Annotated in this window: 59 protein-coding genes and 1 pseudogene (2 of these 60 running past the window's edge); 50 read left to right on the forward strand and 10 right to left on the reverse strand. The window is 44.1% G+C overall.

Annotated elements, in window-relative coordinates; all coding sequences use genetic code 11:
- The 11 genes and pseudogenes from K7399_RS03360 to K7399_RS03410 form a co-directional block, all read left to right on the forward strand.
- Positions 1-1083: the 3' portion of a C40 family peptidase gene (locus tag K7399_RS03360; protein WP_028977670.1), read on the forward strand. The gene continues 213 nt to the left of window position 1, outside the view; the window shows 1083 of its 1296 coding nt (coding positions 214-1296); its start codon lies beyond the left edge, outside the window; it ends in the stop codon at positions 1081-1083.
- Positions 1084-1321: 238 nt separating this feature from the next.
- Complete coding sequence (locus K7399_RS03365) at positions 1322-2074, forward strand: hypothetical protein (protein WP_028977671.1); 753 nt, start codon at positions 1322-1324, stop codon at positions 2072-2074.
- 7 nt (positions 2075-2081) lie between these two features.
- Entirely contained in the window at positions 2082-2819 is a 738-nt protein-coding gene (locus K7399_RS03370) for an ATP-binding cassette domain-containing protein (protein WP_223362477.1), read from the forward strand.
- A gap of 23 nt (positions 2820-2842) precedes the next feature.
- On the forward strand, positions 2843-3967 hold the full coding sequence (locus K7399_RS03375) for a sensor histidine kinase (protein ID WP_051578044.1): 1125 nt from the start codon (positions 2843-2845) through the stop codon (positions 3965-3967).
- Positions 3955-4557, forward strand: coding sequence for a response regulator transcription factor (locus K7399_RS03380; RefSeq protein WP_028977672.1), 603 nt, complete (start codon positions 3955-3957; stop codon positions 4555-4557). Before K7399_RS03375 ends, K7399_RS03380 begins: the two co-directional genes overlap by 13 nt.
- A 362-nt stretch (positions 4558-4919) precedes the next feature.
- On the forward strand, positions 4920-6209 hold the full coding sequence (locus K7399_RS03385) for an IS91 family transposase (RefSeq protein WP_081787979.1): 1290 nt from the start codon (positions 4920-4922) through the stop codon (positions 6207-6209).
- A 371-nt stretch (positions 6210-6580) separates the two neighbouring features.
- Positions 6581-6649, forward strand: a pseudogene (locus tag K7399_RS16280) (YjcZ family sporulation protein); the annotation flags it as partial.
- Between the two features lie 208 nt (positions 6650-6857).
- Positions 6858-7124 carry a hypothetical protein gene (locus tag K7399_RS03395; RefSeq protein ID WP_028977828.1) on the forward strand — a complete coding sequence of 89 codons (267 nt, stop codon included), beginning with the start codon at positions 6858-6860 and terminating at the stop codon, positions 7122-7124.
- Between the two features lie 105 nt (positions 7125-7229).
- A complete protein-coding gene (yfkAB, locus tag K7399_RS03400; RefSeq protein WP_028977829.1) occupies positions 7230-8360 on the forward strand; it encodes a radical SAM/CxCxxxxC motif protein YfkAB in 1131 nt (376 codons plus the stop codon).
- A gap of 463 nt (positions 8361-8823) precedes the next feature.
- Positions 8824-9444 carry a DUF47 domain-containing protein gene (locus K7399_RS03405; RefSeq protein WP_028977830.1) on the forward strand — a complete coding sequence of 207 codons (621 nt, stop codon included), beginning with the start codon at positions 8824-8826 and terminating at the stop codon, positions 9442-9444.
- Positions 9445-9534: 90 nt separating this feature from the next.
- Positions 9535-10542, forward strand: a complete 1008-nt coding sequence (locus K7399_RS03410; RefSeq protein WP_028977831.1) for an inorganic phosphate transporter — start codon at positions 9535-9537, stop codon at positions 10540-10542.
- A 190-nt stretch (positions 10543-10732) separates the two neighbouring features.
- Here K7399_RS03410 and K7399_RS03415 read toward each other — a convergent pair whose 3' ends face one another.
- The gene (locus K7399_RS03415) at positions 10733-10945 is read right to left on the reverse strand and encodes an aspartyl-phosphate phosphatase Spo0E family protein (protein WP_037581170.1); all 213 of its coding nucleotides are present in this window, start codon (positions 10943-10945) and stop codon (positions 10733-10735) included.
- Between the two features lie 152 nt (positions 10946-11097).
- Between K7399_RS03415 and K7399_RS03420 the strand changes: the two genes are divergently transcribed.
- From K7399_RS03420 to K7399_RS03455, 8 genes are all read left to right on the forward strand, one after another.
- Positions 11098-11967, forward strand: a complete 870-nt coding sequence (locus K7399_RS03420; RefSeq protein ID WP_028982916.1) for a transcriptional regulator CcpC — start codon at positions 11098-11100, stop codon at positions 11965-11967.
- A 45-nt stretch (positions 11968-12012) separates the two neighbouring features.
- The gene (gene dapD, locus K7399_RS03425; RefSeq protein WP_028977833.1) at positions 12013-12723 is read left to right on the forward strand and encodes a 2,3,4,5-tetrahydropyridine-2,6-dicarboxylate N-acetyltransferase; all 711 of its coding nucleotides are present in this window, start codon (positions 12013-12015) and stop codon (positions 12721-12723) included.
- A 40-nt stretch (positions 12724-12763) separates the two neighbouring features.
- A complete protein-coding gene (locus tag K7399_RS03430) occupies positions 12764-13873 on the forward strand; it encodes an N-acetyldiaminopimelate deacetylase (protein ID WP_028977834.1) in 1110 nt (369 codons plus the stop codon).
- A gap of 111 nt (positions 13874-13984) precedes the next feature.
- Positions 13985-14137 (forward strand): DUF4097 family beta strand repeat-containing protein, encoded by a 153-nt coding sequence (locus K7399_RS03435; RefSeq protein ID WP_160168736.1) that lies wholly within the window; start codon positions 13985-13987, stop codon positions 14135-14137.
- 219 nt (positions 14138-14356) lie between these two features.
- On the forward strand, positions 14357-14686 hold the full coding sequence (locus tag K7399_RS03440) for a PadR family transcriptional regulator (protein ID WP_010026503.1): 330 nt from the start codon (positions 14357-14359) through the stop codon (positions 14684-14686).
- A complete protein-coding gene (locus K7399_RS03445) occupies positions 14673-15230 on the forward strand; it encodes an HAAS signaling domain-containing protein (protein WP_028977835.1) in 558 nt (185 codons plus the stop codon). The genes K7399_RS03440 and K7399_RS03445 overlap by 14 nt, the downstream gene beginning before the upstream one ends.
- The gene (locus K7399_RS03450) at positions 15227-16171 is read left to right on the forward strand and encodes a DUF4097 family beta strand repeat-containing protein (RefSeq protein WP_028977836.1); all 945 of its coding nucleotides are present in this window, start codon (positions 15227-15229) and stop codon (positions 16169-16171) included. The genes K7399_RS03445 and K7399_RS03450 overlap by 4 nt, the downstream gene beginning before the upstream one ends.
- A 469-nt stretch (positions 16172-16640) precedes the next feature.
- Positions 16641-17648 carry a cytochrome d ubiquinol oxidase subunit II gene (locus tag K7399_RS03455; RefSeq protein WP_028977837.1) on the forward strand — a complete coding sequence of 336 codons (1008 nt, stop codon included), beginning with the start codon at positions 16641-16643 and terminating at the stop codon, positions 17646-17648.
- A gap of 65 nt (positions 17649-17713) precedes the next feature.
- Here K7399_RS03455 and rnjA read toward each other — a convergent pair whose 3' ends face one another.
- Positions 17714-19420, reverse strand: coding sequence for a ribonuclease J1 (gene rnjA, locus K7399_RS03460; protein WP_028977838.1), 1707 nt, complete (start codon positions 19418-19420; stop codon positions 17714-17716).
- Positions 19421-19423: 3 nt separating this feature from the next.
- Positions 19424-19633, reverse strand: a complete 210-nt coding sequence (locus tag K7399_RS03465; RefSeq protein WP_028977839.1) for a DNA-dependent RNA polymerase subunit epsilon — start codon at positions 19631-19633, stop codon at positions 19424-19426.
- A gap of 263 nt (positions 19634-19896) precedes the next feature.
- Here K7399_RS03465 and K7399_RS03470 point away from each other — a divergent pair, with 263 nt between their 5' ends.
- Entirely contained in the window at positions 19897-20685 is a 789-nt protein-coding gene (locus tag K7399_RS03470; RefSeq protein WP_028977840.1) for a Cof-type HAD-IIB family hydrolase, read from the forward strand.
- A 154-nt stretch (positions 20686-20839) separates the two neighbouring features.
- On the opposite strand, the gene def is transcribed toward K7399_RS03470, so the two are convergent.
- Complete coding sequence (gene def / locus K7399_RS03475; protein WP_028977841.1) at positions 20840-21397, reverse strand: peptide deformylase; 558 nt, start codon at positions 21395-21397, stop codon at positions 20840-20842.
- A gap of 371 nt (positions 21398-21768) precedes the next feature.
- Between def and pdhA the strand changes: the two genes are divergently transcribed.
- Genes pdhA through lpdA form a run of 4 tightly spaced genes read left to right on the forward strand, consistent with a single transcriptional unit; the run spans position 21769 to position 26613 of the window.
- Positions 21769-22866, forward strand: coding sequence for a pyruvate dehydrogenase (acetyl-transferring) E1 component subunit alpha (gene pdhA, locus K7399_RS03480; RefSeq protein WP_028977842.1), 1098 nt, complete (start codon positions 21769-21771; stop codon positions 22864-22866).
- Positions 22863-23840: an alpha-ketoacid dehydrogenase subunit beta gene (locus K7399_RS03485; RefSeq protein ID WP_028977843.1), complete on the forward strand. Its 978-nt coding sequence runs from the start codon at positions 22863-22865 to the stop codon at positions 23838-23840. Before pdhA ends, K7399_RS03485 begins: the two co-directional genes overlap by 4 nt.
- Before the next feature lie 47 nt (positions 23841-23887).
- On the forward strand, positions 23888-25201 hold the full coding sequence (locus K7399_RS03490) for a dihydrolipoamide acetyltransferase family protein (RefSeq protein ID WP_028977844.1): 1314 nt from the start codon (positions 23888-23890) through the stop codon (positions 25199-25201).
- 2 nt (positions 25202-25203) lie between these two features.
- A complete protein-coding gene (gene lpdA, locus K7399_RS03495; protein ID WP_028977845.1) occupies positions 25204-26613 on the forward strand; it encodes a dihydrolipoyl dehydrogenase in 1410 nt (469 codons plus the stop codon).
- 58 nt (positions 26614-26671) lie between these two features.
- Here the strand turns inward: lpdA and K7399_RS03500 are convergent, their stop codons facing one another.
- Positions 26672-27313 carry a YktB family protein gene (locus K7399_RS03500; RefSeq protein WP_028977846.1) on the reverse strand — a complete coding sequence of 214 codons (642 nt, stop codon included), beginning with the start codon at positions 27311-27313 and terminating at the stop codon, positions 26672-26674.
- Positions 27314-27528: 215 nt separating this feature from the next.
- Here K7399_RS03500 and K7399_RS03505 point away from each other — a divergent pair, with 215 nt between their 5' ends.
- Both K7399_RS03505 and K7399_RS03510 read left to right on the forward strand, forming a co-directional pair.
- Positions 27529-27717, forward strand: a complete 189-nt coding sequence (locus K7399_RS03505; RefSeq protein ID WP_028977847.1) for a hypothetical protein — start codon at positions 27529-27531, stop codon at positions 27715-27717.
- Positions 27718-27917: 200 nt separating this feature from the next.
- Positions 27918-28763: an inositol monophosphatase family protein gene (locus K7399_RS03510; RefSeq protein ID WP_028977848.1), complete on the forward strand. Its 846-nt coding sequence runs from the start codon at positions 27918-27920 to the stop codon at positions 28761-28763.
- Here the strand turns inward: K7399_RS03510 and K7399_RS03515 are convergent.
- Complete coding sequence (locus K7399_RS03515; protein ID WP_037563890.1) at positions 28760-28942, reverse strand: hypothetical protein; 183 nt, start codon at positions 28940-28942, stop codon at positions 28760-28762. The two genes, K7399_RS03510 and K7399_RS03515, sit on opposite strands and share 4 nt — an antisense overlap.
- Positions 28943-29137: 195 nt before the next feature.
- On the opposite strand from K7399_RS03515, the gene typA reads away from it, so the two are divergent.
- Positions 29138-30991, forward strand: coding sequence for a translational GTPase TypA (gene typA, locus K7399_RS03520; protein ID WP_028977849.1), 1854 nt, complete (start codon positions 29138-29140; stop codon positions 30989-30991).
- Positions 30992-31309: 318 nt separating this feature from the next.
- Here typA and K7399_RS03525 read toward each other — a convergent pair whose 3' ends face one another.
- The gene (locus tag K7399_RS03525) at positions 31310-31522 is read right to left on the reverse strand and encodes a YlaI family protein (RefSeq protein WP_028977850.1); all 213 of its coding nucleotides are present in this window, start codon (positions 31520-31522) and stop codon (positions 31310-31312) included.
- Positions 31523-31699: 177 nt separating this feature from the next.
- Here K7399_RS03525 and K7399_RS03530 point away from each other — a divergent pair, with 177 nt between their 5' ends.
- The 3 genes from K7399_RS03530 (at position 31700) to pyc (ending at position 36722) form a co-directional block, all read left to right on the forward strand.
- Entirely contained in the window at positions 31700-31981 is a 282-nt protein-coding gene (locus K7399_RS03530) for an Fpa/YlaN family protein (RefSeq protein ID WP_010024900.1), read from the forward strand.
- Between the two features lie 156 nt (positions 31982-32137).
- The gene (locus tag K7399_RS03535) at positions 32138-33298 is read left to right on the forward strand and encodes an FtsW/RodA/SpoVE family cell cycle protein (RefSeq protein WP_028977851.1); all 1161 of its coding nucleotides are present in this window, start codon (positions 32138-32140) and stop codon (positions 33296-33298) included.
- Positions 33279-36722, forward strand: coding sequence for a pyruvate carboxylase (gene pyc, locus K7399_RS03540; RefSeq protein ID WP_028977852.1), 3444 nt, complete (start codon positions 33279-33281; stop codon positions 36720-36722). Before K7399_RS03535 ends, pyc begins: the two co-directional genes overlap by 20 nt.
- Positions 36723-36789: 67 nt before the next feature.
- On the opposite strand, the gene K7399_RS03545 is transcribed toward pyc, so the two are convergent.
- The gene (locus K7399_RS03545; RefSeq protein WP_028977853.1) at positions 36790-37698 is read right to left on the reverse strand and encodes a COX15/CtaA family protein; all 909 of its coding nucleotides are present in this window, start codon (positions 37696-37698) and stop codon (positions 36790-36792) included.
- 330 nt (positions 37699-38028) lie between these two features.
- On the opposite strand from K7399_RS03545, the gene cyoE reads away from it, so the two are divergent.
- The 10 genes from cyoE to coaD all read left to right on the forward strand — a co-directional run bounded on the left by cyoE (position 38029) and on the right by coaD (position 44701).
- Positions 38029-38952, forward strand: coding sequence for a heme o synthase (gene cyoE / locus K7399_RS03550; RefSeq protein WP_201770059.1), 924 nt, complete (start codon positions 38029-38031; stop codon positions 38950-38952).
- Positions 38953-39170: 218 nt separating this feature from the next.
- A complete protein-coding gene (locus K7399_RS03555; RefSeq protein ID WP_028977856.1) occupies positions 39171-39659 on the forward strand; it encodes a GNAT family N-acetyltransferase in 489 nt (162 codons plus the stop codon).
- A 127-nt stretch (positions 39660-39786) separates the two neighbouring features.
- Positions 39787-40314, forward strand: coding sequence for a hypothetical protein (locus tag K7399_RS03560; RefSeq protein ID WP_028977857.1), 528 nt, complete (start codon positions 39787-39789; stop codon positions 40312-40314).
- 78 nt (positions 40315-40392) lie between these two features.
- Positions 40393-41469: a CAP domain-containing protein gene (locus tag K7399_RS03565; RefSeq protein WP_223362478.1), complete on the forward strand. Its 1077-nt coding sequence runs from the start codon at positions 40393-40395 to the stop codon at positions 41467-41469.
- 101 nt (positions 41470-41570) lie between these two features.
- The gene (gene ylbD, locus K7399_RS03570; protein ID WP_051578075.1) at positions 41571-42014 is read left to right on the forward strand and encodes a YlbD family protein; all 444 of its coding nucleotides are present in this window, start codon (positions 41571-41573) and stop codon (positions 42012-42014) included.
- Between the two features lie 5 nt (positions 42015-42019).
- On the forward strand, positions 42020-42262 hold the full coding sequence (locus K7399_RS03575; RefSeq protein ID WP_028977859.1) for a YlbE-like family protein: 243 nt from the start codon (positions 42020-42022) through the stop codon (positions 42260-42262).
- Between the two features lie 86 nt (positions 42263-42348).
- Positions 42349-42786, forward strand: coding sequence for a YlbF/YmcA family competence regulator (locus tag K7399_RS03580; protein ID WP_028977860.1), 438 nt, complete (start codon positions 42349-42351; stop codon positions 42784-42786).
- Positions 42787-42926: 140 nt separating this feature from the next.
- Positions 42927-43214 carry a YlbG family protein gene (locus K7399_RS03585; RefSeq protein ID WP_028977861.1) on the forward strand — a complete coding sequence of 96 codons (288 nt, stop codon included), beginning with the start codon at positions 42927-42929 and terminating at the stop codon, positions 43212-43214.
- 409 nt (positions 43215-43623) lie between these two features.
- Positions 43624-44208, forward strand: a complete 585-nt coding sequence (gene rsmD / locus K7399_RS03590) for a 16S rRNA (guanine(966)-N(2))-methyltransferase RsmD (RefSeq protein ID WP_028977862.1) — start codon at positions 43624-43626, stop codon at positions 44206-44208.
- Positions 44201-44701, forward strand: a complete 501-nt coding sequence (gene coaD / locus K7399_RS03595) for a pantetheine-phosphate adenylyltransferase (protein WP_028977863.1) — start codon at positions 44201-44203, stop codon at positions 44699-44701. The genes rsmD and coaD overlap by 8 nt, the downstream gene beginning before the upstream one ends.
- Here coaD and ylbJ read toward each other — a convergent pair.
- Complete coding sequence (ylbJ, locus tag K7399_RS03600; protein WP_028977864.1) at positions 44690-45892, reverse strand: sporulation integral membrane protein YlbJ; 1203 nt, start codon at positions 45890-45892, stop codon at positions 44690-44692. The two genes, coaD and ylbJ, sit on opposite strands and share 12 nt — an antisense overlap.
- Positions 45893-46073: 181 nt before the next feature.
- Between ylbJ and K7399_RS03605 the strand changes: the two genes are divergently transcribed.
- A complete protein-coding gene (locus tag K7399_RS03605) occupies positions 46074-47087 on the forward strand; it encodes a SepM family pheromone-processing serine protease (protein ID WP_028977865.1) in 1014 nt (337 codons plus the stop codon).
- A gap of 26 nt (positions 47088-47113) precedes the next feature.
- Here K7399_RS03605 and K7399_RS03610 read toward each other — a convergent pair whose 3' ends face one another.
- Positions 47114-48358: a nucleotidyltransferase gene (locus K7399_RS03610; protein ID WP_028977866.1), complete on the reverse strand. Its 1245-nt coding sequence runs from the start codon at positions 48356-48358 to the stop codon at positions 47114-47116.
- Between the two features lie 181 nt (positions 48359-48539).
- On the opposite strand from K7399_RS03610, the gene K7399_RS03615 reads away from it, so the two are divergent.
- The 9 genes from K7399_RS03615 to K7399_RS03655 form a co-directional block, all read left to right on the forward strand.
- Entirely contained in the window at positions 48540-49055 is a 516-nt protein-coding gene (locus K7399_RS03615; RefSeq protein WP_028977867.1) for a YceD family protein, read from the forward strand.
- Positions 49056-49079: 24 nt separating this feature from the next.
- Complete coding sequence (gene rpmF, locus K7399_RS03620; protein ID WP_010026240.1) at positions 49080-49253, forward strand: 50S ribosomal protein L32; 174 nt, start codon at positions 49080-49082, stop codon at positions 49251-49253.
- Between the two features lie 340 nt (positions 49254-49593).
- The gene (locus tag K7399_RS03625; RefSeq protein WP_028977868.1) at positions 49594-50139 is read left to right on the forward strand and encodes a hypothetical protein; all 546 of its coding nucleotides are present in this window, start codon (positions 49594-49596) and stop codon (positions 50137-50139) included.
- Between the two features lie 371 nt (positions 50140-50510).
- The gene (gene mraZ / locus K7399_RS03630; RefSeq protein WP_028977869.1) at positions 50511-50942 is read left to right on the forward strand and encodes a division/cell wall cluster transcriptional repressor MraZ; all 432 of its coding nucleotides are present in this window, start codon (positions 50511-50513) and stop codon (positions 50940-50942) included.
- A 44-nt stretch (positions 50943-50986) separates the two neighbouring features.
- Positions 50987-51943: a 16S rRNA (cytosine(1402)-N(4))-methyltransferase RsmH gene (gene rsmH, locus K7399_RS03635; RefSeq protein WP_028977870.1), complete on the forward strand. Its 957-nt coding sequence runs from the start codon at positions 50987-50989 to the stop codon at positions 51941-51943.
- Positions 51940-52296, forward strand: coding sequence for a cell division protein FtsL (ftsL, locus tag K7399_RS03640; protein ID WP_028977871.1), 357 nt, complete (start codon positions 51940-51942; stop codon positions 52294-52296). The genes rsmH and ftsL overlap by 4 nt, the downstream gene beginning before the upstream one ends.
- Before the next feature lie 14 nt (positions 52297-52310).
- On the forward strand, positions 52311-54524 hold the full coding sequence (locus K7399_RS03645; RefSeq protein WP_028977872.1) for a penicillin-binding protein: 2214 nt from the start codon (positions 52311-52313) through the stop codon (positions 54522-54524).
- A 76-nt stretch (positions 54525-54600) separates the two neighbouring features.
- A complete protein-coding gene (locus tag K7399_RS03650) occupies positions 54601-56541 on the forward strand; it encodes a stage V sporulation protein D (RefSeq protein WP_128166560.1) in 1941 nt (646 codons plus the stop codon).
- 178 nt (positions 56542-56719) lie between these two features.
- On the forward strand, positions 56720-57671 hold the 5' portion of the coding sequence (locus tag K7399_RS03655) for a UDP-N-acetylmuramoyl-L-alanyl-D-glutamate--2,6-diaminopimelate ligase (RefSeq protein ID WP_028977874.1). Its footprint extends 524 nt past the window's final position; only the first 952 of its 1476 coding nucleotides appear in the window; its start codon is at positions 56720-56722; its stop codon lies off the right edge, out of view.

The following is a 57671-nucleotide window of genomic DNA, read 5'->3' on the forward strand; positions in this document are numbered from 1 at the left end:
CTCACAAGTCAAATTAGTGACGGGCAAGCTAGAATCAACAAAACAAATGATAAAATTGGTGTGCTGAAAGCGGAGATCTCTGAGATAAACGAACGCATTGAACAACGTAAAGATATCCTGAAAGATCGTTTGGTTTCCATCTATAAGAACGGCGGTTCAGTAAACTACATCGATGTGTTATTTGGTTCAAAAAACTTTGGTGACTTTATTGATCGAACGGTCGCATTGACAACCATTACAAATCAAGATCAAAAGATCATTACAGATCAAAAAAATGATCAACTTGCTGTAAATCAGAAAAAGGAAAGTATCGAAAAAAAGCAGGCAGCTAACGTTGCTCAATTGGAAAAAATGAAAAAAACGCTTGCTGAAGTTGTTGCTCTCCAAGATCAGAAAAAGATTGCGGCCAAAGCGCTAGAAAGCAAACAAGACGGTGTATCCGCACAACTTGCATCCTTGGCAAGTGCGGCGGAAGACTTGAAACGTGCGGCCGTTAAGCCTGTTTCTTATTCCACTTCAAACGACTCGGTTTCCAAATCGAGTTCAGATGCTTCGGATTCAAATGAGTCAAGCTCAAATAATTCGGGGTCAAATGAGTCATCAACGACAAAATCGGCAGATAAAGCAACGCGCAATGGAGGGGCTTCAAACGACTCGGATTCCAGTCAAAGTCAATCGGTTGGTTTGTCCGCATCCGTCGCTACCGGCGGTATTTCTGGTATTCTCAATTACGGAAACCAGTTTATTGGTCGTTCAACTTATGTATTTGGCGCTTCGAATCCTTCAGCAAGACAATTTGATTGCTCCGGTTTTGTCCATGCAGCATTTGCAGCCAATGGAGTCGGAGTTGGACGTAGTACCGGTGCGCTAGTAAGTCAGGGACGAGCAGTCAGCTTTAGCAGCGCGCAACCTGGCGATCTTGTTTTCTTTAATACGTATAAAACCAACGGACATGTCGGTATTTATCTTGGCGGCGGTCGTTTTATCGGTTCCCAAAGCAGTACTGGTGTTGCCATTGTGAGCATGAGCAATCCTTATTGGAAGTCTAAATTCAGCGGTGTTGTACGCAGAATCCTTAATTGAAGGTTCATTTGTTCGATTACCATATAGAAAAAGTTAGGCGCGAGAATATTTATTCTCGTGCTTTTTGTATTTTCAGAACGATGAGTGAGGCGGATCGCGGCTGTTTCGCTACAAAAAAGATGACAGGTGTCATTCCCTTTTTATGATTACTGGAACTAGTTGTAGGGAAGCGTGTGACGTAAACTTCATTATAGAAGCTCATGATTATTTAATCGAGTGAAGTGATGGAGGAAAGCTTATGACTCTTTTTCCAATGACAAAACATTTTTTACGTGTAATGGTGTACTATAAAGTCAATTTTATTTTCAGTTTTGGCGTGCCGCTTGTATCGATCATTTATTCATTACGCAAATATATTTTTCGACATCCTGAACAAAAAGAAACGATAGAACTAATCATCTTTTGGATCAGCTACATGATTGTACTCTATGCATTGATGGATAGCGGATCTGCACTCGTACGATTGCGTGAAGAGCAATTTTTAAAAATGTTCCTCTTTATTTCCAGAAACAAATGGAAAGTGATTATGGCACGGTTCTTTTCGCATCTGATTGTGCTGACCGCGTCTGCTGTACTGTTCGACTTGATTGCAAGTATCCTTTTCTCGTTACCGTTCGGCACACTCATTGGAATAACCGCTGTTATGATCTGTGTTTGCGTTATTCCTGTTTACAGCCTGTTTTTGCTTTTTGCTGCACTACCGTTTCGGCAGGAAACCATTCAACCCATTGTTAACTTGCTTATATTCTTTTTCCTTATTATTACTCTGAATCATTTTTCAGGTACGACTACCTTCTTCAACGTTTTACTGCTCCTTACTAATCCAATGAATTATGCATTTGATGTTGGCTTGACCTTTTTATCGTTTCTATCTTCAAATGATGCACCACCGGTATCTTGGCTGCTCTTGCTATTGATATCCTGTATTTACTTAATCATCGGTTTCGTTTCAATCATCAATATGAAAATCCTGCCAATCTTTAGAAATTGAGGTGAGTATGATGAAGATTCGACATTTAACTTACAACTACCCTAAAAACCATAAGCTAATCTTTGACAATCTGTCCTTATCCATCGTTCCTGGGAAAGTTAATGTTTTGATCGGGATGAATGGAGAGGGAAAAACAACACTTTTTGATATTGTGTCTGATTTAGTTAAAACCGATGCTGAAATGAACGATAGGGTACCGATTAAGGATATTTTATATCAAATACAAGGGGTCCCCATTCTTAGTACGATTAATGGCAAATCTCTCGCTGAATTAATTCTGTGCTCAAGTGGACAGTATCATTTGAAGGATATAACTCCGAAGCTCTTTGAACCTCTCTTGGGCAATGATCCGGACTCAGTACGAAAAATTGCATATCTTTGGAGGATGCAATATGGTAAAATGTCCCCGGGCGAGCGCCGTTGGATCACAATATTACTCTATTGTCTGATTAATAAATCCCTGTATCTGTTTGATGAACCAACTGCTGGAGTCGATCGTTATTCTGCCAATCAAATTCTCAGACAAATACAAATGCTTAATAAAAGGAAGAAAAAAACAATTTTTATTGCAACGCATCAAATTGAGGACGTGGCGTACTTCTCTCATTTTCAGATTCATGTACTCGCTCACGGTCAAATTGTGCTATGCGAAGATCAGGACAATTGGATTAAGGAAGCAAAGAAAAGTAAATTACCCTTTCTTAAGGCGTGCATTAATGATTTAATCCGCTGCAGAACTGAATGAATCGACGAGATGGAGGTGCTTATATGAAACTCTTTCCAAAATCGGTTGGGCCCTATCCCTATCTCTGGATGCTGATTATTTTTCCACAATTTTTTTATAATGCCTTGCACGTCGATCACTTGACGAATCGAATGATCACAGTAATGGCAGGAATCATTCTGATCTATGTCTTCCGACAGATGTATTGGCTCGACCACAGCGCATTACTCATCCATTTTCAGATTTGTTTGGCGGCGCTGTGTGTGAGTAGTGTCATTATCGACCCATCGATGATGTTTTATGGCCTTGGCTTCGTATTTTTGTTCGGTTATATTGAACGTGTAAGAGATTTAGTATTGGGCATCGTCAGTCTCACGCTTGTCTACATCATTGTCTCGGCAATTTCTGACGGTTCTCCGATTGCTTTCATTAGAAAATACCAGTTCATTCTTTTTATCATTCAGGCCGTTATTCCCATTGCCGTATTTTTATATGAACGAACGCGGAAGTTGCATCATCAATTAAATCAAGCGAATGAACAGATTGTGAGCTTGGTTAAAGAACAGGAACGAAATCGTTTTGCACGTGATCTCCACGATACATTGGGGCACACATTGACCATGGTTATCCTCAAATGTGAATTGGCCACGCGACTCATGGACAAAGAAAGTGATCAAGCAAAACTGGAACTGTCTGAAATTGAAGCGATTACCCGGACAGCACTGCGGCAGACACGAGAACTTGTTACTTCAATTAAATATCGATCTTTGCAGGAAGAACTCGATGATACGAAGCGGTTTCTTCAAAACAAGAGAATATCGGTATCGGTAGATTCTCCAGAAAGTTGGCCGCAACTTGGAACAAAAAGTGAGACAATGCTGAGTCTTGCGCTCCGAGAAGCCGTTACGAATGTTGCCCGGCACAGTGATGCAAAACGATGTACGATTAAAATTATGGTTCAAAATCAGAAATTTTGTCTTGTGGTTGACGATGATGGCGTTGGCTTTGAGGGAGATGGATCAGCGGGAAACGGACTGCATACCATGCAGGAACGAATGATGTTGATCGGTGGATCTGTTGAGTTCGTTAAAAAAGAACCAGGGACTACACTACGATTTCAATTGCCACTGAAGAAGAGAAAGGTGGAAGCCGGCACATGCGAATCGTGATTGCAGAGGATCAAGGCATGCTGCGTGGAGCGCTTGTCCAATTACTTGATATGGAAGAGGACTTTTTGGTCGTTGGACAAACGGATAACGGTGATAAAGCGCTGGCGCTTATAGAGGAAACACAACCAAATCTAGTTATTGCTGACATCGAAATGCCAGGTATGAGTGGCTTGGATTTGGCGGAGCAACTGAAGAATTGCAAGAGCCAATGTAAAGTAGTCATTGTAACAACTTTCGCACGTCCTGGATATCTTGAACGTGCGATGAAAGCAAATGTTTCCGGTTACATATTGAAGGACGAACCGATTAATGACTTGATGGATCATTTACGGTTGATCGACAAAGGCGGAAAATTCATCAGTCCTGAACTTGCAGCATCCTTTTATTTTTCTGAAGAAAATCCTTTAACGGATCGTGAGTGCGATTGTTTGCGTCTCGTATTATCCGGCCATACCACCAAACAAATCTCCGATATTTTATTTCTTTCGCAAGGCACAGTACGCAACTATTTATCAACAGCGATGCAAAAATTGAACGCAGGTTTACGCATGGAAGCGGCGAAAAAAGCTCAAGACAACGGCTGGCTTTGAGCCGGGAAAGTAGCGCTTTTCTCGCAGGATAAGAAAGTATAGGATTTTGCCCTGTCTTCAAGCCAATAGACCCTTGTCTTGGCTAAGAATCAAAGCGGAGGGGCTCTGGCGCCAGCGGGATCGCGTTTAGTTGATGCGTGCCAGGCGAGACGAGACCCCGCAGATTTCTGTTTGTCTGAGGAGGCTCCGGTGCACCCGTGGAAAGCGAGCAATCGGAGCGGTGATTCAGCACTGATAAGACACGAGTCCATCGCACATGGCTGGAGATAAAGGACCAAGCACAGCTTGGTTTTTCTCACAGGTAAAGAAAGTATATGATTTTGGGGGTATCGCAGTGAATATGACTGTGATACCTTTTATTTATGAAACCTAATATTCTTAAACGTATCTTCTTCGATCATCATAGACATTGGGAAGCTTTTAGGAAAAAGTATCAGGGACAGATACGCCCAATTGTCATCAAAGAAGTGGAGAAATTTAAGGATTGTGGAAACCTTAAAAAGGGATTTAAATTGCTGGTTTGCGAAGGTTGTCATGATGTTCGAAAAGTACCTTTTCGATGCAAAGGACGTTTTTGTACCACGTGTTCTATTGGAGAGAGCGAAGAATGGAGCAGACTGCTTGCGGAAGATGTGCTACAAGTCAATCATAGACATGTCATTTTCACAATTGATGAAGGTTTACGTGATGTTTTCCTTTTACACCGGCACTTACTAAAGCCTTTAATGGACGAGGCCGCAAGGCTTATCAAAAACTTTTTTCAGAAGAAAGCGAAAGTGACTCCCGGCATTATTGCTGGTCTCCATACATTTGGATCTCAGCTCAATTTTAATCCGCATGTTCACATGCTTGTGAGTATGGGTGGAATCACTCGCAAAGGAGAATGGAAGTCCTATGACTTCATTCCGTTTAAGATGCTTCGGAAACAGTGGCAGACGGTGGTGCTAAAACTTATTCGTAAACATTTGACTGCGAAAGAGAAGGAGAACGTTCAGCCTCTATTACAGAAAGCTTATTTACAAAATGGAGAAGGTTTCTATGTTCATGCCCCAAGACAACGAGGCCATGTGAAAGAACAACTCCGTTATATTGGTCGCTATATCCGCCGTCCAGCAATTGGACTGAATCGCATCGAAGACTACGATGGTCACAACGTGACCTTTACGTACAAGGACAAAAGAGACAATCAGGAAAAGCGTTTGACGCTTTCAGTTGAAGCCTTTATTGCACGTTTGATCCGTCATATCCCTGACGAGCAGTTTAAAACGATCCGGCATTATGGCATGTATTCTAGAAAAAATAAAAAATTAAGCAAAAAGTTATTAATGGCATGGCAAAAAGTAACAAAGCGCTGGGTCATCAAGGTAAATAAAGTTCTGCGCAGACGTACATGGAGAGAACGGACGATCGCAACTGGCAATAAAGATCCTCATATTTGTCCTAAATGCGGTAACTATTATGAATACAAGGGAGAAGTCTGCCTTGAAGAAGGCAGGTTAGTCATCAAAGTAGCCCTAGGAAGAACGGCAAGAGAGTATCTAGAGGAGGAGATTCGTTATCTCAACCAAAAAACGACGCAAATCGGTCAAAAAGAAAATCGTGCAAAAAACAAACAAAAAAACCGTACGGTTTTTTTGCCTATCGTGTCATGAGAAAGAAGAAATCCCTACACAAATTGTACGAGAAATGGATCTTATGGATGGTGGAGATTCGATCATTCCCCCTCGGTTTTCATGTGAACAATGTGGAGGAGAAATGTATCCTGAATACTACAAAGGGGTTCACGGCCAGGAATACAGAATTAAAGATTATCTCTAAACAAAAAAGGACCGGGCGTTTTTTGCCCGGTTTTTCTTACTCGCTTGAGAATGCTTTAGCCTCAGTTGTGTGATGAAATCGCTGCTTTGGCAATTTTTTTTCGTTAGAAACGAAGCAAAAAAAAGCGGCGTAAAATTTGTCGGAAAATGTGCGAACGCCGATGCAGCACGGCGTGATGTCACATAAACTATAGAAAAATAGAGGAGGATGCAACATGTTTCTTCTCATTGTTGTGATGTTCATTCTTTTGATTATCGTTGGGTTGTTTTATTAACCCATGACCAGAATTCAGCTACAAATGAAATCTGGTTCTTTTTTTATTTATTTTATTAATAGCGTATAAAGTGGATTTGTCAACCGATTTTTTGTGAAAAGCTTCATCGAAACTAGTGCTTCCTCGACAAAAAAACCCCGTTCAGAATTTGAGCGAAATGTGTGACAATAAAGGTACCTTAATTATGTGAAAGGAAGTGCCAGCAGCGATGCCAAACATCGTTTCTTTCAAATTCAACCCTGCAGAACTAAAGTTAAATAAGTTCATTGATTTTTACGCCTATTGCACGCAATGGAATCAAAACATTTATGTATATGGTAATAATGAGGCACATAAGGTTCGGCGCCTGTCTGAGTTACTTTCCTTTATCCTGTTCTCCCATGATCACGAATGCTTAATTGTCATTGAAGGAAGCGGGATTAATGAAACGAAGAACTACATTTCAAAACATCTGTCTGGTGTGCAAACTGCCTAATGTCAATAACCAAAATGGTTGAACATGTGACAATTTATAAAAATATCTTTTCAGTATGGTATAGTATGAGTGTGATGAATTCATAGTGAAAGGATACGACTTTGCATGACAACACTGGAAGACTTACGGATAGCGCCAATCAGCCCTGAAAATGATCCGTGGGAAGCTTATTTTGATATGGAGCATTATGGACATTTAAAACTAACCAATGTCGAGTTTACGACCACAACACTTTGTAATATGAGGTGCGAACATTGTGCGGTCGGTTATACATTACGGAAGCATGATCCCGATGCACTACCCTTGGACCTGATTTTTAAGCGTCTTGATGAAGCCAAAGACCTTCATGCGCTTAGTATAACGGGCGGAGAACCAATGCTTTCGCTCAAGTCTGTGAAAGAGTATGTGGTGCCCATCTTAAAGTATGCACACGAACGCGGATTGAGAACTCAGATCAATTCAAATTTGACACTCGATTTGGCTCGCTATGAATTGATTATTCCTTATCTTGATGTACTGCATATTTCCTTTAATTATGGTAGCTTTGAGGATTATTCATCAATTGGATTTGCGGTAATGGAAAAAAAGCCGAATGTCAAGGCACAGCAGCTTTTCTTTAATCGGATGATTGAAAATGCGCGGGAACTAACCGCTCGCGGTGTCATTGTGTCGGCGGAAACGATGATCAACAAGCGCACATTGCCTCATCTCGAACGGATTCATGAACAAGTGGTCGAAATGGGCTGCCAGCGTCATGAAGTGCACCCCATGTACCCGAGTGACTTCGCAAGCAGTCTTCAGGTCGCTTCGCTTGATGAAATACGAACCGGCATCCATCGATTGCTTGACTGTCGTGATCAGGATGTCTGGATGCTTTTCGGAACCCTGCCTTTTTATCCGTGTAATAAAAATGAGAAAGATCTTGCATTGCTCGATCGCCTGTATCATGAGAAAAATGTTACCGTACGAAATGATCCGGACGGACGCTCTCGATTGAACGTTAATATCTTTGATGGAGACATTATTGTTACCGACTTTGCTGATGCGCCCGCATTGGGCAATATTAAAACAACGTCGCTGGAAGATGCTTACCGATACTGGCGGACAACGCCGCTTGCTCAATCGCTCAATTGTCACTGTCCGGCGGTAAAATGCCTAGGTCCCAATGTTCTCGTGAAAAATACTTACTATAAAGATGTCGATTTTACAAAACGAAAAGCGCTAATTGCACGCTGAATGTGTATCGTAAAGCAGCTGGAGCCTGTATGAATTCGGTTCCGGCTGTTTTCCTTTCTCACAGGATAAGAAAGTATAAGATTTTGCCCACTCTTCAAGCCAGTAGACCCGTGTCTTGACCGAGAATCAAAGCGGAGGTACTCTGGCGCCAGCGGGATCGCGCTTAGTTGATGCGTGCCAGCGAGACCCCGCAGATTCCTGCCTGTCTGAGGAGGCTCTTGGACTGCCTGCGACAAGCGAGCAGCTGTAGTGCCCGTCAGGCACAAGTTCAATGGCAAAGGACTAGGCGTAGCTTAGTCTTTCTTAATTTGTTACAAGTGCCGCTTGTCGAAAATTATGTTAATCTTATTTTAAGGAAACGAAAACAGATTGTAAATCTACTGTGTTCTGTTAAAATGGAGTTTGGGCTCATTTTTAGCAGCGGGTTACAATGTCAGGACTACGGAATGGAGAGGTGGACTTTGTGCACTTTTTGTCGAAAAATGACAAGTTTTTAAACATGCTATCGATTATTTCACTGAATCTAGAAGATGCTGCAAAGTATTTTGATCAAAGTAAAATCAAAAGCGAAGCAGATTTGCACGAATTTTCTCAAAAAATGAAGAGCTTTGAACGGAAAGGAGATTCGTACGTTCATGAATTGATCATTGCGCTGAACAAAACATTTGTGACGCCTCTGCAGCGTGAGGATATTTTGGAATTGGCAATGAAAATGGACAACGTACTTGACGGATTTGAAGAATGGTCGATGAGATTGGAAATTTACAGAATTTCTCATGCTGATGAATTTATGGTTGAATTTGTTGGTCTGCTCTTTGACTCATGCAAAGAGATCAATCAAGCGATTACCTTGATGAGCAAGAAAAATTTGTCTGGTATCCGTAATAGTGTGATTAAAATCAATGAGTATGAAACGCAATGCGATGAGTTGACTTCAAAGTGCATTACGAATCTCTTTAAAAATGAAAAAGATGCGATCAAGATTATTCAATATAAAGAACTTTATGAGATGCTTGAAAGCGTTGCAGACAGCTGCGAAGACGTCGCCGATACACTCGAAACAATCATGATGCGAAACGCTTAATCTTGTATTGAGCGAAGACACTTATTTGTAAATTAAAATATTGTTGTTCGACTGTTTATTCATTTTTTACAACGAAAGGGTTTAATGATCATGGAAAGTTTGTTTGCGTTGACGCTGATGATTGTGTTCTTCGCGTTTATCTTCGACTTTATTAACGGTTTCCACGATACAGCAAATACCATTGCCACTTCTGTATCGACGCGTGCGCTGCGTCCGCGGGCAGCGATCATCCTTGCAGGAGTCATGAACTTTCTCGGAGCGATTACATTTACCGGAGTTGCGCAAACGATCAGCAAAGGCGTTATTGATCCTTTTTCGATTCAAGATGAAACAACAGGCCTGATTATCGTAATGGCCGCCTTGATCAGTGCGATTCTTTGGAATTTAGTTACTTGGCTATTTGGTGTGCCAAGCAGCTCGTCGCATGCAATTATTGGATCACTTGCCGGAGCAGGGATCGCAGCACTTGGGTTTGGAGCGCTGAACTATAAAGGGTTTATCGAAATTTTTCAAGCCTTAATCTTTTCGCCAATCGCTGCAATAACGATCGGTTTTATTGTAATGAAGCTGTTTACAATCATCTTTCACAATTTTTCGCTTGTCAAAACAAATCGCCGTTTTCGATTGTTTCAGGTTTTTACCGCTGCCCTTCAATCGTTTGCTCACGGTACAAATGATGCACAGAAGACGATGGGGATCATTACAATGGCCTTGGTTGCATCCAACTATTTGACTGAGGTAGAAATTCCACTTTGGGTACGTATTGCAGCGGGTCTGGCGATGGCAATGGGAACATCGGTTGGTGGATGGCGCATTGTTCATACGGTAGGAAGCAAGATTATGAAAATTCAACCGATTAACGGTGCAGCAGCTGATTTAACTTCTGCAACCATCATCTTCGGATTTACAATGATCCATTTTCCAGTCAGTACAACTCATGTCATTACTTCGTCCATTTTAGGCGTTGGTTCTGCTGAACGTGTTCGCGGTGTGAATTGGAAGATGGCTCTGAACATTGTCGTTACGTGGGTCATTACACTGCCATTTACCGCGCTGATTGGCGCATTAATCTATCATTTATTGAAATGGGTTCTTTAAAAAGAGGGGACCGTACGGGAAGTGCCGGAATTGTTTTGGGTACATAAAGCGATTTCTCGCCTGTATTAATGTTGTGCAGGCGATTTTTGCCGATATTTAAAAAAGCGCTTACATATTCAAAAAAATAAAAACGGCTGTACACCGGAAAGAATTTTCATTCATTGATTTGGAAAATGCTTGACTAATCTGATTAGAATGACGCACCATGTTCACGCAATGGTGAATACTTCTCTTGAATCTCAATAATCAGTTGGTCAAGTTCCTGACTGACTTTCAATGTCTGTTTGGAGTACGTTCCATATTTTTTTGCGGTGTTTAATAATTTTTGCCTTTTTTCTTCGATTTTTTCTGAATAAATACCACTAATTTCCTGGGATGCACATATCTCTGGGTACCCAGACATCGGCACATGTCCCTCCTTCACAATGTAAAATCTACCAATTATATAGACATTATATCATGACTATTTTTTTTGTCTACTAGATAAGGTTTTATTAAACCATTTTGTGGTATGATCAAGAATCAGATAGACACTAAATTGTTGGAGGACTGGGTATGAAATTCACTGATCTGGAACTCATCGTCGTGTTGTCTGAAGAAGGAACCATGAGCAAAGCTTCGGAACGACTCTTTGTTTCTCAGCCCGCACTAAGCCAGCGTCTTCATGCCATTGAATCGGAATGGAACGCGAAATTGTTTGTTCGTTCCAGACGTGGTGTCATGCTGACTGCTGAAGGAGAACGGATTAAAGAGTTTGCGTGCAGCACACTGGAAAAGATGGCGGAAACACGTGCGGAGCTACTGGCTCACGCATCTGAAATTTATGGGACCTTAAAATTAGCGGTGTCTTCTGTTAACGGGCAGTACTGGCTCCCAAATGTATTGAAGACCTTTGTTGATGAGTACCCTCATGTGAGGATTTCGTTGACAACTGGTTGGTCAAGTGGGGTATTGGAGCAAATTTATCGCGGTGAATGCCAAGCGGCAATTGTTCGTGGGACCCCGAATTGGAGCGGGGGTAAACTGCATCTTTTCTCTGATCCGCTTCAATTCGTTGATTCAAAAATTACGCGATTAGAAGAATTAAATTTGGATGATCGTCCCTATGTTCAATTTCGCAGTGACTCAAGCTATGATCAAGTGATACAAAATTGGTGGCATTCACAAAATTTGAGACCGCCTAGCCGTACAATTATGGTTGATCAGATCGAGACATGCAAACAGATGGTTACACATGGCATCGGCTATGCGGTGCTGCCGTCAATTAGTTTGACCGAGCAAGATCGCGTGCAGCGCATTCCGTTAAAGGATCATCAGGGAAAAGCGATTGTTCGTGATAACTGGCTGCTCTATGATCAGAAAGCGAAGCGCTTGAAACAGGTTCATGCTTTTATTGAACTGGTGAAACGTGGACTTTTTTCCTGAATTTCGTTAATATATCAAGTGAAACGACTATATGGAGGGACTCTTATGAAACAAATGGATGCACATGAAATTATTTCTTTTTTGCAAAACAGCACAAAGAAAACACCGGTAAAAGTTTACATAAAAGGTGATCTACGCTCACTTTCATTTGGAGCAGAGGTTAAATCATTTATTAGTGGACAAGCGGGAACACTGTTTGGCGATTGGAAAGCGATTGAACCGATACTTTCCGCCAATAAAGATAAAATTGAAGATTATATTGTCGAAAACAATGCGGCGAATTCTGCAGTGCCGTTCCTTGATCTTAAAGGGATCGAGGCACGTATTGAACCGGGAGCGCTTATTCGTGAAAAGGTTGAAATCGGCAAGCAAGCAGTCATCATGATGGGTGCAGTGATTAATATCGGGGCTGTGGTTGGTGAAGGAACGATGATTGATATGAACGCAGTGCTTGGCGGACGCGCGACAGTAGGGAAAAATTGTCATATCGGTGCAGGGGCAGTGCTTGCTGGCGTCGTGGAACCGCCGTCGGCACAACCGGTTGTTATTGAGGACGATGTCCTTGTTGGCGCGAATGCCGTTGTTTTGGAAGGTGTTCACATCGGTAGAGGCGCTGTAGTCGCTGCCGGTGCCATCGTTACCAAGGATGTTCCGGACTATACGGTCGTTGTCGGCGCTCCTGCTCGTGTCCTGAAAAAAATCGATGAAAAAACGCGTTCAAAAACAGAGATCATGAAGGAACTGCGTCAATTATAATCATGCGGGTAACCGCCTGAAAAATGGGAAGGGACCAAATATGGACTATGTTGCTGTAAGACGTGCATTGCATCAGATTCCGGAGCTCGGTTTTGAAGAGGTGGAAACGCAAGCGTTTCTGCTTGATCAAATAAAACAGTTGCCTCAAGGGCGTATACAAATTAAAAAGTGGAAGACCGGGTTACTTGTCCGCGTGGCTGGAACCCACCCAACGAAGGTCATCGGTTTCCGCACGGACATCGATGCCCTTCCGATTAAAGAAAACACCGGCTATTCCTTTCAATCCAAAAATGTAGGCAATATGCATGCTTGCGGACATGATTTTCACATGACAATCGCATTGGGAGCGCTTGAGGATGTTGTACTTCATCCGGTGAAGGAAGACGTATTATTTATCTTTCAACCTGCTGAAGAAGGACCGGGAGGAGCACTTCCTATTATGTCAAGCAGCGAATTCCAAAACTGGAAACCGGATTCGATTTTCGCATTACACGTATCTCCTGAATTTCCTGCAGGAACGGTAGCGACACGGGAGGGGATTCTGTTCGCCAATACTTCCGAGTTGTTTATCGATTTCTTTGGGAAGGGAGGCCATGCTGCAAGTCCTCATCTGACGCATGACACCATTGTAGCTGCCAGCCATTTTGTGGTGGGTTTGCAAACCATCGTTGCACGGCGCGTGAATCCACTTCATTCAGCTGTGTTAACAATTGGAAAAATATCCGGGGGCACAAAGCAGAACATTATTGCTGAACATGCGCGTGTTGAAGGGACAATCCGAACGCTTGATCAGGAAACAATGAAGGCAATTAAAGCCGATATTGAGCGCCATGTTCAGGCGGTAGAAACCGCCTATCAATGTAAAGGTGAGATTGATTACGGTGCCAACTATTATCAGGTCTTTAACCGTAAAGAATATGTTGATCCGTTTATTCAATTTTGCAGGCAGAACAAGTATCCTCTTGAACTTTGTGATGAGGGAATGGCCGGCGAAGACTTCGGATATTTTTTGCGTGACTTTCCAGGCTTTATGTTTTGGCTCGGTGTTGGAAAAACAGCGAACTTGCATTCAGCGGATTTTAAGCCCGATGAAGCAGCACTTGCTCAAGGAGTTAAAGTTGTCAGTACGTATATTCGAGAAGGTTTTTAACAAAATAAAACGAAAGATCTTTCGGAGCGAAATAATTTTTTTAGCTCCGATTTTTTTACTGGCTTGAATTTACACTTTAAGTGCAAGAGAGAGGAACCGGATTCCGTTACGATGGATTATCGTGGTTCATCAGGCGACGGATCTGTGCGTATTAAGGATATGCTCTATGAAGAAAAAAGCGACCACCGAATCGTCGGCAAGAAAGGCGACGGCAGATACACCGTCAGAGTACAGACAAGTTCCGGCGACTTCAAATTCCGATAAATGAGTAAGAAAATGATCCGACAAACGCTCCAACGCGCGTTCGGATCTTTTTTATTATGTGGTAAGTAAAAAAATGACCGACTATATTGCATTAATCAGTAGAGTGTATTATTCTATACATATGGAATGAACGAGTCGATCACGCTATCTTTTGGACATCTATTAGATAAAAATCAGTAGTGATCAATAAATATATCTTGATTTGAAAGGATGAATCACTTGAATGTTCAGTTCAAAAAAGGTGTTCTGGAACTTTGTGTGCTTGTGCTTATCGATGGTAGAGACCAGTACGGGTACGAACTTGCTCAGAACATTTCGAAAAAAATTGAAGTGGCTGAGGGTACACTTTATCCGCTGCTTCGACGTCTGACGAAGGAAGGCTATCTATCCACGTATCTCGGCGAGTCAACTGAAGGACCGCCAAGAAAATATTACTCCATTACAGCAGAAGGGGAGCAGTATATGAATGCATTAATTGACGAATGGAAACAATTTTCCGAAGCGGTTGATCAATTTATTAAGGAGGGAGCGGGACATGGTGAAAAATGATTTTTTTCGTAACCTGAACCACTTGCTGAGAGAACTCCCTAAAAAAGAGCGTGATGAAATTCTAGTGGACTTTGAAGAACACTTCACAATTGGATCTAATGAAGGAAAAACAGAAGAAGAAATCATTCAAGAACTCGGTGATCCAAAAGATATTGCTAACGCGGAACTTGCCGATTATTATGCCACAAATCCGGCGAGACAGGGTGGGGCAACGTCAGCCACGCGCTCGCTGCTGCTCGCTATGGTCCTGATTTTTTTTAATCTGGTGGTTGTTGCAGGACCTGCTTTCGGCATTTTCTTCGGATTTATTGGTCTATGGGTTGGTGCCATTTGTCTGGTGATTAGCCCGCTGCTTTCGCTTTTATCCTATTTTCAGTCTGGTTTTGATGCTTTTTTATTCACCTTCTTCGTATCGCTTGCTTGCTGCGGAGTAGGCTTACTGCTCAGTATCGCATTGAGCTACATCGGTAAATTTCTTTGGCACGCATGTGTCGGTTATGTCCGTTTTAACATGGATCTCATAACAGGGAGGAAGCGATCATGAAAAAAATTATCTATATTGCCCTGGCACTCATTCTTATCGGCGCTATAGGAGGATTGATTGTTTTTCAAACAACAGATCTTTTCCAAACGAGCAAAGCAAGCGCACAAACAAAAACAGCATCGGTCAATGGAATAAAGAAAATAAATGTAGACGTATCCTCGCTGGATGTTGAAGTAAAGAAAACAAATCGTGATCAATTGTCTGCCAAGGTGAAGGGCTGGGGCAATAAGCAAATGATCCAAGGGGTTAAGCTTGCGATCAATAAGGAAGGCGATGCTCTTCATGTGACTGCAGTGCGGAATCAATCGTTTTTCACCTTCACTATTGGTTGGTCAAAGCTAATCATCGAGGTTCCGGAGCAGGCGTATAACCAAATTACTGTTGATGTGGGCTCAGGAGATCTTTCTATTGAAGACCTACAGGCAGGACACTTGTCTTTAACTTCCGGCTCCGGAGATGTCACTGCTAAAAATAATAAGTCTAGAGGGAATTTTATCGTTCAGGCGTCCAGTGGTGATATTGATATGCAGCATAATCAAGCCCAGAACGAAGCCCGTGTCTCTGCAAACAGTGGAGATCTTGACGTGTCCGATTTGACTGCCAAGTCCACGCGACTTGAAACGGCCTCCGGAGATATTGATGTTCAAAGGTACAGCGGATCTCTGATTGCACAAGCTAATTCGGGCGACCTAGACATTGAAAGTCACCAATTGTCCGGAGATATTGATGCGCAAGTAGCGAGCGGTGATATCGATATTAATTTTGCGCAGGATCCAGATTCATTGTCCGTTGACTATCGCGGCGGGTCAGGAGAAGGCAAAGTTAATCTGGACGGATTCCTCTATAAAGAAAAAACAGATCACCTCATCATCGGACAAAAAGGCGACGGCAAATACAAAATCAGAGTGAGAACAAATTCCGGAGATTTCAATTTGCAATGAGTGATAGTGATAGAAAATAAAAAAACGATTCGTTGAGTGAAACTTGGGCGGATCGTTTTTCTTTACACACTAAGATGCATATTTTTTTCAACAAGGGAGAAACTGTCCTTTGATGGTTCTGAATAAAACGAAGGATGGATGATCCGCATGGAGCAGCAAAACACGAGTTTTGACTATTTCAACAACTGATTTGCTGTCATTGAAAAAACAGGGCGAGAGTATCGTCCTGTTTTAATTTTGTTGAAGGGGAGATCGTGGAGTAGGGGACTAAGAGGAACTCATGAATCTTGACGGAAGGTCTGTTCATTTGATGCTTAGCCGGCACAATACATTAGACCAATTGAACAAAGCAGTAGTGCATATTTGTACCGTTTCAGTGTATCCTTTCGTGAAGCGCAAAGGTTCTTTGGTATAATGGGGAGGCAGACTTAACAGAAAGCGTGTTTGCAGACTGGAGCGTACAGATCATATGATTGGAGCAGTGTTTCTAGTTATTCTTTGGACGATAATGTACGGATATATGATTGCGGCATCAATAGATTTCGGTATGGGCTTTTACTTGTTTTACGGCCAGTACTTGAGACGTGAGGGACGGTTTTACGCGCCGCTCCAAAGGTGGCTGTCACCAACCTCGGAATTCATGAATATCGGCTTTGTACTTATCTTTGCGGCTGTGATTGGCTTCTCTCCGGAAATCCTTCTTAATTTTCAGACCCCGCTTGTTTTTTGCGGTGGCTTTGCAATCGTTCTTACCGTTGTAAAAGGAACGTTCTTTGCATTTGCTGAATTGTTACCGAGAGGAAGTACGGCAAGTCGCGTGTTTTCAAGCGGCAATGGGATTATCGGAATTTTTATACCCGTCGTTCTGAGTATTGCGCTTGTGATTAGTGAGGGCGGCTTTGCTGATTATGGAACAGGAGCATTTCACGCGTTTGTTCGATCTTTGCTGTTCAATGTATACTTTTGGTCGGTTGTGCTGATTGCGGTTGTCAGTATCTTCTATATTAGTGCCATGTATCTTGTACAGTTCGCTTGGAAAATGGGCAACGAACCGCTCACAGAACATTTTAGAAATTACGCGCTGTTTCTAAGCATGCCGACGGTATTGGCCAGTGGTGTTGTCTTTCTGGGGTTGGAATCGCAAAACCCTGAACATTTCAGTGCGGCTTTGGATGGTTTATGGCCGTTTGTCCTCTCACTGATCTGTTTGCTTGCTGCAGTTACCTTAGTGTTTCTTAGAAAATATCCGTGGACCTTCCTTCTTGTTATGCTTCAATATTTCTTTGCTTTATACGGTTATACGGTTTCTCATTTCCCTTATCTTGTTTATCCGGATATTGTTTTGAATTCGGGATTGTCCAACTGGGCGAAATCCGGATGGTTCTTCGTCTTTTCTCTTGTGATTAGCATAGGTACGCTGGTGTGCTATTTGCGCATTCGCTGCTGGAATGTAGCGGATCAGAAACATCATGAATAATGAAATAAGAAAAAGCACAACGGCCCGAAAGGGCTGCTGTGCTTCATTTTTATAAGAAAACCGTGTTATTTGCTGTTTTCCATTTGCTTGTTTGCTTTTTCATCAACTTCCATAATAATTGGAAGGATCATTGGTTTGCGCCGTGTACGTTCATAGAGGAATGGTGCCAAAATAGTCGTGACCTCGCTTTTAATCTGTGACCATTGCAAGGAATCGCGTTGGATGACTTCCTGTAGACGCTGAGTCAAAAGGCTTTGTGCTTCATTGATTAAGTCCCCGGACTCACGCATGTAAACGAATCCTCGTGAAATAATGTCAGGCCCGGCAAGCAGCTTATGGGCTTCGATATCTGCACTAACAACGACAATAACTAAACCTTCTTCGGAGAGAATCTTGCGATCACGAAGAACAATATTACCGATATCACCGATTCCGCTTCCGTCGATGTAAACGGTGCCGGAAGGGATCTTGCCAGTTACAGTCGCAGAATTTTGGTCAAGAGCAAGTACATCGCCAATACTCATTATGAATGAATGATCGTATGGGATTCCGCAAGCATGTGCGGTTTCAACATGCTTTTTCAGCATGCGGTATTCTCCGTGGATCGGCATAAAGAATTTTGGCTTGAGCAGGCGCAGCATCAATTTTTCTTCTTCCTGACCACCGTGACCAGATGTATGGATATTGCTCAGTTTTCCGTGAATAACATCGGCACCGGCACGATAGAGCTGGTTAATGGTCCGGTTAATACTTACTGTATTTCCCGGAATCGGCGACGAGGAAAAGATCACCGTATCCCCAGGCTGAATCTGGATTTGCCGATGAGTGCCGTTTGCGATCCGTGATAATGCGGCCATCGGTTCGCCTTGGCTGCCGGTACATAAGATCGTTACTTCTTGATCGGGCAAATGATTGATTTGCTGATGGTCGATGAACGTATCCTCAGGGGCATGGATATAGCCGAGTTCTTCACCTATGGTAATGGCGGCTTCCATGCTACGGCCAAACACGGCAATTTTGCGGCCAGCTTCTACCGCGGCATCAACGACTTGCTGAAGCCGATGAATGTTTGACGCAAATGTGGCGAAAATGATCCGTCCATCAACCTTGCGGAAAATATCTTTAATATTTTCGCCAACTTCACGCTCGGTCATGGTGAAACCGGGAACTTCCGCATTTGTTGAATCCGACATAAGGCAAAGAACGCCTTCCTTGCCGATTTCAGCCATTTTGGTTAAATTGGCGATTTGACCGCCGACCGGAGTAAAGTCAAATTTAAAGTCACCGGTTTCAACGATATTTCCCTGAGGTGTTTTTACGACAACGCCATAGGAATCGGGAATGCTGTGTGTGGTTCTAAAGAAGCTGACCGATGTTTTCTGAAACTTAATAACGTCGTCTTCCGTGATTTCATGAATCACTGTGGTTCGAAGCAGATTGTGCTCATCCAACTTGTTTCGAATCAAGCCTGCGGCTAACTTTCCAGCATAGATAGGTATATTGACCTCACGCAGCAGGTAGGGAACACCGCCGATATGATCTTCATGGCCGTGAGTAATGAACAGACCCTTGATTTTATCGGCATTCCTGACTAAATAGCTGTAATCAGGAATGACATAATCGATACCGAGAAGGTCATCTTCTGGAAACTTGATCCCTGCGTCAATAACGATAATCTCATCCTGAAATTGAACAGCATACGTGTTTTTACCGATTTCTCCCAATCCGCCAAGAGAAAAAACGGCAGTTTGATGGTTCTTAACAAATTTCATAAATTACAGATTCTCCAGTTTAAATGCGGCAGACTTTTTTTCATAATCAAGGAATTTGCCGGTGAGCGGTTGAATAAATTCCACGTTGTATGGTTTGTCTGCAAGTTTTTTACGGACATCACGAACGTCCGCTGCTTCAAGATAAAGGGTCTCTGTCTGTTCCCTGACAGGGATTTCATCTTTAGACAACTGATATAATACTTTGTAAATCATAATACGTATTCCCTCCAACAAAAAAATGTTCTACAAATCATTATATATGAAATGGCGATCTTTTTCACTGTCTAGCTTCTGAATTGAAGGAATGCTTGTCAGTGCGATGTGAAACGGTTTAGATTTATTTTTGACGATCTTCGAAAAATCATACCGGAAAGCCGACGTTATTTGTTTAAACTGATATAATGGAACGAGGGTTTTGAATCGAACGAACGGTTCACTTGAATCGATTCGATCCAAAAAAAGGGGGATTTTTTCACGTGTCGAAACCGAAAATTGTTTTCTTTGATATTGATGATACATTGTATGACTATGATAAAAAGATTCCGGAATCGACTGTAGAGGCCGTGCACCGGCTGCAAAAGGACGGGGTGATTACTGCGATCGCAACCGGCAGGGCGCCGTTTATGTTCCAGGACCTCAGAGCACAGCTGGATATCCATACGTTTATCAGTATTAACGGCTCCTATGTCGTTCATCAAGATGAAGCGGTGTATACGAATCCACTTCAGGATTCAGCGCTGCATGCTCTTGTCGAAAAGGCTGACGAGCTTGGCTGGTCCATGACTCTAGTCAATGAGAAAACGATGAAAATGGCCGGCCCTGTTGATGAGAAAGCAAAGAAAGGGATTGCAAGCTTGAAATTGCCTATTGCATTTCCAGAGCAAGATGCTCATTTTGCTGAGGATCATCCCGTCTATCAAGGATTGCTTTTTTATTCAGAGGCAGATAATTCGCGTTTTCTAAAAGAAACCCCGTTTAATGCGTTCCGTTATGTTCGCTGGCATGAGTATGGCGTGGATGTTATCCCGGGCAGCGGCTCTAAAGCGGCTGGAATAAAACAGCTGTTGAATCGTTTGAATCTTACCCCCGAAGATGCTTGCGCATTCGGGGACGGGAATAATGATGTTGAGATGCTTGCTTATGTAGGCACCGGCATTGCTATGGGGAATGCTGTAGATGCTGCAAAAAAATCAGCAAAGCGAGTGACTACGCCGGTCGATCAAGACGGCATTTATTATGGATTAAAAGAAATAGGGTTGCTGTAATCAAATGCAAAAAAGACCGCTGGACGGTCTCTTTTTTTTCCAAACAAAGAAATTATCTGATTTTGCTTTGTGGTATTGCGTTAAGCGGCATTAAAGTCATCGCATCCTGTGAAAGGACGTCCTGTGCCGACGTGCAGATCGCGAAGGTTGCGGATTAATAGATGTTTTTTTCCTCCACATGATCCGGAATTTTAAACGGATCTTTCTTATTGATTCGGTCGTAAAACAGTATGCCATCCAAATGGTCGATCTCATGCTGAATGGCAATGGCAGGGTAACCCTTAAGACGAAGCGTCAATGGTTTGCCCTCTGGATCAAAGGCGCTCACTTTAACCCGCGCATGACGTGGTACAAAGCCGGGGACTTCGCGGTCAACGGAAAGACAGCCTTCGCCACCATCGAGATAGGTGTTTTCAATCGAATGGCTGATGATTTTGGGATTGAAAAGCATGTACTCATAGTGCTTGCCATTTTCATCATCCAAATACAGGGCGATCATCCGCTTGCTAAGCGCAATTTGCGGTGCTGCAAGGCCAATGCCGGCGCGCAGGCTGTATTTTTTTGCAATCGTTTCATCCTGACTGTTCTTTAGAAATTGAAGCATCTCTTTTAACGTGTTTTTTTCGTCTTCTGTAGCAGGAAGCGGGACTTCCTTTGCGACTTGTCTGAGAATCGGGTTGCCTTCCCGAATGATATCATCCATTGTAATCATTTATGAGCACTCCTTTAAACGTTCACGAACACTGGGCTCGCTGAACAAACTTTCTAATGCTTAGTTTATCATTAAAAGACGCAGATGTTTACTTTACTGATCAAAAGTCAACAACCTTGCATTGCGACATCCCCACAAATTCGTTCCAATTGACTTGGACGAATCATGTAGTATAAACTGAGTTTAGAAAAAAGTGATCAACGCTCTCGCGTGTCGTTTTGTTCGTACATGAGTACAGAAGCTTGGTTGGACAGGGGAGCTGTTGAGAAGGCGTTACGTTTTGAGTGGTTTCTTTTTTAATGAAAGCGGTTAAGTGATGAATGTCTCATTAGTAAGTTTGAAAAGAACCACGCATACTGAGGGAAGAGGTGATGGACTTGCCTGTAAACGATTCTGGAAGAATTGAAGACTTTTTTCCAACGTTACGGATTCTTGATACTCAGGGGCATGTGATCAATGAACAAGCAAGGCCTGAGATTAGCAATGATGAATTAAAGGAATTAATGCGGCGTATGGTCTATACGAGGGTTTGGGATCAGCGCGCGCTTAAACTCAATAGACAAGGAAGGCTCGGCTTTTATGCACCAGTCGCCGGACAAGAGGCATCAATGCTGGCAAGCGCGTTTTTGATGGACCAGGAAGACTGGCTGCTGCCGTCTTATCGGGACATACCACAGCTTGTTTGGCACGGGCTGCCGCTTTACAAAGCTTTTCTCTATTCAAGAGGTCATTTTGAAGGCGGGCAATATCCCGAAGAATTAAAAGCGGTTATGCCGCAAATTATCATTGCGGCACAATGTACGCAAGCTGCAGGTATCGCACTGGGCTTGAAAAAACGCGGGAAAAAACAAGTTGCTTTTTGCTATTTTGGTGATGGGGCAACTTCACAGGGCGACTTCTATGAAGGCATGAACTTCGCCGGCGCGTATCGAGCGCCAGCAATCTTCATTTGTCAAAATAATCGTTTTGCCATTTCGGTACCAGTTGAAAAACAAACGGCAGCCGCCTCGTTGGCACAGAAAGCAGTTGCTGCAGGAATTCGAGGAATTCAAGTCGATGGCATGGATCCGCTGGCTGTTTATGCCGCGACCAAAAAGGCCCGCGAGCATGCCATCGCCGGAGACGGACCGACGTTGATTGAAACGCTAACGTACCGTTACGGCCCGCATACCATGGCGGGTGATGACCCAACTCGATATCGGACGGACGAACTTACAGGGGAATGGGAAAAGAGAGATCCGTTAATTCGTTTCCGCTTTTACCTTGAACGGCTCGGACTTTGGTCACAGGAAGATGAAGAGCAGACGGCTGAGCAAGCGAGAACGGATGTTGACAAAGCGTTGAAGCAAGCAGATCGGGTTTCGAAACAAAACGTGACCGATTTGCTCGGCTTTATGTTTGAAAAACCTACTCAGAATATCCAAGAACAGCTGGATGCCTACAGCGCAAGGGAAGGGGATCAGCGATGACACAAATGACGATGATCCAGGCGATCACTGATGCCATGAGAACGGAATTGCGCAGAGACGATAATGTGCTTGTATTTGGCGAAGATGTTGCAAAAAACGGCGGTGTATTTCGGGCAACCGAGGGACTCTATGATGAATTTGGCGAGGATCGCGTATTTGATACGCCGCTTGCTGAATCGGGAATTGCCGGTTTGGCGCTTGGTCTTGCGCTCCAGCAGTACAGACCGATTATGGAAATTCAATTTTTCGGATTTGTTTTTGAAGCGATGGACGGTATTGCATCTCAATTGGCACGGCTTAGATATCGATCCGGCGGGCACTACCATGCGCCTGTAACGATTCGTTCCCCGTTTGGCGGTGGGGTAAAAACCCCTGAACTCCATGCAGATAATTTGGAAGGACTCTTTGCCCAATGTCCGGGACTAAAAGTTGTCATTCCATCAAATCCCTATGATGCGAAGGGGTTGCTGATTGCCGCAATTCGCGATAACGATCCGGTTCTCTTTCTTGAGCATATGAAACTGTACCGCTCTTTTCGAGAGGAAGTGCCTGAGGAAGCCTATACGATTGAGTTAGGCAAGGCGAAAATTGTTCGAGAGGGCAGCGGTCTTACATTGATTACGTATGGTGCGATGGTGCGCACTGCATTGAAAGCAGCGGAACAATTGCAAAAAGAGGGCATTGATTGTGAAATAATCGATCTTAGGACAATAAGCCCGCTCGACACGGAGACGATCGTCAAGTCGATCCAAAAAACGAATCGTGCGGTTGTGGTTCAGGAAGCGCAGAAGCAAGCAGGTATTGCAGCACAAGTTATTGCTGAAATCAATGATTGTGCGTTGCTGCATCTTGAGGCTCCGGTCGGCAGGGTGAGCGCACCGGACTCTGTTTTTCCGTTTGCCTCTGCTGAGGATGTATGGCTGCCGAACGAAAAAGATATTATTGAACAAGCGAAAGCAACCGTCAACTTTTAAAGAGAAGGTAACAGGAAAACCAGATCGGTGAAAGGAGTGAACCCCCGTTGGCGTATTTTTTTAAACTGCCTGACATTGGTGAAGGAATCCATGAAGGCGAAATTTTAAAATGGTTTGTGAAACCCGGCGATATCGTGCGTGAAGATGATACGCTCGCTGAGGTTCAAAATGATAAAGCAGTTGTTGAAATCCCTTCTCCTGTTAACGGAAAAGTGCTGGAACTCAATGCAGAAGAAGGTCAAGTGGTTGAAGTGGGCACCGTTGTGATCACCCTTCAATCGGATGATGATCATGCATCGCAAGCGACAGTAACCCAGGAAGAAGATGTTCAAGGTGCCCAGGTGAGCCAAAAGGATTCTGAACAACCGGCTTCTAAGCCTGATCCTCAAAATGAGGCGATAGCAGATGGAAATCAAGCCGTGGAAAATCGTCAATCGGTGATCGCAATGCCATCCGTTCGAAAATATGCAAGAGATCGCGGGACCAATCTGCAACAAATAACCGGAACAGGACGCAATGGCCGCATACTGAAAGCGGATATTGACCGCTTCATCAGTGAATCTGAGATAACTGAACCGTCTACTGAGTCGCAGCAGCCGCCAAAGGAAAGCGAGACGAAAGCAACAGCTGCCGAGTCAAACGAGACGGCGGTTTCCAAGGGACTTGAAACGCGTGAAAAATTGATGGGGATCCGCAGGGCGATCGCTCGGGCAACAGCGCATTCCGTACAGACCGCACCACATGTTACGTTGATGGATGAAGTGGATGCGACGCTGCTTGTTTCACATAGAAAACAATATAAGGAAGAGGCACAGGCGCTTGGCGTCAAATTGACTTATCTCTCCTATCTTGTAAAAGCACTTGTGTCTGCGCTCAAAGCATTTCCGATATTAAATGCATCGATTGATGAAGAAAGTCAGGAAATTATTTACAAACACTATTACAATATAGGTATCGCTACAAATACGGACGCCGGACTTGTTGTGCCCGTAGTAAAGCATGCTGAAGCGAAATCGATGTATGCTATTGCAAGTGAGATCCAAGAACTGGCAGAAAAAGCGCGTACCGGAAAACTGACTGCAGAAGAGATGAAGGGCGGGACCTGCAGCCTATCGAATATCGGCTCAGAAGGCGGCCAATGGTTTACACCGGTGATCAATCAGCCGGAATCCGCGATTCTTGGGGTCGGAAGAATTTCTGAAAAAGCCATCATACGCGATGGACAGATCGTTGCTGCACCAATGCTTGCTCTGTCTATGAGCTTTGATCACCGTCTAATTGACGGCGCAACTGCTCAGAGGGCAATGAACAAAATAAAAAGGCTGTTAGTTGATCCGCAACGACTTATTTTGGAGGGGTAGAGATGGTTGTAGGTGAATTTACGACTGAGGTGGATACGGTTGTCATAGGAGCTGGGCCTGGCGGTTACGTTGCAGCGATACGTGCTGCGCAGCTGGGACAGAAAGTCATTGTTATTGAGAAACAGCATGTCGGTGGGGTGTGTCTGAATGTCGGTTGCATCCCATCAAAAGCACTAATATCAGCAAGTCACCGCTTTGAGCAAATGAATCATTCGGAATCAATGGGCATCAGCGCGGAAAATGTTCATGTTGATTTTCACAAAGTCCAGGAATGGAAGGGACAGATCGTTGATCGGTTAACCAGCGGTGTCAAAGGGCTGTTTAAAGCGCATAATATTGAAAGCGTTGAAGGCGAAGCTTTGTTTGTTGATTCTGATGTCGTGCGCGTCAATCACGGCTATGAATCTTCACGGTATAAATTTAATCATTGTATCATTGCCACCGGATCATCACCAATTGAAATTCCCGGATTTAAGTGGAGCAGTCGTGTGTTGTCATCGACAGGTGCGCTTGCTCTAAAAGAGATTCCAAAAAAATTAGTCGTTATCGGCGGGGGATATATTGGGATCGAACTCAGCTCGGCTCTTGCTGGATTTGGGACTGAGGTTGTCATTCTTGAAGGCTCACCGTCTATTTTACCTGCTTTTGAAAAGCGGCTGATTGCACCGGTGAAAAAGAAACTTAAGGCAAAAGGCGTTTCTGTTTTTACCAAAGCTTTAGCAAAAGGTGTGGAAGAAACAGCAAACGGCGTTTCTGTTACTGCCGAAGTAAAGGGTAAGACTCAGACTTTTGACGCGGACTATGTCATGGTGACGGTTGGACGCCGTCCGAATACGAAAGATCTTGGCCTTGATTTGGCTGGTGTTGAACTTGGTGAACGCGGCTTGATCCATGTAGATAAACAAGGAAAAACCTCGAACGACAAGGTTTATGCGATCGGCGATATTGTTTCAGGAATGGCACTTGCCCATAAGGCTTCTTATGAAGGTAAGATTGCTGCTGAGGCAATTTCCGGAATCGCTTCAGAGGTCGACTACCGGGCGATGCCTGCCGTTGTCTTCTCTGATCCTGAAATCGCATCGGTTGGACTATCTGAAGAAGAAGCAGTAAAAGAAGGGTACGAAGTCAAAACGGGTCAATTTCCGTTCGCGGCAAATGGGCGCGCACTCTCACTTGGCGAGTCGGACGGATTCTTAAAAATTGTTTCACGTGCTTCGGATGGCTTGGTTCTTGGTGCGCAGATTGTTGGCGTAAGTGCAAGCGATATGATTGCTGAATTTGGTTTAGCCGTTGAATCAGGAATGACCGTTGAAGATCTTGCTCTCACCATTCATGCCCATCCGACTTTAGGCGAAATTGCGATGGAAGCAGCAGATGTAGTACTTGGCCATCCGATTCATATTGCAAAATAAAAGCAAGAAAAACCCTGAGCACAAGTGCTCAGGGTTTTTTCTATAAAGTGGATGCTTTTTAAATGGTGCTGTGCAAAGCAAGTTCATAGAGTGGAAGCAGTTTAACAATCTGTTCCTTTAAATAGGCGATCAGCTGCTCTTCGGACGCTGCAATTGCTTCCTGTTTCGGAATCACAACGCCGCAGAGTAGCTCCGCTTTTTTTACCTTGGTCAGACGGATTAATAACTGCTGCAGGTCGTTCGCAGTAAGCTCGCCCTGCAGCGTGTAATCAGCAGCTGTGTGATCGGAAGACCAAGCAAAGGAAGGCGGAAACGTTTGCATTAGGTTCGGCATATGCGAGAGCATCGCTTCACCCAGTTCCTTTTTGTAAGGGTAGTCGTCAATAAAAGCAAGCCAAAAAAAGAGATGATTCGGCCAAATACCGAATTGAAAGTGGGGATGCTTTTTGTAGCCCCGTTTATCCTGTGCAAGTGCGAGCCATGTACTTTCCGGTGGATGAACCGTTCGTCTAGCGTGGCGTGCGATATGGGCGCAGAAAGCTGGCTCGGCTCGTTCCTTTTCGTTCAGGAACGGGATGAGTTGATCCGCAATTCGATGGAACTGTGGTTGAATCTGTTGGCGAATGGCGCTCATCCGTTCGTCCAATCCAGGCAGCTGCATGCAATTGAAATCAAGCGTAGTAAAACCATCCTGAGGCATCGTTTTACACTCCTTTATGTAGAAAATCTTAAACTAGCATACCATAGCTTGACCGGATTATTTATATCTAGTGCTTCTGAAAAACAATCATTTTAATGGTAATACACATAAATTTTCGCATAAACTAAAGAAACAACAAATCCGTAATTTGATAAGATTCTGATTCATTTCGCGCTCCTGTGAACGGCAAAAAATGAAGGGAAGTGGCATTTGCCATGAAACAGCTTAACCAGACACTGAGCAGGAAGGATGCAGAAAAAAGAATTCCACAAGTACGGATCGCAATCGACAGCGAGCTTACTGTACTGCATCGAGCACTTGTCAATAAGGATGATAAAACAATTGTACGATGCAAACAAAAACTGGAACGGTTGCGTCGCGAAATGCTTTTGTTGGAGATTTGAGGGGCTGATCAGATCCATGGGTAAGGTTAAGAAAAATAAACGGTTTTTGAGAGGATATAATCACCGGCAGAAATCGGTGATTTTTCTTTTTGCAGCTAAATGATGTACTATTGAATGAGACGATGGTATGCCGGACGGAATCGATATCGATTTGTAATCTACAGGCAATGGAACACGTAGAATCAGGAGTTGACAGAAAAATGACGGAACATGACTGGGACGCGCTTGAGCGGCAAGTTATTCAATGGATCAAAGAGGCAGGTACACAGCTGCGTGCATCGCTGTTAACACCTTTGGAAGTCAGCGAGAAGAGTGCACATAATGATCTGGTAACAAATATGGATCGTCACATTGAAAAATTTCTTATTGAAAAGATCCGTGCGGCGTATCCTGGGGATCGAATTGTTTCTGAAGAGGGTTTCGGTGACGGAGTGGCTGATACAGATGGTGTGCTTTGGCTTCTTGATCCTATTGATGGGACGCTGAACTTTGTGATGCAGAAGCGCTTCTTTGCTGTTTCTATTGGCGTATATGAGGAAGGGGAGGGGCGTGCGGCTTTTATTTACGATGTGATGGCTGATGAACTCTTCCATTGTATAAGCGGCCAGGGTGCTTATCAGAATACGAAAAGGCTGGCGACACTGACATCGGTAACGATTGAAAACAGTTTGATTGATCTTAGCGCGACTTGGCTGAAGCCTAACCGGATGATCCACGAGGAAACCATGATGGAAATTGTTAAACGGTGCAGCGGGACTCGGGCTTATGGAGCGGCGTCTCTAGAACTCGCTTATGTAGCGGCCGGTTATTTGGATGCCTATTTTACAATGCGCCTTTCGCCTTGGGATTACGGTGCCGGCTTGATCCTGCTTCGAGAGGTCGGCGGCAGTTATTCTAGGGCAGATGGTCAGCCGCTTAATATTCTGAGCAAGACGTCAGTGCTTGCGGCTCGACCGGGACTCCATCACTTTATTGCAGAACATGTACGCAAACAGATTCAGAGTGGGAAGTTCATCTGTGAACCTGATGGAGGGCATAATCATTAATCATGCCCTCGGCTTCTCTGCTGGATCGCCTTCAGCATAAAACCGACCCACATAAACAAAATGACCGCAAATGCTGAGAGAAGAGTAAGCATTGGCTGGCCGAGGATCATTCCTGCAACGATTCCGCCCAAGCTTGCAGTGGTGCATAGGATGACTGAGAATAAACCGATACGAAACATTGAATCGCCTCCTAAGTTCATCATAAAGCGAAAGCGAAAAAAGCACAAAAGCTTTGCCGACGTGCCGAAACAAAATTTCAATAGACACAGAAAAAATTGACAATAGAACGCGACTTGTGAGAAAATGATTTGCATGTGTATGTTTCGGCTAATTTATGCGAAGCGATTGGAAAAGATGAGGAGAGTAAGGAATAAATGACAAAATTAAGGGAAGAATTGCGGAATATCGCGATTATTGCACACGTCGACCATGGTAAAACGACATTAGTGGATAAACTGTTGTTGCAATCCGGGACGTTCCGTAAAAATCAGCACATTAATGAACGGGCAATGGATTCAAATGCAATTGAACGGGAACGCGGCATTACCATTCTGGCGAAGAATACGAGTCTCTCTTACAAAGACCATACAATAAATATTGTAGATACACCGGGACACGCAGACTTTGGCGGCGAAGTGGAACGAATTATGAAAATGGTTGACGGCGTTCTGCTGCTTGTTGACGCTTATGAAGGCTGCATGCCGCAAACACGTTTTGTATTAAAGAAAGCGCTGGAAGAACATCTGAAACCAATCGTTGTTGTAAACAAAATCGATAAGCCAATGGCTCGTCCGGCAGAAGTCGTTGATGAAGTGATTGACTTGTTTATTGATCTGGGAGCTGATGAGGATCAGCTTGAATTCCCGGTTGTTTATACATCTGCGGTAAATGGCGTTGCAGGAACAGATCCTGAACATGTTGACCAAGATATGAGCGTAGTTCTGGATATGATTCTGAAGTATGCTCCGGCACCGGTTGACAATCGCGACGAAAGCCTACAGTTCCAAGTCACGATGCTCGATTATAATGACTATGTCGGCCGTATTGGTATTGGCCGAATTTATCGAGGCAAGATCAAGGTCGGAGAAGATGCTGTACTCGTTAAAAATGCCGGTGAAAGTGTTGAAAAGTTCCGCATCACCAAGCTTTTTGGCTATCACGCCCTGAAACGGACGGAGATTCAAGAAGCTTGCTCCGGTGATATTATCGCTATAACCGGTGTTTCCGATATTGATATTGGCGATACCATTAATGATGTGGATCACGTTGATCCGCTTGAACCGCTTCGCATTGACGAACCAACCTTGAAAATGACTTTTCTGCCTAATACGAGTCCTTTTGCAGGTCAGGAAGGGGACTACGTGACAAGCCGAAAAATTGAAGATCGGCTCATGGCGGAAATGGAACGCGACGTCAGCTTGAAAGTTGAGTCGGCATCGAACTCGCATGACTCCTGGATCGTTTCTGGACGTGGGGAACTTCACTTGTCGATCTTGATTGAAACAATGCGCCGAGAAGGCTACGAGCTATCTGTATCGAAGCCGAGCGTTATTACAAAGGAAGTTGACGGCAAGCTGTGCGAACCGTATGAATCCGTTCAAATTGATGTACCGGAGGAATATGTCGGTGCAGTCATTGAATCGATGGGGAAACGCAAAGCCGAATTGAAAGATATGCGTCAGGAACAGCCGGGGCAGACACGTCTGACGTTCATGATTCCTTCTCGCGGTTTGATTGGTTATAATCGTCAGTTTATGGCGGATACACGCGGTTACGGTATCTTGAACCATACCTTTGATCACTTTGCTCCGTTTATCAAAGAAGAAATCGGCGGGCGCCGAAATGGTGTGCTGGTTTCGATGGATCAAGGACAAACGACGGCGTATTCGCTTGCTGCACTTGAGGATCGCGGTGAGATGTTCGTCGGACCCGGTGTTAATGTTTATGAAGGCATGATCGTTGGCGAACATAACCGTGAAAATGATTTGACTGTGAATGTTACGAAAGCAAAACACGCGTCCAACGTACGTTCTTCGAACAAGGATCAAACCGTAACTTTGAAAGAGGCGCGTAAGTTGTCCCTTGAAGATTCACTTTCTTACTTGAATGATGATGAATACTGTGAAATTACACCTAAGAGTGTTCGGATGCGCAAGAAGATTTTGAACAAGGGCGAACGTGAACGTTTTGAACGCCGAGGAAGCAAGATTCCAAAGTATAACGGCTGATTAAATAAGATCAATAGTTTATCATGGATTTGATCTGTTTTCGAAAAACTGAACACAGCATGAAACGCTTTGCTCGGTGGTTGAAAATCCGATCGTTAATCGGATTTCAACCACCGAGTTTTTTTGCAAGTAAAGAAAGCCGATGATTTGGCCTTGCGGCTGTCGAAAAATCAGCGGAGCTTCCGTGAATATAAAACCCCCTTAAGCGGACTGATTAGTGTCCATCTTATAGGGGGAGCAGAACATGCATCGCTTTATTTTAAGAAAATTAGTTACGAACTTGATCTCAGTCATCGAATACGATGGGACCGTACACTTTTAAGAACGCCCAACCTTCTTTTTGCTACTGTGTGAAGGCAGGTGCAGTGTGAATTTGCCGGTGGCCCAGCGTGCTCGCGTTCGTTCACTGATTCTTTTATGGCAAGAATCGCAAAGATACGTGTGGATCGGTCTATTTTTTAGCCGTTTTGCGATCGCCGACTGATCATCCAGCTGGCAGATCTTTTCACATAATGCACACTTGACTTGCATGAAAAAAACCTCCTTAAGTTAAGTATAGCAGGTTTTGGAATGAAATCGAAGCAATGATCGCACGGACTACTGCAAACCCGCAGGTGGTCGTTTGTAGACTGTGATTAATCTTGCATTTTATCAGGACAGAGGTTAAGATAAACTTTAGGCAAGTAATTGAGACAAGGGGGAGCAGATATGTCAGTCGAGATTAAGATAGGCAAACGTGAAAAAGCCTATGAATTGCTGCAGGCCGACGCGCAGAAGATTCTGAAACTGATCGGGGTACAAATGGAAAACTTGACGATGCCCCAGTGCCCCCTGTACGAAGAAGTGCTGGACACACAAATGTTCGGTCTGTCCCGTGAAATTGATTTTGCGGTGCGTCTCGGTGTTGTCCGTGCAGATGAAGGAAAAGAACTTCTGAGTTCGCTTGAACGACAGGTGTCTGCCCTTCATGAGGCATCGACACATAAATAATAGCAAAGCGCTCAAACTCATACCCTAACTGAAGGTGAGGTTTGGGCTTTTTTATCACAGTTCACCAGGTATGAAAACCCTGTTGTTCGAAACCTGCTTCCGAGAACGATTGATCTTGGATGTAATGACAATGGATCAGATAGGGTGGATCTTACGTTGAAAAAGCTGCTGCATCATATTGACTATTCTTTACTCGTAACCATGTCGCTCTTGATCGGATTTGGGTTGATCATGGTCTATAGCGCGGGTTCGGTTTGGGCACGTATCTTTTTTTCTACGCCGCAGCCGGCCAGCTATTTCTTTGTTCATCAATTGAGATGGGCGGCTCTTGCGGTGCCGGTTGGCATTGTGGGGATGGTTGTCCCATATAAGGCGTATCGAAAAGTTGTAAAACCGATGATTCTTCTATCCTTTTTTTTATTGCTCTTGTTATATGCTTTGGGAAGTACTGTTAACAATGCACAATCATGGTTACGACTTGGATCGTTTAATCTTCAGCCTGCTGAATTAGTAAAAATTACAGTTATTCTCTATTTAGCTTCCGTATTTTCGAATAAACAGAATATGATCGCTGATTTCAAAACATCTGTTGCGCCGCCACTCATCGTTATTATGATTTTCTTTTTTATGATTGCGAAGCAACCGGATTTTGGTACAGCAATGATTCTGATGATGATATCCACGGTGATGGTGCTTTGTGCAGGACTTAGAACGAAGCATTTACTCTTTTTGGGTTCGCTTTCTGCTGTCGCGGTTATCGGCGTTTACCATTTTGCATTAAGCGGCAACCAACTCGGGCGATTTACAGCTGCCTATGATCCGTTTTCCGTTGCGGATAAGACGGGTCGGCAGTTGATCAATTCATATATAGCTATTGCTTCAGGAGGATTGACGGGAAGAGGTCTTGGTCAGAGTATTGAAAAAACGGGCTTCTTGCCGGAACCCCAAACGGATTTCATTATCTCAATCATTGGGGAAGAACTTGGCTTATTAGGTATTTTGTTTGTTGTATTATGTATTGCTTATCTTGTGTTTAAGGGATTCGTGATCGCAATCCGCTGCAAAGATGTATTCGGCAGTTTGCTTGCTATTGGGATCTCAAGTATGCTTGCAATTCAAACGTTTGTAAATTTGGGAGCTGCTACCGGTCTTTTACCGATTACCGGGGTAACTCTGCCTTTTGTCAGCTATGGTGGTTCTTCGCTGATCACAATGGTTTTTTCAATCTGCGTTTTAATGAACATCTCTGGGTTTGTTAATTTAAAAAGGTCGAGCCAAATAGAAGGGAAGAGAGAGAATGTTAAAGCGAAAAATTAAACGATTGCTAATTGCTAACCGTGGTGAGATTGCAATCAGAATTTGTCGTGCCTGTACGGAACTCGGTATCCGAACGGTTGCCATTTATTCCAAGGAAGATATCAGCTCCTATCATCGCTATAAAGCTGATGAATCGTATTTGGTCGGTAAAGGAAAAAATCCGATTGAAGCGTACTTAGATATTGACAGCATCATTGAAGTGGCAAAAACGCATCATGTGGATGCAATTCATCCAGGATACGGTTTTCTCTCTGAAAATGCCGAATTTGCGCGCCGTTGTGAAGAAGAAGGCATTATTTTTGTCGGTCCGCGTCCGGAACATCTGACCACATTCGGTGATAAAGCTGCTGCCAGAGAAGCAGCGCTTAATGCAAATATCCCGGTTATCCCTGGATCGGGTGGACCTGTGTCTTCTGTTGAAGATGTCAAAAATTTTGGTGAAAAACATGGTTACCCAATTATAATTAAAGCGGTGCTCGGCGGCGGCGGACGCGGAATGCGTATTGTCCGCAGTGCGCAGGGTGTTGAGGAAGCTTATGCACGCGCAACCTCCGAGGCAAAGCAGACATTCGGAAAAGAAGATGTCTACGTTGAAAAATATCTGGATCACCCACGTCATATCGAGGTTCAGATTATGGCAGATCAGTCAGGCGAGATCGTTCATCTCTATGAGCGGGACTGTTCGGTTCAGCGCCGTCATCAGAAAGTGGTCGAAGTGGCACCAAGTCGAGGACTAGGTGAGAAACTACGTCATGAGATTTGTGAAGCTGCCGTTCGTCTAATGAAGAGTGTTAATTACTTAAACGCGGGAACGGTTGAATTTTTGGTTACGCCAAATGGCCAGTTTTACTTTATTGAAGTAAATCCGCGTGTTCAGGTTGAACATACAATAACAGAATTAATTACCGGAATCGATATTGTCTCCTCGCAGATTCTGATTGCTGAAGGTTATGGTCTTCACGAGGATCCGGTACTGATTCCAGAACAAAAAGAGATTCATACTTACGGCTATGCGATTCAATGCCGTGTTACAACAGAAGATCCAAGCAACCAATTTATGCCCGACACAGGTAAAATTGTTGCTTATCGGAGCGGGGGCGGTTTCGGTGTTCGTCTGGACGCTGGCAATGCGTTCACAGGTTCCGTGATTACACCCTACTATGATTCGCTACTCGTCAAACTGTCAACATCGGCGCGCAGCTTTAAAAGTGCTGCGGTAAAAATGCTGCGTAACCTAAAGGAATTTAGGATTCGCGGGATTAAAACCAATATTCCGTTTCTAATTAACGTGGTCAAACACCCTGATTTTCTCGAGGGCAATGTTTCGACAACCTTTATTGATACAACACCGGAACTGTTTGTTTTTGAAAAAATATTGGATCGCGGAACGAAGATGCTGAGCTATATTGGCAATGTAACGGTTAACGGTTATCCGGGAATTGCAAAGAATAAGAAACCGATCTTTGATGTTCCGCCAATTCCGGATGTGAAATTATCGGATCCCTATCCGGGCGGCACAAAACAAATTTTAGAAGAGAAGGGCCCTAAAGGCGTTTCTGAATGGGTTAAAGCACAAAAAAAGGTACTGCTTACGGATACGACATTCCGTGACGCACACCAAAGCTTGCTCGCCACAAGGATGCGGACCAAGGACATTATTCGTGTCACGGCACAAACGGCACATCTTCTGCCTCATTTGTTTTCAGAAGAAGCTTGGGGCGGTGCAACCTTTGATACCGCGTATCGTTTCTTAAGAGAAGATCCTTGGGAACGGCTGCATAAGATCAGAGCCAAGATGCCGAATATCTTGCTGCAAATGCTTTTACGCGGATCGAATGCTGTCGGATACAAGAATTATCCGGATAACCTCATCAAAGCATTTGTCAAAGAAGCGGCAAAACATGGTGTCGATGTGTTCCGTGTTTTTGACAGCCTGAACTGGATTGAGGGGATGCGTGTTTCCCTTGATGCGGTCATTGAAAGCGGGAAGATTGCCGAAGGCACAATGTGTTACACCGGTGACATTCTTGATGGATTACGTACCAAATACACGATTGATTATTATAAAAAGATGGCTAAGGAACTTGAAAACGCCGGCGCACATATTCTCGGTATTAAAGATATGGCGGGACTGCTCAAACCTGAGGCAGCGTATCGGTTGATTGCCGAATTGAAGGATACGGTTGATATTCCGATCCATCTTCATACACATGACACAAGCGGAAACGGTATTTATACTTATGTCCGAGCCATTGAAGCGGGTGTTGACATTGTTGACGTTGCGATTGAAGCGATGGCAGGGATGACGTCTCAGCCGAGTGTCAATTCGCTGTATTATGCGCTCAGTGCGAATGACCGCAGACCGGACCTATCAATTGACGCTTTGGAATCGCTCAGTCATTATTGGGAAAAAGTACGCGCCTGTTACTTCCCGTTCGAAAGCGGCATGAAAACCTCGAATGCAGAGATTTATAAGTTGGAGATGCCAGGCGGTCAGTACAGCAATCTGAAGCAACAAGCGATTGCGGTGGGACTAGGCGACCGTTTCGAAGAAGTTAAAGATATGTACCGGCGTGTCAATTTGCTGTTTGGCGACATTGTTAAGGTGACACCATCTTCCAAAGTGGTTGGCGATATGACCTTGTATATGGTGCAAAATAATCTCAATGAAGACAGCATCTATGAAAAAGGCCAGACGCTTGACTTCCCTGACTCTGTGGTTAACTTCTTTATGGGTGAACTTGGCCAGCCGTATCAGGGTTTTCCGAGGGAATTGCAGCGTATTGTTCTGAAAGGCAAAAAGCCGTTGACCGATCGACCAGGAAAAAATCTTGAGCCGATTAATTTTGACGATATTCAGGCACGCCTTGAAGAAAAATTTGAACGTAAATTTAAATTTCATGAAGTGCTTTCTGCGGCGCTTTATCCTAAGGTCTATACAGACTATCTGCATTTTTGCGATACGTTTGGAGAAAATACGGTGCTTAGTACGCCGACCTTCTTCTATGGCCTTCGTTTAGGTGAAGAAGTATCGGTAACGATTGAAGAAGGTAAGATGCTTGTCGTTAAATTAATTTCAATCGGCCATCCACAAAAGGACGGAACGCGGACTTTGTACTATGAATTAAACGGACAGCCGCGCGAAGTATCGGTGAAAGATGTGAATGTCCAATCATCTGAAACGGCGCATGAAAAAGCTGAGAAAGATAATCCACATCAAATTGGTGCTTCCATGCCAGGTACGGTCGTTAAAGTTCTTGTATCTTCCGGAGAGCGTGTGAAGAAGGGCGACCATCTGCTCGTTACTGAGGCAATGAAGATGGAAACAACCGTCCAGGCTTCAATGGATGGGACCGTTAAAAAGATACATGTTAATGAGAACGATGTAATCGAAACTGGGGATTTGATGATTGAGTTAAGCTAATGTAAAGAATTGGATAAGAAAGAGCCGGGGGAATTTCCCCCGGCTCTTTTCTTGTTGTACAGCATTATTATTTTTTTTCTGGACGGCAGCCAAACAAAATGAGGATGGTTAAAATGCCAAAATATCCGGTTACAAAGAATGCATGAAGCAATAAAAAGAGTAAATTCATCTTCGTGGTGATAATGAATATCCCTGCTACCGCTTGAAGAAATACCAAAATAAGAATGATAAAGAGCAGATTTGATAGTTGTTCTTGACTCTTGTACCGCTTTATTGCTGCAATCAGTGTTCCGATTAACCAGACAAGCAAAATTAATGCAAGGGCGCGATGTAAATACTGAACCCCTGCCTTACTCATCCATGGTTCAGGGAACAAGTGCCCATTGCAGAGCGGAAAATCGGTACATCCCAGACTTGATTCGGTATGGCGGACAAAAGCACCTGAATAAACCAAGAGATAAGTATAAATGCCTAATAAAATAAAATTCCATTTCATTGGCGTCCGCACGGAGAGATTGATCCGATAACGATTCGGATTGACTTGTTCAAAAACGAGACAGGTCAAAAGAACCATGCTTGCAAATGAGAGCAGTGAAATACCAAAATGAAGTGCAAGGACAACGGAGGACTGTCCCCAAACGACGGCAGCCATGCCAAGAAATGCTTGTAAAAAAATAAAAAAGACAGAGGAACAAGCTAGAAAACGCATGCCCCATACGTGTTTGAAACGAATCCATACCCAAACGGCTTGGGCAACGACAAGAAGTGAGGCTAGTCCTGAAACAACGCGATGACTATACTCAATCCAAGTATGGTGGGTTTGCGCATCCGGAATGACTTTTCCATTGCAAAGCGGCCAATTATTTCCGCAGCCATATTCCGAGCCGGTATTCGTTACGAGTGCCCCCATCAATACAACAATCAGTACAGCAAGTGTACCGGCAACGCTGATCATTTTTAACCATGTAGAACGCATAGAATCACCTGATTTTCTGTTTTTGCAGATTGCGATTTGTTAACCGCATGGTTCCATTCTATCAAATTTTGCCGAGCTGCTTGCATATTTCGCTCAAATTCAAAGGCTTTGGCCTTAAAAAAGGCTGCATTTTCATCAAAAATCCGATAAATGAATGAAAAATAGTGATGTAAATCATTGAGTATTACATAAGACAAATCGGAGCCGTTCCTTTATAATTAAATGGGAACGATGTGTTAGACGACGCGTTTTGTTTGCTGTTAGTCAACACGGTTTATTTAATAAAAAAACAGCTTATCCCTTTATGCATAAGAAAGAAGGCATTCTATGATGAAAATGATCGACTCCTCTAGCCAGGCTATTGAATCGCATGATACAACGCCTTTGCGAGATATGGTACGCGATGTACTGACGACCGTAAAGATTGGCATCGTTGATTCTAATCTTTTTACCACTTTTTCCGGGCTTATGCTGGCGATGCACTTTACTGGAGCAAGTTGGCTTGATGTATGGCCGCAGATTCTCTTCGTTCTCATTGGAACAGCACTTGTGATTGGCGGAGGATGTTCACTGAATAATTATATTGATCGGGACATTGATCCGTTGATGGAGCGCACGCATGAACGTCCGTCGGCAACCGGAAAAATGACAGGAAAGACCGTACTAGTTATGGGGGTTGCCTTGTCCGTGCTCGGCCTTGTTGCGCTTCTTGCTGCATCAATAACAGCAGCGGCATTCGGGTTACTGGGCCTGCTTGTTTATGTTCTGGTATATACCTTGTGGCTGAAAAGAAGCCATTCGATGAATACCGTCGTAGGCAGTGTAGCCGGAGCGGTTCCGCCCATTATTGGATGGGCAGCCGTTGACCCTTCGCTTAACTCGCCGATTCCTTGGATCATGTTTCTTATCCTATTTCTTTGGCAGCCTCCCCATTTTCTTGCACTTGCAATGAAGCGCGTTGAAGAATATAGGCGGGCGGGAATTCCAATGCTTCCGGTTGTTGCAGGGTTTGAGGTAACCAAGCGGCAAATGATTGTCTATGTAGCTGCTTTAGTTCCAACGTCGTTTCTTCTTTATGAGCTTGGACCGATCTACATTATAGGCGCATTGGTTTTAAGTTTTACTTGGCTTGGGCTGGCGATATACGGGTTTAAAGCGAAAGATACCATTAAGTGGGCAAAGCTGATGTTTGTTTATTCACTGAATTATATGATGCTGCTCTTTTTATTGATGATCGTTGCAGCATTGTTATGATCTACTTATTGCATCATTAATGAGTCGGAGGCGCATGCTTTCGGCTCTTTTTTACAGTGAAGAAAAAGCTCGAGAAAATAGCGGTCTCCTCCTGTTCCTCTGGAATGGTCCCTGACCTGCAGCTGCGCTATGAGACCTTTGGATCACTGCAACGGCCTAACATATGTCCTCTTCCACGTTCATACATTTAATATGATTGATGATGAGGAGGGCAAGCGATGCTGAACTTAATTGAAGTGAATGAACAAAATGCCAACCAGTTGATCGACGTGTACAGACCGATTCATGAAGAAACCTGGATGCTTGGGCTTGAATCGAATTGGCTTAATCAATGCAAACCTGTTCAGCGCCATCGATCGCAGACCACCTGTTTTATTGCGGTAAAGGAGAAGCAAATGATAGGTTTTATTGCCATACAGGGTCATTCAGCACCTGAAATAAAGCATTGCGCATCGCTAAGCATCGGCGTGTTGAAGGCGTTTCGAGGCAATGGTTATGGAAAAATGATTCTCGAGAAGGCAGAGCAATGGGCACATGGGCATGATATTTTTCGTCTTGAAGCTTGTGTGGGTTATGAGAACCGAGCCGCTCTGCTGCTTTTTGGAACTTCAGGATATAGTGTAGAGGGGATACGCAAAGAAGCCTTTCAACGAGATGGAGCCATGGTCGATGCGTTCTACATGGCAAAGTGCCTAAAAAAGGAATGAGGAACAATAATTCGGATGGAACTTTTTTAAAAGTGTTAAAGTAAATGATATATCGGTCGTTTACGGGTTTATCAATGTGAGGAATGGGACAGAATGGGACTGGAAAGTCAAGGGAGGTTAAGCCGAGTTGAAACTACCAGTCTCGTTTAAAAAAAGCTGTACAATCCTTATTATTCTCTCATTCTGGGTCGCGGGCATGATTCTCTACGTACAAGCGTGGCATCCTGTGTCGGCGAAAACAACCGCGACCACCCAAGAGGAACGTCAAATTTCTCCAGTCGCTGACCAGGAACGAGAGATACTTAATCAGGTTCAGCGGCAACGTAACGCATCCCATCAAAAGCCTGCTGAACCGGATTGGGACTTGTTTCGTGCGTCACGCATCGTCGCGCAGCAACTTGCATCCCAAGATTCAGCGGAAAAGGGGAACATTGAAACGATGTTGAGCGACTTGGGTTATCATCCGGGCAGTGTTCATGTCTTGAAAATGCAGCGCAATAGAAGACCCATGGACGCTGCTCAGATTCTGCGTGATACAGCAGATGCCAAGCTTCTGCAATCAGCGCATCTTTCTCGCATCGGGGTGGGCTATGCATCGGGAAGAAACGGACAGGTCTGGATTGTTTTGTATCGTGACCGCGCCGCAGATAAATAGCTGGGCAATACCCCTTTAACCGTGCTCTGGAGCGGATCGTTTATCTGTAAATTGCAAGACTTGCTATAATGGTAGAGGTTGCCAAGTATTAAGGGGGGATGGAAGATCAGAAGAACGAATGTGATTATCTTTTTCATTGCCGTAGCCGTCTTTGCGGGTACCTTCATAATCAGCTTGGTCAGTCTGCCTTCTGAATATCCGGATCACCCTTCGACAAATCAAAAGTTGTCTCTGCCGTCAAAGTCGAGCTTTAAGGTACCGGAAAGCGGTATCCATACGCTCATGGGCAAGTCGGAGAAGCAGTTGAGCAAAATGCTTGGAAAGCCGGAACGTGTTGATCCGACCAAGTTCGGCTACCGCTGGTTTATCTACGGAAGAGAAAGTGAAAACTATGTACAAGTAGGCATTGATGTGAAAACGGATCGCGTCACAACGATCTATGCACTTGGAAAACAACTGAAACTAAATCCATTCGCCATCGGCGAAGCTTCTCAAAAAATATATGAAAAGGTGCCGATCGAAGCCGATCTTTCCTTCAATTATAATGGAACAAGAATAAATTTTGAGCTAAATGAAGAGGATATGATGATTCGTCCCTTAATGAAATTTGGCAAGGACTGGGTACAATTAAACTTTGATCATGTCTCGGATCGTTTGATTGGTGTCCGCTATATGACGACGGGTGTTCTCGCCGCGCAGCATCCTTATTCAATGACCTATCAAGGACAGCTGCCGAAAACACCGAACTTAAATGATAAAGAATGGATAGCTGTAAATCAAGCAGAAGACCAAGAGATCTTTGACATCAGCAATGTCATGCGTTTGCGTTTTAACAAGCCTATGCTTAAGTGGAATAAACAGGCCCATCAGGCAGCCTATCAGCATAGTAAAGAAATGCAAACCAGAAATTACTTCTCACATGATTCAAAGTGGTCGGGCGACCTTAAGACACGTCTTGATCGGCAAAACGTTTATTTTCAAACGGCGGGAGAGAACATCGCTGCCCGGTATCCCGATGCGGCTGCGGTAAGTCTTGGCTGGTTAAACAGCATTGATCATCGTAAAAATCTCTTAAACGACGTATTTACAGAACTGGGCGTTGGATCGTATAAAAATTATTATACTCAAGATTTTGTCACCCCCCTTAATCCATAAGCATGGACCAAGGGCTTTTTTATCATGTACTGATGCACCATTTTCTCAGGGGATGACTATGATAAATGTAGGAGTTCCGATACGGGAAGGAGTGTGTCCTCATGGCAGAGGAAAAGACAAACGCTGCGATTGGTCGCTTTAAAACATTTCTTCGAAATCATCCTGAGATTGTGGCATATGTTCATAAGAATGACATAAAGTGGAGAGATGTGTTTGATGATTGGGTCATTTTCGGCGAATCTCATGAGGTATGGGAAAAATACGGCTTAAAAGAAAAATCAAGTGAAGATGACGATGAAAAAAGTCATCCAGCGTTTTCTTTTCATAAAGTCTTGAAGGTTGTGGATAATATTGATACAAAACAGTGGCAGGAAAGGCTTGAAACCATAAGCGGTGCGATCACCGGCATTCAATCATTTATCGGGCAGTTTCGTCAAAATAGCGATCAGGATCCACAAAATAGCACCAACAATCAAGAACAGCCAAATCAAACCGAACATCCGTCTGCACCTGCACAAAATCCATTTTTCTTTCGAAGGGATTGAGCCCGATGAGAAAAGAAATTCAGGCCTATTTAGACCAGAATGCTGATCTAAAACTATTTGTGCGCATGCATCCGGAATGGTACCGGACGTTGAGCAGATCGCCGTTGGAAGTCCAAAGACTTAAATCAGCGGCGGATCTTTTTTATGGCCGAACATTCAGTCAGCGGTTGGATCGTTTTAATCAGCGGGCGAGTATGATGAGTATGTTCGTTGCGATGGCGGAGGCCATGGCGGAAAAGAAAGCATAGTCCAACCAATCGGCCGGCATTCGAATCGATGAATGGCACTTTGCGTCCATTTGTTGTATATTTTAATAGAACTGGAGGTGTTCGAGATGATTGGAACATTGGAAAATATCTCGCTTTTGGATGAGGCAGACGAGCTTGCTGCGATGATGATTCAGTCGGAGCCCTATGTGAGCTATTTAGAGAGCAAACGTAATGTTGAACGTGATCAAAAAGCGCAAGAACTTGTTCGTGCTTTCTTAAAAGTGAGAGATCGGTACGATGAAGTGCAGCGGTTTGGCAGATATCATCCCGATTACAAGAAAGTGATTAAAGAAATGATGCAAATGAAGCGTGAGCTTGACACGCATCCTTCGATTGCGGCCTATAAACAGCAGGAGAAACAGTTAAACGATCTCCTTGGTGAATTAAGCAAGGTTTTGGCATATGCCGTTTCTAAATCAATAAAAGTACCGACTGGAGATCCGTTTTTTGACCGCTCGTGTGGCAGCGGCTGCGGATCAGGTGGAAAATGCGGCTGTCATTAACGTTAAGACATCCGTTTCTATTGTTTCGATGATGCTCAGAGAGAAGCTGGGTTTCTGCTTATGGATCATTAAGCGCGTGTGCGGATTGTTCCTGAGTATAAACCCTTAAAGGACCGGAAACAAAGGGGTGGTGTGTTTCAGTGGGGATTCAGAACAGAGACGGAATTATTGTCTGGCTTTATAATACAAAATATTTACGTGTGCTTCGGCGTTATGGTTATGTGCATTACATTTCAAAACGAATGAAATATGCGCTTCTTTATTGCGATCATGAGCAAACAAAAAAAACCTTGAATCAGCTGCTTAAATTAAAATTTGTTAAAGCAGTGGATGTGTCGCATATGCAAGAGGTTAGGACGACCTATGAAAAGGGAAAAAGCAGAGCTGAGGAACGCGACGAGAGGCTTATGCGCGAGCAAGTACGCTGATCGTTAGCGTTTAACAGCAGCGGACAAGCGGAATGAAGTGGTCCGCAATTGAAGCGATGATTGTCATGAACGTGGCGGATAAAATGGAGTAAATTTAAAAAAAGAAAAAACCCGCAGGCAAACTGCGGGCTGTCTTTACGCATCAAAAAAGATGCAAGACAATGGGAGAGGAGAAACCGGCGGAAAACTTATGGGGAAACGTAAGCATCCGCGGTTGGGCCAACATCTCTCTAGGATGTTGCCAAAAGCTAGTATTCACCATGCAATGAAATTATATACATGGTAATTGATTGTGTGTGTGACAGGGCTGAGGCGGACATGCGTTTTTTTTGTTTCTTCGGCTAGTAAGATCAATCGTCTATGGAAGATTGATTCTTATCCGGTATATCTTCAAGTGGAGGGTCGATTCATGCGAGTGATTTCAGGAGAAAACAAAGGACGACGGCTGAAAGCTGTGAATGGGCGAATGACACGCCCGACGACGGATAAAGTAAAAGAAACGATTTTTAATATGATTGGTCCTTTCTTTGATGGAGGTGCTGTTCTTGATCTCTATGGAGGAAGCGGGGCTCTGGGCATTGAGGCACTCAGTCGCGGTGCGCGTGCGGCAGTTTTTGTTGACCGGGCGGGAGCAGCATGTCAGACGATTCGTGAAAACATCGCGCTATGCCGCTGTGAGAATCGTTCGAAAGTGCTTAAACTTGATGCAACACGTGCTCTGGAGCAGCTAAGCAATGATCAAATGAGATTTGATTTGGTTTTTTTAGATCCTCCTTATGCAAAGCAACACATTCGATTGGACATCGAAACACTCATTGAAAAGGATTTGCTGGCTGACCATGCGGTTGTTGTTGCAGAGCATGAAACGGGAATTGAGCTTCCTGAATTTTTTCATGAACGGCTAAGTCGGGAAAAATATCGAACCTATCAGGGGCAAACGGCAGTATCGATCTATATCTGCCGATCTGAAAAGGGAAGTGTTTCGGGTGAGTGAACGAATTGCGGTTTATCCGGGCAGTTTTGATCCGGTGACCTATGGACATTTAGATATTCTCAAACGCGGGCTTACGGTTTTTGACCATGTCATTATTGCTGTACTGAATAATGCGTCTAAGCACCCGCTCTTTACGGTTGAGGAACGTGTCGACATGCTCAAGAAAGCTACAGCGCATTTGGATTCGGTGACGGTTGATTCTTTCGAAGGTCTCCTTGTGGATTATGTACAAAAGAAAAAGGTCAGCGTTGTGTTGAGAGGGCTGCGCGCCATTTCCGACTTTGAATATGAACTGCAAATTGCCTCAATTAATAAACATTTGAACCCGAAAATTGAAACCTGTTTTATGATGACGAGTAATCGGTATTCTTTTCTGAGTTCAAGTATGGTTAAAGAAGCTGCAATGTACCATGGATCGGTTCATGAACTCGTACCCGCTCAGGTGGAGCAAGCGTTAGAAGCAAAGTTCAGCAGCGGCAGGTCATCCATTTAAATGATGACTGTGTGAACAAACCCTGTGCAACTGGAGCACGATAAAGATAATGAGCATAACGAATGTAAGCGTCGGTCCCCAAACAACTGCGTGGTGTGTCAGAGCACTTACGTTCTGACTGAACGCGGTTGTTGTTTCAATGCCGCTGCTTGTAGGGAATACGTGAAAGAGAAAGAATGCAGCGATGGATGAATAGATCATTTGCAGGATGCGTCCTATTAAGAACAGACGAGAACGGAGTCCTGCTTGAGAAAGAATACTGACTGCTTGGGCTTGAATGGAAAAGCCGCAAAAGCCAAGCAAGCCAGAAACAACGACAACTTGTTCAATGAGCGGCACCGATGTTAACTCGGCAACCGATTTGTCGCCGATTGTCAATTCGAAAAGCCCCGGAATCACCGCTGAACCAAGCTCGGGTGAAAAGCCAATCCATTTGAAACATATGCTGAGGACTTCTCCCAAGAGGTTGATTGCACCAATGTTGAGGAATAATTGATACAACATTGAAAAAAGAGCGATGAAACCACCGATGGCAAGCAGTGTCGAAACGGATGATACGACGGCATCGCCTATTTTTTTCCCGAACGGCTGATTGCGCGCAAGACGTTCTTGGTGCATACGCTCAAGTGCATATACAAATCGTGAGCGGACCTGGATGGTACTTGTCTTTTTTTTGCTTTTACTGAAGAAGCGCATGGTTAAACCGACACAAAGATTGCCAAGATAATGGGAAAGCGCGAAAATAATCCCAAGTGAGGCTTGGTGAAAGAACTGAACAGCGGTAACACTAAAAATAAAGAGCGGGTTGCTGAAATTTGTGAAGCTCGCCAACCGTTCTGCTTCGGATTTGGTTAGTTTCTTGTCTTTATAAAGGTCGGCTGTGATGCGTGCGCCAGCAGGGAAGCCAGAGACAACTCCCATCATTAAAACAAACCCGCCGATTCCCGGTAAGCGAAAAATCGGCCGCATCAGTGGTTCCATCAAAATACCGGCAAAATTGACAACACCGAAACTGATCATCAATTCTGCAAGCACAAAGAATGGGAATAATGCCGGAAATACTTGGTTCCACCAAATGGTTAATCCCTTGATCGAACCGCCGACAGCAACTTCGGGATAGCAAACCATAAGTGCGACAAGGGAAACTGAGCCGGTCGCAAGCAAATAAGTAAATGTTTTTGATTGATTCATTGATTGGGTTCACCTGCAATTTTCAGCGTATCTATGACTTGTCCGTTATGACACTAACTATACGTTTCGATCTTCGCTGATAGACCAATCGATGATCAAAAATAAATAAGCGCATACTACATATAATCACAAAGGTGATTCTCTCAATCGAAATTTTGTAACTGAAGGAGGCGGCGTTTTTTTGCGGAGAAGAGTGATAAAGTGGACCTTGATCATTGCTGCTGTTGTGCTCCTCGGGCTTAACTTTGTCAGTACGCCTTATTATGTGCAACGTCCGGGAAAAGCAGAATCAATGGCGAAAATGGTTCAGGTGACCGGAGCAAAAAAAGTTGACGGAGCCTACCGTCTTGTCTATATCTATTTAGGAAAAGCGAATATTTACCAATACTTATGGGCGAAATTCGATCGGAATAAATACACAACGTTGGTTAAAGAAAATCAGGTTAAAATGCCTGAAGAGGATGAGCAGGATTATAATTTGCGTCAGCAAAACTATATGAGCAGTGCCCAGCAGTCAGCAGCCTATGTTGCTTACAAAGCTGCGGGCAAGGCGCCGAAATTAACGGAAGCCGGAGTACTCGTCCTCGGTGTCATGCAAGGGATGCCAAGCAGCAAAGTGCTTAAGACAGGGGATCTGATTACAGGGGTAGACGGTCAAACCATTAAAACTGTGCAGGATATGGATCGCGTAATAAAGATGAAGAAGCTTGGCGACACCTATCGAGTGACGCTAATGCGCGGTCATCGAGTCAGGAACGTAACCGTAAGATCTGCACCATTCCCAAAACAATATGTTGGGGCAGGCAGAGGCTGGGGGATTGGAATCTACCAAGATAATCATGTCAAAGTTCAGGTGAGTCCTAAAGTAAACTTCGACATAGAAAATATTGGCGGACCTTCTGCCGGGCTGATGATGACACTGGAAGTATACGATCAGTTGGTCCCGGAAAACCTTGCAAGAGGAAGAGACATTGCTGGCACCGGAACAATTGGCTTAAACGGCCAAGTCGGACCCATTGGAGGGATTGCTGAGAAAGTAGTCGGGGCGTCCAGATCGGGTGCGGATATCTTTTTTGCCCCTGCGGCCGATCATGAATATGAGACTGCTCGGAAGACGGCAAAAGATATCCATACAAGAATGAAAATTGTAAAGGTCGCGACATTTAAAGAAGCCATTGAGTATCTGGAACAATGACGCATATATGATTGAAACAGGACGATTTACTCATTGAGAAATCGTCCTGTTGTTTCATCATAGCGAAACGGAGGATGTCCTGTTTCACTGTAGGTTGTCTTTGTCGGGTCTTTAATCGTTAAGAAATCGTAAATCTGAGCTGCTTTGAGATCGAGTTCTACCATATCTGAACGGTGATTGCGGATTTTGGAAAGAATTGGAACCGAGATCTTCTTTCGAATCTTCGCCAGATATGCTTGTCCGACGCTGTTCATTCCAAGCAGACGGATCGCATCGGGCTCACTTTCTAGAGCAAGTGAAATCGCCTGCTTTTTCAGTGTATCCGTCAAAATATGTGCCGAGAGACGTTGCAGACGCGCCCATGTATACCGCTTTGTTTTAACTGCCGAGATAAACGCTTGAAAAGAGTGTGCATGACGAATTTGCGACTGCAAACGATGTTCAATGCCTTCTTCCATTTCATAAATAGCGTGAAGCCGCTCTTTGTCTGAGGAGATCAATTTATATTTCAAATAGGGAAAGAAGCGTTCCCAAGTTCCGTAGTCTTGCTCGCGATGAGCCAATTCTAGTTGATCTGCAACAAAATCAGGTACTTTATCGCTAATCGATTGTATTGATTGTTGCTCAAGATGGCTGCGGATGCTTGATGCGCTGGCTATAGCATTCGCTTGATCCCAGCTCTGATCGTTGTGCTGTGCTTGACGTCTCGGAATGGTGTACGGTATTATCGTACTGTTTCGCTGCCGAATGGCTCTGATGTATTGAAAACCAAGGCTGTTATTCGGTTTTGCTAAATCGACGAGATCAATTGATTTGTCAGTGGCTATAGCTCGATAAGCAGCTGCATGGGCATTTGGGTAACTCAATCCCTGTTTCATCGATTCATTTAATTTCGTGTCATAGTCTGTTTGATGTTGTTCAATCAGCGAAAGGGTATTCATAAAAGGCGCAATTTTTCCATCTTCGCTGCTAAAGAGTAAAGCATTTACGCCGAGCCGATCCAGAATGGCGACTGCGCCTCGAGCAAAAACATCCGCCTTACCGACTGCATAGACATAAGGAAGTTCAACGATAAGATCTGCACCTGCTTGAAGTGCCATTTGTGTGCGTCGCCATTTTGAAACAAGTGCCGGTTCGCCTCTTTGTACGAAATCCCCGCTCATGACGACAATGACAACATCAGGATGCAGTTGTTTCTTTAGTGTGTCAAGCTGATAGTGGTGTCCATTATGAAATGGGTTATATTCGGCGATAATTCCGGCAATAATCATTATGCGTTCATCCTTTTTGAAATCAAGATCATGAATGTTCCCATTTTATCATAATCATCGAATAAAAGAGAAATTGCTCTGGGTCCGCTTATTATGATAATCTTAACTAAGGCAGCTCGGCGGATTGACATTCTATTATGCGGGGCTTATAATAACATTTGTTGTCTAGAGGTGGTTCAGTATGTCTTTAACATGGTCCGTTCCTGATCTGATGCAGTATCGAGATGAGGGACTGAGTTTTAACAAAGAAGTTGTATTACCTCTGGAATTGTTTCGCTCGGATCCTGAAATACGAAGCATATCACCTGTTGAGGTTAAGGGTGTCGTTGAATTTTCAAAACGATCATTGACCTTCCATCTGCGGTTATCGGGAACGATGGTGCTCCCATGTGCCATGACGTTGGAGGATGTTGATTATCCCTTTCAAATCAATAGCGCCGAAACATTTTTATTAACGGCGGGGAATGCAAGCGAAGATGAGGGAGAATTTGTCCATACCATTGAGAATGAACAAATTGATTTAACCCCTTATCTCGTTGAAGCAATTATGGTTGAGAAACCAATGCGAGTAGTCAGTGAAAAAGCGCGTGCTCAGGATCATCTCTCCGGGAATGACTGGGCGCTTGTTGATGAGGAAACGTCGAAGCACCAGATTGATCCAAGGTTGGAAAAACTGAAAAAGTTTTTTGACGATTAATTAGTGTCTGAGGAGGTGTCATCCATGGCAGTACCAAAAAGAAGAACGTCTACTACACGCAAAAACAAGCGTCGTACACATTTTAAACTGGCCGTTCCAGGCATGGTAAAGTGTGACAACTGTGGTGAATATAAATTAGCTCACCGTGTGTGCCCGTCATGCGGCTCATATAAAGGTGAAGAAGTCGTAGAGAAATAATTTCTATTCATGCGAGGAGCCCAAGCGGCTCTTTTTTCGTTGGAAAAACAAAAGTCAAAACGTGCAGACAATGAAAAGCGTTTGCGAGCATTTTGAGGCGAGCTGCCCCCGTACTGCCCGCAGCAAGCGAGCAGCTGGGGCGCCCGTCAGGTACAAAATTGATGGTTAAAAACTGCATACAGAGCAATAACCGGGCACTTTTTGCCCGGTTTTTTCTACCCTTTTTTATCGCTTGTCTCAAAAGAAAAAAGCCGGTTTTCTTCTACCGATCCTATCAACAGCATAAGGTATAAAACAAGAGCACAGCTCAAACAAGATTTAAGAGAAAAGAGGGAAGAGAATGCCATCGATAAGACAAGACGCGTGGATGCATGCAGAAGATGTCAAACTTGCAGAAATCATTCTGCGCCATATTAAAGAAGGCAGCACACAACTTGCCGGATTTGCCGAGGCCGGAAGCATACTCTCTCGTACGCCGGCAGCCTGCGGCTTTCGTTGGAATTCATCGATTCGCAAGTTATATGAGCAAGAATTGCAGGAAGCAAAAGCCATCCGCAAAGCGCGCAAAAAAAAGAAGAAAAAGGGAGATTTAGAATCTCAGCCACTTAAGGATCCGTTTGCCGAAATACCGGAACAGAAGCGGCACATTTCTGAATCGGAAATCGATCAATTAATCCGTTTTCTTACTGATTTAAAGGAACAGTCAAGTGATGTTGATGTTGAGGAAGAGGAAAAGCTGCTTCGCGAAAAGCAGCAGCTGGAATCTGCCTATCAGCAGTTAAAAAGTGATTATACAGTTATGAAACAAAATTATGAATCACTGCTTAATGTATTCAAAGTTGTTGATCAGGCAAGGAAGGAAATTCCAGCGATCAAAGAATCTTGAAAGCCGCCCCATTAAAGAATCATGCTGATGGTTTGGGACTTCCGTTGCAGGGGACGCGATGCATGATGTTAGACTCGCGTACAAGCGTTCAGATCGGGTTTCTTGTTAAACCTGATCTTTTTTTATACATAGTAAACAACTTTTAAAAGTTAAGCGGCGCAAATGCGGGTCCCTGAGGAGCGACTCTGGATCAGCCGCGGTCACGCCCTGTACCCAACGCGAAAGCCACCGGTCTGCAGAAGTAAGGGGCGGACAAGCCCGGTTTTTCTTATTTGGGAAGGATTACAACCCTAATTAAGCGAATATAAAAAATAAAGTGGTGGAAAGTGGGGGAATGTGGTAAAGTAAAAACAAAAGAGGGGGCGGCTCTATTGTTTATGGGAGAATTCAATCACAACATAGACACAAAAGGCCGTCTCATCATTCCAGCAAAATTTCGCGATGAACTCGGGGACTCTTTTGTCATCACACGTGGCCTTGATCAGTGTCTTTTTGTTTATCCAATGAATGAATGGCACAGAATAGAAGAAAAACTTAAGGCACTTCCTTTTACAAAAAAAGATGCACGTGCATTCACGCGTTTCTTTTTTTCGGGAGCCAGTGAAAGCGCGTTGGACAAGCAGGGTCGGGTATCAATCGGCAACAGTCTCCGTGAGTATGCGAAATTAGTGAAAGATTGTGTGGTCATCGGTGTATCGACGCGTCTTGAGATTTGGGATCAAGAAACGTGGAGCCGCTATTTCGCACAATCTGAAGAATCCTTCAATGACATCTCGGAGAGCTTGCTTGATTTGGACCTCTAAGGGCAATGAACTGCTTGTGTTCTTTGAGATAGGAGTCGGTAGCAGTGTTTGAACATAGAACAGTATTGAAGAATGAAGCAGTTAACGAACTGAATGTGAATCCAAATGGAATTTATGTGGATTGTACGCTTGGCGGCGGCGGACACAGCGAAGCGATTGCTTCGCAGCTTGATCAAGGCCGTCTCTACGCATTTGATCAAGATGATGAGGCGCTTCAAGCTGCCTCCGAACGCTTGAAGCCCTTCGCAGAAAAAATCACGTTTATCAAATCGAACTTTAGACATTTAGAACAAGAACTTCATCAGCATGGTGTGTTGGAAGTAGACGGCATACTGTTTGATCTGGGCGTATCCTCACCGCAATTTGACCACGCAAATCGTGGTTTCAGCTATCAGCACAATGGACCGCTTGATATGCGCATGGATCGATCACAGCCCTTAACGGCGGCAGTTATTGTCAATGAATGGCCATTTGAGCAATTGTCTCGAATTTTCTTCTTGTATGGGGAAGAGCGGTTCTCAAAAGCAATTGCACGAAAAATTGAGAAAGTACGTATGCAGCACCCGATCGAGACAACCGAGCAGCTGACGGAACTGATTAAAGAAGCGATTCCTGCACCGGCACGCAGAAAAGGCGGCCACCCGGCAAAACGTGTCTTTCAAGCCTTGCGCATTGCCGTCAATGATGAGTTGGGAAGCTTTGACGAAGCCCTGACTCAGTCGCTCCGCATGGTGAAAATTGGCGGGAGAATTGCGGTGATCAGCTTTCAATCACTTGAGGACAAACTGTGCAAACAGTTTTTCAAAAAATACAGCGATCCCCCGGAATTGCCGCCCGGGTTGCCAGTTGTACCGAAAACTTTTTTACCAGTTTTGAAAAAAGTGAGCAGAAAACCGATAATACCTTCACAGAAAGAAGTTTTAGAAAATCGTCGATCACATTCCGCAAAGCTAAGAGTTGCAGAAAAAATCAGATCTATTGAGGAGGATGAGGAGCAATGAATCTCAGTCAGCAAGCGTATAAAGTACAAAGGCAGGAGTATGTTGAAGCGGCACCGCGCCAGAGACAAGTTGTCATTACCCGGCGCGTGACGAAGGGTGAGAAAGCGCTGTGGGCGATGGCCGGTATCATGATCTTTGCTATGGCACTACTGCTCGTTGCGAATCAAGCAAAATTGTACATCGCATCAAAAGATGTTGCTTCTCTCCAATCGAAAATTGATGAACAAGCAAAAGTGACCCAGCAATTGAAAGCAGAATCGGACAGCTTAAGTTCGCCGGAACGCATTGTTCGATTTGCGGAAAAGGAACTTGGGTTAAAACTGGACATTGAAAACGTCAAAGTACTTCCTTAAGGTGGTTTGCTCCCATGAATCAAAGCAAAAGAAGATTAATAAGCTTTTGGACAGGAATAGTCGGCACGATTTTCATGCTGGCTTTTTTTGTCATTATTGGGCGCTTCGTTTACATCGCTCAGGGGAAAAAAATTGATAACCATAATCTTTTGCAACTCGGTGAAAAACAGTGGTCGCAGTATAAGGTTGTCGATGAAAAAAGAGGAACCATTTATTCTTCGAACGGACGAATTCTTGCTGAAGATGTTCCTGCTTACACGTTGTATGCGATTTTAAGCCCGAAAAGTGATAACTATGTGAAGAATAAGCAAAAAACAGCAGAGAAGCTGGCACCGATCTTAGGAATGAAGGTCTCGGATATTCTACAAAGACTCAATAAAAATGTTTATCAGGTAGAATTCGGAGCTAAGGGCAAGATGCTGAGCTATAAGACAAAACAGGCCATTGATCAATTAAAGCTTCCGGGGATTGGTTATATTACGGAATCGAAGCGCTATTATCCGAATCAGTCAAGTGCTGCCTACACACTTGGTTTTACGCAAATGAACTCGGAAAAAAATCAGCAAAAAGGTGTGTTTGGCATTGAACAATCACTGGACAACTATTTAACGGAAAAAGACGGATCCATTCGTTATTACCGCAGCCTTACCGGTGTTCCCATCCCGGATGAAAAACAGAAAATGACAAAGTCCGTTCCTGGCAAAAATGTTTATCTGACGCTGAATTCACGAATTCAAACGGTTTTGGATCAAACGATGTCCAGTGTTCAGGAAAAATACAAGCCGGAAAATATAATTGGTGTTGTAGCTGATCCTAAAACAGGGAAACTATTGGCAATGTCCAGTTACCCGACTTTTAACCCGAATAAGCGCGACATTAAGCAGTTCAGCAATGCACCGATCGCACTTCCTTACGAACCTGGTTCGGTCATGAAGACATTTACGGTAGCATCGGCCATTGACGCTGGCGTGTACAATGGTTCGGCGACCTATGCATCCGGTGACTACAAAACAGATGGCGGGACAATTCATGATTGGCGGCGTCAAGGCTGGGGAACGATCACGTTTGACCAAGGATTTGAATTGTCATCAAATGTAGGGATGGCAGTGTTGACCGATAAATATTTGGGAACGGACAAGCTGAGCGATTATTTGCGTAAATTTGGTTTCATGCAAAAAACAGGCATTGATCTCCCTGGCGAGCGCTCAAGCGTTGTCAATTGGCGCTGGAGACTAGATAAATTGGAGGCTTCATTTGGACAAGCCTCAGCGTTCACAGCGATGCAGATCGTTCAAGCTGCGACTGCGGTTGCAAACAACGGGAAAATGATGCGTCCCTATATCGTCGATCATGTTGTGAATCCAGAGACGAACAAGACCGTGTTGCAGCACAAGCCGGTTGTTACTGGACATCCGATTTCTGCCTCAGCTGCTGAACAGACTCGAGCGCTGATGCGCAAAGTAGTAACAGACAAAAATGTCGTCAACGGGACAAGTGCGACCGGCCTGAATTATGATCTCCCTGGATATGACGTTATTGGCAAAACAGGCACTGCGCAGATCTCCTTAAACGGGAACTATTTATATGGCAAAAATAATTACATCCACTCTTTTCTAGGTATGGCACCTGAAAAAGACCCGAAGTTGATCGTTTATGTTGCAGTCAAACAACCGCAGCTTAAAGCAACCGAACTGGGACCTGAGCCGGTGGCCGACATTGTGCGCCCAGTGATGACCAGTGCACTTCAATATCTTCAAGTAGACAAAAAAGCAAGCACGGCAACGGAGAAGACCAAACTTTCTTCTGTCAAAGCGGCCGATTATACCGGACAAAGTATGGAAGAAACGGCGAATGCTCTAAAGGCAAAAGGCATCGTTCCGATTCAAATTGGCTCAGGAACGATTCGAAATCAGTTGCCTTATCCGGGAGAACGCGTGTACGCCGGCAGTAAATTCATCTTATCCGGCGATGTGCAAAAGAAGATGCCTGATTTAAGCGGTTGGTCTATGGCCGATATCATGAAACTGGCGGATTTGGAAGAGCTTAAGCTCGTGACTAAGGGCAATGGCTTTGCATCGGATCAAAGTATTCCAAAAGGTGCAGAGTTGAAAGCAGGACGCACGCTGACCGTCACTTTGACAGGCGAAAAGAAGAACTCGTCGGAAGGTGCATCACATGTGCCGGCAACATCGTCCGCTTCTGAGTCGGGAACCTCAGATAACCCGTAAATCATTGGAAGCTCGTTCTATTTTTCTTGAACTGCTCATATGGGTAGGACAAGGAAGATAGGAGGGAGGCTTACCTGTGCGTATTTCGAACGTGACCGTCAAAAGACGGTTGTTGTTTTTTTTGACGATTGGATTGATTGCTTTTGCAATCTTTATTGCGAGACTTGCTTATTTGCAGATCTTTGAAAATAATTGGCTGATGAATTACGCACTGAATTCGTGGAGCAGAGAAATTCCCTATGAGGCCGAACGTGGACGAATCTTGGATACTCGAGGCAAGGTGCTGGCGACTAATGTGAGCAGTCCGTCTGTCTTGGTTGTCCCCCGTCAAGTCAAGGATAAAAATAAGACAGCGGATCAGCTGTCTTCTGTACTGAACATGAGCAAGAAGCGCGCGTATGAGAAAATCTCAAAAAACGAGTCCATTGTCCGCATTACCCCCGAGGGAAGAAAAATCTCAAATGAGAAGGCAGCCGAAGTGAAAGCACTGGGCCTTCCAGGCGTCTTTGTTGCTGAAGATTTTAAACGGGACTATCCAAAAGGAAACTTTTTGGCCCATGTACTAGGGTTTGCCGGCATTGACAATCAAGGTCTTACCGGACTGGAATCCTACTACAATGAAGGTTTGGAAGGAAAAGACGGACATGTTGCCTTTTTCTCAGACGTGAACGGGAATCGAATGTCTGATCTCAAGGATGAGTATATTCCGCCCAAAAGCGGTGCGAGTCTAATGCTGACCGTTGATTCACGTGTGCAGTCCATCGTAGAGCGCGAGTTGAACAATGCTGTTGCTGCTTATCATCCGGATAGTGCTTTGGCGATTGCTATGGATCCGAATACCGGTGCAATACTCGGCATGTCATCGAAACCAGATTATAATCCCGAAAAATATAAGACCGTTTCACCGGACGTGTATAATCACAACTTGCCGATTTGGAAGACCTATGAACCCGGTTCAACATTTAAAGTTATCACGCTTTCAGCAGCACTTCAGGAGAAAGCCGTTGACCTTAAAAAGGATCATTTTTATGATTCAGGTTCTATTGAGGTTGGCGGGGCACATCTTCACTGCTGGAAGAAAGGCGGGCATGGCTCCGAGTCATTTTTGGAAGTCGTTCAGAATTCCTGCAACCCTGGTTTTGTCGCTTTGGGCGAGCGAATCGGGAAGGACAAATTGTTTTCTTATATTGATAAATTTGGCTTCGGCGTCAAAACGGGGATTGATCTTCAAGGCGAAGCGAAAGGGATCTTGTTCAACAAAGATAAGATCGGACCGCTGGAAGCTGCAACGACAGCATTCGGTCAAGGGGTTTCGGTCACCCCGATTCAGCAAATAACTGCAGTATCCGCTGCGATCAACGGCGGGTACCTCTATCAGCCGCAACTTGCAAAAGCGTGGGTAGACACAGATACCGGCAAGGTCATCAACCGCATTGAACCCGTCATGAAGCGAAAAGTGATCTCTGAGAATACGTCCAAGCAGGTGCGAGATACGCTTGAAAGTGTTGTTGCTCAAGGAACCGGCCGAAATGCGTTTGTTCAAGGCTATCGTGTAGGAGGAAAAACAGGTACCGCACAAAAAGTAGATCCGAAAACGGGACGCTACTTGAGTAATGATTATATTGTGTCTTTTATGGGCTTTGCGCCGGCAGATAATCCGAAAATTGCTGTTTATGTCTCAATTGACCATCCCAAAAATACCGTTCAATTTGGCGGTACCGTCTCTGCACCGATTGCCGGACGAATCATTGGCGACAGTCTGAGTGCGATGGGGGTCAAGAAACAAAAAGGCGGTCTTGAGAAAGAAGTGCGCTATCCAGATCAGCCGATGATTAAAATTCCGGATCTTAAGGGTATGGATAAAAACGATTTGCGAAATGCCCTGTTTAACTTAAAACTTGAAACAAAAGGTGATGGCGATGTTGTGACCATGCAATCGCCGAAACCAGGAATTAAGGTCAAACAAGGTTCAACAATAATGGTGTACTTAGGTGACAAAAAGAAGGCAGACGATTAAAATAAGCAATGGACGTTCGGGAGCCGGTGCGCGTAATGCCGGCTCCCCGAGCATACATAACTAAGCGGGGGGCTGTGCCTGGTCTTGATCATGCATTAACCTTGAAAAAACGCTGTTTCAGCGTGTGCTGAAGCAGTGCACCGCTTTGACATTAAGATGACGAGGGACGTGTCAAATAATGAAACTTTCCGATTGCCTGAAGGCACTTGATATTTTCAGACAAGAAGGAGCAGGAAACCCTGAGATTGATGAGCTTATGATTGATTCGAGATTGGTAAAGCCCGGATCACTATTCTTTTGTATAAAAGGTCATCACGTTGACGGCCATCGTTTTGCGCAACAAGCGCAAGCGAGCGGTGCATCAGCGATTGTTGCTCAAGATGCAGTTGATGTTTCTATCCCGGTGATTCGGGTGAACGATACGCACCGTGCACTGGCCATGATCTCGGATTATTTTTATGGGCAGCCGAGCCATGATTTGTTTCTGCTCGGTGTTACAGGAACGAATGGGAAGACAACCATTACGTACCTTGTGCAGGCAATTCAAGAAGCGGCCGGCATAAATACCGGTTTAATTGGTACAATGGGTATGCATTATAAAAATAAATCGATTCCGGTCCAGAATACTACACCTGAAGTCCATTTAATTCATCAAAATTTAGCGAAAATGAAGGCTGAAGGGGCAGTCTCGGTCGTTCTGGAAGCTTCCTCGAACGCGCTTTATGATGGTCGATTACATGGTTGCGCCTTTAATGTAGGTGTTTTTACGAATTTAACTGAGGACCATTTGGATCTTCATGGAACGATGAAAGACTACATGTATGCAAAGAGTCTACTTTTTTCGCAGCTTGGAAATTGCTACGGCATTGGACAGAAAAGGGCTGCAGTTTTGAATGTAGATGATCCTGCATCAGAGGTCTATAAACACATGACTGCGGCTCATGTGATTACCTACGGAATTAATCATTCCGCAGATTTTCGCGCGAAGGCAATCAAAATTAATCCATCGGGAACGGCGTTTATTCTAGAAAACGCCGGTCGTAGTTACCCGGTTTCAATGAAACTGATCGGCAAATTCAGTGTCTATAATGTGCTTGCGGCGCTTGCTGCTTGTTCCGTTTCAGGGATCG

The sequence above is a fragment of the Sporolactobacillus terrae genome (assembly GCF_019930545.1).
GTDB lineage: Bacteria > Bacillota > Bacilli > Bacillales > Sporolactobacillaceae > Sporolactobacillus > Sporolactobacillus terrae.

Coding starts and splice junctions, on each gene's coding strand:
- lpdA (WP_028977845.1), top strand. CDS start 25,204: ATGGTTGTAGGTGAATTTACGACTGAGGTGGATACGGTTGTCATAGGA.
- K7399_RS03410 (WP_028977831.1), top strand. CDS start 9,535: ATGGAAAGTTTGTTTGCGTTGACGCTGATGATTGTGTTCTTCGCGTTT.
- K7399_RS03625 (WP_028977868.1), top strand. CDS start 49,594: ATGCCATCGATAAGACAAGACGCGTGGATGCATGCAGAAGATGTCAAA.
- ylbJ (WP_028977864.1), bottom strand. CDS start 45,892: ATGAATCAATCAAAAACATTTACTTATTTGCTTGCGACCGGCTCAGTT.
- K7399_RS03465 (WP_028977839.1), bottom strand. CDS start 19,633: ATGATTTACAAAGTATTATATCAGTTGTCTAAAGATGAAATCCCTGTC.
- K7399_RS03450 (WP_028977836.1), top strand. CDS start 15,227: ATGAAAAAAATTATCTATATTGCCCTGGCACTCATTCTTATCGGCGCT.
- dapD (WP_028977833.1), top strand. CDS start 12,013: ATGAAACAAATGGATGCACATGAAATTATTTCTTTTTTGCAAAACAGC.
- K7399_RS03415 (WP_037581170.1), bottom strand. CDS start 10,945: ATGTCTGGGTACCCAGAGATATGTGCATCCCAGGAAATTAGTGGTATT.
- K7399_RS03380 (WP_028977672.1), top strand. CDS start 3,955: ATGCGAATCGTGATTGCAGAGGATCAAGGCATGCTGCGTGGAGCGCTT.
- K7399_RS03455 (WP_028977837.1), top strand. CDS start 16,641: ATGATTGGAGCAGTGTTTCTAGTTATTCTTTGGACGATAATGTACGGA.
- K7399_RS03395 (WP_028977828.1), top strand. CDS start 6,858: ATGCCAAACATCGTTTCTTTCAAATTCAACCCTGCAGAACTAAAGTTA.
- K7399_RS03435 (WP_160168736.1), top strand. CDS start 13,985: ATGGATTATCGTGGTTCATCAGGCGACGGATCTGTGCGTATTAAGGAT.
- K7399_RS03525 (WP_028977850.1), bottom strand. CDS start 31,522: ATGCAAGTCAAGTGTGCATTATGTGAAAAGATCTGCCAGCTGGATGAT.
- K7399_RS03445 (WP_028977835.1), top strand. CDS start 14,673: ATGGTGAAAAATGATTTTTTTCGTAACCTGAACCACTTGCTGAGAGAA.
- K7399_RS03485 (WP_028977843.1), top strand. CDS start 22,863: ATGACACAAATGACGATGATCCAGGCGATCACTGATGCCATGAGAACG.
- ftsL (WP_028977871.1), top strand. CDS start 51,940: ATGAATCTCAGTCAGCAAGCGTATAAAGTACAAAGGCAGGAGTATGTT.
- K7399_RS03375 (WP_051578044.1), top strand. CDS start 2,843: ATGAAACTCTTTCCAAAATCGGTTGGGCCCTATCCCTATCTCTGGATG.
- K7399_RS03575 (WP_028977859.1), top strand. CDS start 42,020: ATGAGAAAAGAAATTCAGGCCTATTTAGACCAGAATGCTGATCTAAAA.
- pdhA (WP_028977842.1), top strand. CDS start 21,769: ATGGACTTGCCTGTAAACGATTCTGGAAGAATTGAAGACTTTTTTCCA.
- K7399_RS03615 (WP_028977867.1), top strand. CDS start 48,540: ATGTCTTTAACATGGTCCGTTCCTGATCTGATGCAGTATCGAGATGAG.
- K7399_RS03385 (WP_081787979.1), top strand. CDS start 4,920: ATGAAACCTAATATTCTTAAACGTATCTTCTTCGATCATCATAGACAT.
- rsmD (WP_028977862.1), top strand. CDS start 43,624: ATGCGAGTGATTTCAGGAGAAAACAAAGGACGACGGCTGAAAGCTGTG.
- yfkAB (WP_028977829.1), top strand. CDS start 7,230: ATGACAACACTGGAAGACTTACGGATAGCGCCAATCAGCCCTGAAAAT.
- K7399_RS03545 (WP_028977853.1), bottom strand. CDS start 37,698: ATGCGTTCTACATGGTTAAAAATGATCAGCGTTGCCGGTACACTTGCT.
- K7399_RS03530 (WP_010024900.1), top strand. CDS start 31,700: ATGTCAGTCGAGATTAAGATAGGCAAACGTGAAAAAGCCTATGAATTG.
- K7399_RS03505 (WP_028977847.1), top strand. CDS start 27,529: ATGAAACAGCTTAACCAGACACTGAGCAGGAAGGATGCAGAAAAAAGA.
- cyoE (WP_201770059.1), top strand. CDS start 38,029: ATGAAAATGATCGACTCCTCTAGCCAGGCTATTGAATCGCATGATACA.
- rpmF (WP_010026240.1), top strand. CDS start 49,080: ATGGCAGTACCAAAAAGAAGAACGTCTACTACACGCAAAAACAAGCGT.
- K7399_RS03515 (WP_037563890.1), bottom strand. CDS start 28,942: ATGTTTCGTATCGGTTTATTCTCAGTCATCCTATGCACCACTGCAAGC.
- K7399_RS03510 (WP_028977848.1), top strand. CDS start 27,918: ATGACGGAACATGACTGGGACGCGCTTGAGCGGCAAGTTATTCAATGG.
- K7399_RS03645 (WP_028977872.1), top strand. CDS start 52,311: ATGAATCAAAGCAAAAGAAGATTAATAAGCTTTTGGACAGGAATAGTC.
- K7399_RS03610 (WP_028977866.1), bottom strand. CDS start 48,358: ATGATTATTGCCGGAATTATCGCCGAATATAACCCATTTCATAATGGA.
- rnjA (WP_028977838.1), bottom strand. CDS start 19,420: ATGAAATTTGTTAAGAACCATCAAACTGCCGTTTTTTCTCTTGGCGGA.
- K7399_RS03500 (WP_028977846.1), bottom strand. CDS start 27,313: ATGCCTCAGGATGGTTTTACTACGCTTGATTTCAATTGCATGCAGCTG.
- K7399_RS03365 (WP_028977671.1), top strand. CDS start 1,322: ATGACTCTTTTTCCAATGACAAAACATTTTTTACGTGTAATGGTGTAC.
- K7399_RS03370 (WP_223362477.1), top strand. CDS start 2,082: ATGATGAAGATTCGACATTTAACTTACAACTACCCTAAAAACCATAAG.
- typA (WP_028977849.1), top strand. CDS start 29,138: ATGACAAAATTAAGGGAAGAATTGCGGAATATCGCGATTATTGCACAC.
- def (WP_028977841.1), bottom strand. CDS start 21,397: ATGATTACAATGGATGATATCATTCGGGAAGGCAACCCGATTCTCAGA.
- K7399_RS03555 (WP_028977856.1), top strand. CDS start 39,171: ATGCTGAACTTAATTGAAGTGAATGAACAAAATGCCAACCAGTTGATC.
- ylbD (WP_051578075.1), top strand. CDS start 41,571: ATGGCAGAGGAAAAGACAAACGCTGCGATTGGTCGCTTTAAAACATTT.
- K7399_RS03580 (WP_028977860.1), top strand. CDS start 42,349: ATGATTGGAACATTGGAAAATATCTCGCTTTTGGATGAGGCAGACGAG.
- pyc (WP_028977852.1), top strand. CDS start 33,279: ATGTTAAAGCGAAAAATTAAACGATTGCTAATTGCTAACCGTGGTGAG.
- K7399_RS03420 (WP_028982916.1), top strand. CDS start 11,098: ATGAAATTCACTGATCTGGAACTCATCGTCGTGTTGTCTGAAGAAGGA.
- K7399_RS03430 (WP_028977834.1), top strand. CDS start 12,764: ATGGACTATGTTGCTGTAAGACGTGCATTGCATCAGATTCCGGAGCTC.